57 protein-coding genes, 1 pseudogene and 1 riboswitch (1 of these 59 only partly in view) are annotated in these 55914 nt (G+C 66.7%); of the genes and pseudogenes, 4 read left to right on the top strand and 54 right to left on the bottom strand.

The annotated features are described in order from the left end of the window. From U4Y91_RS27870 to U4Y91_RS27840, 7 genes are all read right to left on the bottom strand, one after another. A protein-coding gene (locus U4Y91_RS27870; RefSeq protein WP_321807784.1) for a hypothetical protein crosses the window boundary here: on the bottom strand, positions 1 to 78 show its 5' portion. It extends 219 nt beyond the left edge of the window; 78 of the gene's 297 nt are visible here — the first part of the coding sequence; it begins with the start codon at positions 76 to 78; its stop codon lies off the left edge, out of view. Between the two features lie 174 nt (positions 79 to 252). Then, a complete protein-coding gene (locus tag U4Y91_RS27865; RefSeq protein ID WP_321807871.1) occupies positions 253 to 774 on the bottom strand; it encodes a ClpXP protease specificity-enhancing factor in 522 nt (173 codons plus the stop codon). Between the two features lie 71 nt (positions 775 to 845). Then, complete coding sequence (locus U4Y91_RS27860) at positions 846 to 1457, bottom strand: glutathione S-transferase N-terminal domain-containing protein (RefSeq protein ID WP_006400565.1); 612 nt, start codon at positions 1455 to 1457, stop codon at positions 846 to 848. Positions 1458 to 1551: 94 nt separating this feature from the next. Beyond that, on the bottom strand, positions 1552 to 2310 hold the full coding sequence (locus tag U4Y91_RS27855) for a cytochrome c1 (RefSeq protein ID WP_321807783.1): 759 nt from the start codon (positions 2308 to 2310) through the stop codon (positions 1552 to 1554). A 21-nt stretch (positions 2311 to 2331) separates the two neighbouring features. Continuing rightward, positions 2332 to 3714 carry a cytochrome bc complex cytochrome b subunit gene (locus U4Y91_RS27850; protein ID WP_321807782.1) on the bottom strand — a complete coding sequence of 461 codons (1383 nt, stop codon included), beginning with the start codon at positions 3712 to 3714 and terminating at the stop codon, positions 2332 to 2334. After that, positions 3711 to 4331 (bottom strand): ubiquinol-cytochrome c reductase iron-sulfur subunit, encoded by a 621-nt coding sequence (gene petA, locus U4Y91_RS27845; protein WP_321807870.1) that lies wholly within the window; start codon positions 4329 to 4331, stop codon positions 3711 to 3713. The genes U4Y91_RS27850 and petA overlap by 4 nt, the downstream gene beginning before the upstream one ends. 218 nt (positions 4332 to 4549) lie before the next feature. After that, the gene (locus U4Y91_RS27840; RefSeq protein ID WP_321807781.1) at positions 4550 to 5296 is read right to left on the bottom strand and encodes a Nif3-like dinuclear metal center hexameric protein; all 747 of its coding nucleotides are present in this window, start codon (positions 5294 to 5296) and stop codon (positions 4550 to 4552) included. Between the two features lie 21 nt (positions 5297 to 5317). Between U4Y91_RS27840 and U4Y91_RS27835 the strand changes: the two genes are divergently transcribed. After that, positions 5318 to 6523, top strand: coding sequence for a Do family serine endopeptidase (locus tag U4Y91_RS27835; protein ID WP_044845947.1), 1206 nt, complete (start codon positions 5318 to 5320; stop codon positions 6521 to 6523). A gap of 242 nt (positions 6524 to 6765) precedes the next feature. Here U4Y91_RS27835 and tatC read toward each other — a convergent pair whose 3' ends face one another. The 29 genes from tatC to U4Y91_RS27690 form a co-directional block, all read right to left on the bottom strand. Continuing rightward, positions 6766 to 7548, bottom strand: coding sequence for a twin-arginine translocase subunit TatC (tatC, locus tag U4Y91_RS27830; RefSeq protein WP_321807780.1), 783 nt, complete (start codon positions 7546 to 7548; stop codon positions 6766 to 6768). Positions 7549 to 7589: 41 nt separating this feature from the next. Next, positions 7590 to 8120 (bottom strand): Sec-independent protein translocase protein TatB, encoded by a 531-nt coding sequence (gene tatB / locus U4Y91_RS27825; RefSeq protein WP_321807779.1) that lies wholly within the window; start codon positions 8118 to 8120, stop codon positions 7590 to 7592. Positions 8121 to 8146: 26 nt separating this feature from the next. Beyond that, on the bottom strand, positions 8147 to 8377 hold the full coding sequence (gene tatA, locus U4Y91_RS27820) for a Sec-independent protein translocase subunit TatA (protein WP_044845950.1): 231 nt from the start codon (positions 8375 to 8377) through the stop codon (positions 8147 to 8149). A gap of 93 nt (positions 8378 to 8470) precedes the next feature. After that, positions 8471 to 8836: a histidine triad nucleotide-binding protein gene (locus U4Y91_RS27815; protein WP_321807778.1), complete on the bottom strand. Its 366-nt coding sequence runs from the start codon at positions 8834 to 8836 to the stop codon at positions 8471 to 8473. Positions 8837 to 8865: 29 nt separating this feature from the next. Next, positions 8866 to 9258: a hypothetical protein gene (locus U4Y91_RS27810; protein ID WP_321807777.1), complete on the bottom strand. Its 393-nt coding sequence runs from the start codon at positions 9256 to 9258 to the stop codon at positions 8866 to 8868. A gap of 71 nt (positions 9259 to 9329) precedes the next feature. Continuing rightward, a complete protein-coding gene (locus U4Y91_RS27805) occupies positions 9330 to 9695 on the bottom strand; it encodes a phosphoribosyl-ATP diphosphatase (RefSeq protein WP_044845953.1) in 366 nt (121 codons plus the stop codon). Then, entirely contained in the window at positions 9692 to 10108 is a 417-nt protein-coding gene (gene hisI, locus U4Y91_RS27800; protein WP_044845954.1) for a phosphoribosyl-AMP cyclohydrolase, read from the bottom strand. Before hisI ends, U4Y91_RS27805 begins: the two co-directional genes overlap by 4 nt. Continuing rightward, entirely contained in the window at positions 10108 to 10881 is a 774-nt protein-coding gene (gene hisF, locus U4Y91_RS27795) for an imidazole glycerol phosphate synthase subunit HisF (protein WP_321807776.1), read from the bottom strand. Before hisF ends, hisI begins: the two co-directional genes overlap by 1 nt. Positions 10882 to 10985: 104 nt before the next feature. Then, a complete protein-coding gene (hisA, locus tag U4Y91_RS27790; RefSeq protein WP_043191766.1) occupies positions 10986 to 11741 on the bottom strand; it encodes a 1-(5-phosphoribosyl)-5-[(5-phosphoribosylamino)methylideneamino]imidazole-4-carboxamide isomerase in 756 nt (251 codons plus the stop codon). Positions 11742 to 11904: 163 nt separating this feature from the next. Beyond that, on the bottom strand, positions 11905 to 12546 hold the full coding sequence (gene hisH / locus U4Y91_RS27785; protein WP_321807775.1) for an imidazole glycerol phosphate synthase subunit HisH: 642 nt from the start codon (positions 12544 to 12546) through the stop codon (positions 11905 to 11907). Then, a complete protein-coding gene (locus tag U4Y91_RS27780) occupies positions 12543 to 13163 on the bottom strand; it encodes a YchE family NAAT transporter (protein ID WP_321807774.1) in 621 nt (206 codons plus the stop codon). Before U4Y91_RS27780 ends, hisH begins: the two co-directional genes overlap by 4 nt. Before the next feature lie 60 nt (positions 13164 to 13223). Next, positions 13224 to 13811: an imidazoleglycerol-phosphate dehydratase HisB gene (gene hisB, locus U4Y91_RS27775; RefSeq protein ID WP_060107572.1), complete on the bottom strand. Its 588-nt coding sequence runs from the start codon at positions 13809 to 13811 to the stop codon at positions 13224 to 13226. 65 nt (positions 13812 to 13876) lie between these two features. Further along, positions 13877 to 14950 (bottom strand): histidinol-phosphate transaminase, encoded by a 1074-nt coding sequence (gene hisC / locus U4Y91_RS27770; RefSeq protein ID WP_044845957.1) that lies wholly within the window; start codon positions 14948 to 14950, stop codon positions 13877 to 13879. A gap of 121 nt (positions 14951 to 15071) precedes the next feature. Continuing rightward, a complete protein-coding gene (gene hisD, locus U4Y91_RS27765) occupies positions 15072 to 16388 on the bottom strand; it encodes a histidinol dehydrogenase (protein ID WP_321807773.1) in 1317 nt (438 codons plus the stop codon). A gap of 24 nt (positions 16389 to 16412) precedes the next feature. Beyond that, positions 16413 to 17066, bottom strand: a complete 654-nt coding sequence (hisG, locus tag U4Y91_RS27760) for an ATP phosphoribosyltransferase (RefSeq protein WP_006751807.1) — start codon at positions 17064 to 17066, stop codon at positions 16413 to 16415. After that, the gene (gene murA / locus U4Y91_RS27755; RefSeq protein WP_044845959.1) at positions 17063 to 18412 is read right to left on the bottom strand and encodes a UDP-N-acetylglucosamine 1-carboxyvinyltransferase; all 1350 of its coding nucleotides are present in this window, start codon (positions 18410 to 18412) and stop codon (positions 17063 to 17065) included. Before murA ends, hisG begins: the two co-directional genes overlap by 4 nt. Before the next feature lie 14 nt (positions 18413 to 18426). Then, positions 18427 to 18666: a BolA family protein gene (locus tag U4Y91_RS27750; RefSeq protein ID WP_006477131.1), complete on the bottom strand. Its 240-nt coding sequence runs from the start codon at positions 18664 to 18666 to the stop codon at positions 18427 to 18429. A 50-nt stretch (positions 18667 to 18716) separates the two neighbouring features. Then, positions 18717 to 19472 carry an ABC transporter permease gene (locus tag U4Y91_RS27745; protein WP_321807772.1) on the bottom strand — a complete coding sequence of 252 codons (756 nt, stop codon included), beginning with the start codon at positions 19470 to 19472 and terminating at the stop codon, positions 18717 to 18719. Continuing rightward, entirely contained in the window at positions 19469 to 20395 is a 927-nt protein-coding gene (locus U4Y91_RS27740; protein WP_321807771.1) for an ABC transporter ATP-binding protein, read from the bottom strand. The genes U4Y91_RS27745 and U4Y91_RS27740 overlap by 4 nt, the downstream gene beginning before the upstream one ends. A 192-nt stretch (positions 20396 to 20587) precedes the next feature. Continuing rightward, a complete protein-coding gene (locus U4Y91_RS27735; protein ID WP_044845962.1) occupies positions 20588 to 20863 on the bottom strand; it encodes a lipid asymmetry maintenance protein MlaB in 276 nt (91 codons plus the stop codon). Next, positions 20860 to 21489, bottom strand: a complete 630-nt coding sequence (locus tag U4Y91_RS27730) for an ABC transporter substrate-binding protein (protein ID WP_321807869.1) — start codon at positions 21487 to 21489, stop codon at positions 20860 to 20862. The genes U4Y91_RS27735 and U4Y91_RS27730 overlap by 4 nt, the downstream gene beginning before the upstream one ends. A 110-nt stretch (positions 21490 to 21599) precedes the next feature. Continuing rightward, positions 21600 to 22538, bottom strand: coding sequence for a VacJ family lipoprotein (locus tag U4Y91_RS27725; RefSeq protein ID WP_321807868.1), 939 nt, complete (start codon positions 22536 to 22538; stop codon positions 21600 to 21602). A gap of 33 nt (positions 22539 to 22571) precedes the next feature. Next, complete coding sequence (gene mlaD, locus U4Y91_RS27720; RefSeq protein WP_321807770.1) at positions 22572 to 23132, bottom strand: outer membrane lipid asymmetry maintenance protein MlaD; 561 nt, start codon at positions 23130 to 23132, stop codon at positions 22572 to 22574. Between the two features lie 24 nt (positions 23133 to 23156). Then, positions 23157 to 23924, bottom strand: coding sequence for a lipid asymmetry maintenance ABC transporter permease subunit MlaE (gene mlaE, locus U4Y91_RS27715; RefSeq protein ID WP_006762098.1), 768 nt, complete (start codon positions 23922 to 23924; stop codon positions 23157 to 23159). After that, entirely contained in the window at positions 23921 to 24742 is an 822-nt protein-coding gene (locus U4Y91_RS27710; RefSeq protein WP_044845966.1) for an ABC transporter ATP-binding protein, read from the bottom strand. The genes mlaE and U4Y91_RS27710 overlap by 4 nt, the downstream gene beginning before the upstream one ends. A gap of 84 nt (positions 24743 to 24826) precedes the next feature. Further along, entirely contained in the window at positions 24827 to 25951 is a 1125-nt protein-coding gene (gene thiE / locus U4Y91_RS27705; RefSeq protein WP_321807769.1) for a thiamine phosphate synthase, read from the bottom strand. Further along, positions 25948 to 26763: a thiazole synthase gene (locus U4Y91_RS27700; protein ID WP_321807768.1), complete on the bottom strand. Its 816-nt coding sequence runs from the start codon at positions 26761 to 26763 to the stop codon at positions 25948 to 25950. The genes thiE and U4Y91_RS27700 overlap by 4 nt, the downstream gene beginning before the upstream one ends. A gap of 38 nt (positions 26764 to 26801) precedes the next feature. Beyond that, entirely contained in the window at positions 26802 to 26999 is a 198-nt protein-coding gene (gene thiS / locus U4Y91_RS27695; protein ID WP_014898319.1) for a sulfur carrier protein ThiS, read from the bottom strand. Positions 27000 to 27031: 32 nt separating this feature from the next. Further along, a complete protein-coding gene (locus U4Y91_RS27690) occupies positions 27032 to 28168 on the bottom strand; it encodes an FAD-dependent oxidoreductase (protein WP_044845969.1) in 1137 nt (378 codons plus the stop codon). 234 nt (positions 28169 to 28402) lie between these two features. Continuing rightward, positions 28403 to 28526: riboswitch (TPP riboswitch) on the bottom strand. A gap of 268 nt (positions 28527 to 28794) precedes the next feature. On the opposite strand from U4Y91_RS27690, the gene U4Y91_RS27685 reads away from it, so the two are divergent. Further along, on the top strand, positions 28795 to 30564 hold the full coding sequence (locus tag U4Y91_RS27685; protein WP_321807767.1) for an ABC transporter ATP-binding protein/permease: 1770 nt from the start codon (positions 28795 to 28797) through the stop codon (positions 30562 to 30564). A 65-nt stretch (positions 30565 to 30629) separates the two neighbouring features. Here the strand turns inward: U4Y91_RS27685 and thpR are convergent, their stop codons facing one another. From thpR to U4Y91_RS27655, 6 genes and pseudogenes are all read right to left on the bottom strand, one after another. Further along, positions 30630 to 31178: an RNA 2',3'-cyclic phosphodiesterase gene (gene thpR / locus U4Y91_RS27680; RefSeq protein WP_321807766.1), complete on the bottom strand. Its 549-nt coding sequence runs from the start codon at positions 31176 to 31178 to the stop codon at positions 30630 to 30632. A gap of 8 nt (positions 31179 to 31186) precedes the next feature. Beyond that, positions 31187 to 31444: pseudogene (locus U4Y91_RS27675) on the bottom strand (sodium:alanine symporter family protein); the annotation flags it as partial. Positions 31445 to 32021: 577 nt separating this feature from the next. Next, entirely contained in the window at positions 32022 to 32516 is a 495-nt protein-coding gene (locus tag U4Y91_RS27670; protein WP_321807765.1) for a hypothetical protein, read from the bottom strand. A 248-nt stretch (positions 32517 to 32764) separates the two neighbouring features. Beyond that, the gene (locus tag U4Y91_RS27665) at positions 32765 to 34231 is read right to left on the bottom strand and encodes a glutamate synthase subunit beta (RefSeq protein ID WP_321807764.1); all 1467 of its coding nucleotides are present in this window, start codon (positions 34229 to 34231) and stop codon (positions 32765 to 32767) included. Between the two features lie 85 nt (positions 34232 to 34316). Beyond that, positions 34317 to 39020 carry a glutamate synthase-related protein gene (locus U4Y91_RS27660; RefSeq protein ID WP_321807763.1) on the bottom strand — a complete coding sequence of 1568 codons (4704 nt, stop codon included), beginning with the start codon at positions 39018 to 39020 and terminating at the stop codon, positions 34317 to 34319. 289 nt (positions 39021 to 39309) lie between these two features. Beyond that, positions 39310 to 40023 (bottom strand): transposase, encoded by a 714-nt coding sequence (locus U4Y91_RS27655; protein WP_321807762.1) that lies wholly within the window; start codon positions 40021 to 40023, stop codon positions 39310 to 39312. A 193-nt stretch (positions 40024 to 40216) separates the two neighbouring features. Here U4Y91_RS27655 and U4Y91_RS27650 point away from each other — a divergent pair, with 193 nt between their 5' ends. Continuing rightward, on the top strand, positions 40217 to 40942 hold the full coding sequence (locus U4Y91_RS27650; RefSeq protein ID WP_044845975.1) for an OmpW/AlkL family protein: 726 nt from the start codon (positions 40217 to 40219) through the stop codon (positions 40940 to 40942). A gap of 163 nt (positions 40943 to 41105) precedes the next feature. Here the strand turns inward: U4Y91_RS27650 and ugpQ are convergent, their stop codons facing one another. The 12 genes from ugpQ to U4Y91_RS27590 all read right to left on the bottom strand — a co-directional run bounded on the left by ugpQ (position 41106) and on the right by U4Y91_RS27590 (position 53261). Next, a complete protein-coding gene (gene ugpQ / locus U4Y91_RS27645) occupies positions 41106 to 41870 on the bottom strand; it encodes a glycerophosphodiester phosphodiesterase (RefSeq protein WP_321807867.1) in 765 nt (254 codons plus the stop codon). 28 nt (positions 41871 to 41898) lie between these two features. Beyond that, the gene (locus U4Y91_RS27640; RefSeq protein WP_321807761.1) at positions 41899 to 42984 is read right to left on the bottom strand and encodes a sn-glycerol-3-phosphate import ATP-binding protein UgpC; all 1086 of its coding nucleotides are present in this window, start codon (positions 42982 to 42984) and stop codon (positions 41899 to 41901) included. 31 nt (positions 42985 to 43015) lie between these two features. Beyond that, entirely contained in the window at positions 43016 to 43861 is an 846-nt protein-coding gene (gene ugpE, locus U4Y91_RS27635; RefSeq protein WP_321807760.1) for a sn-glycerol-3-phosphate ABC transporter permease UgpE, read from the bottom strand. Then, a complete protein-coding gene (ugpA, locus tag U4Y91_RS27630) occupies positions 43858 to 44742 on the bottom strand; it encodes a sn-glycerol-3-phosphate ABC transporter permease UgpA (protein WP_321807759.1) in 885 nt (294 codons plus the stop codon). The genes ugpE and ugpA overlap by 4 nt, the downstream gene beginning before the upstream one ends. Before the next feature lie 98 nt (positions 44743 to 44840). After that, positions 44841 to 46175: a sn-glycerol-3-phosphate ABC transporter substrate-binding protein UgpB gene (gene ugpB / locus U4Y91_RS27625; RefSeq protein WP_321807758.1), complete on the bottom strand. Its 1335-nt coding sequence runs from the start codon at positions 46173 to 46175 to the stop codon at positions 44841 to 44843. Positions 46176 to 46265: 90 nt separating this feature from the next. Then, positions 46266 to 47474 (bottom strand): deoxyguanosinetriphosphate triphosphohydrolase, encoded by a 1209-nt coding sequence (locus tag U4Y91_RS27620; protein WP_321807757.1) that lies wholly within the window; start codon positions 47472 to 47474, stop codon positions 46266 to 46268. A gap of 39 nt (positions 47475 to 47513) precedes the next feature. Further along, positions 47514 to 48593, bottom strand: coding sequence for a 3-dehydroquinate synthase (gene aroB, locus U4Y91_RS27615; protein WP_321807756.1), 1080 nt, complete (start codon positions 48591 to 48593; stop codon positions 47514 to 47516). Next, positions 48590 to 49144, bottom strand: coding sequence for a shikimate kinase (locus U4Y91_RS27610; RefSeq protein ID WP_321807866.1), 555 nt, complete (start codon positions 49142 to 49144; stop codon positions 48590 to 48592). The genes aroB and U4Y91_RS27610 overlap by 4 nt, the downstream gene beginning before the upstream one ends. Before the next feature lie 40 nt (positions 49145 to 49184). After that, on the bottom strand, positions 49185 to 50846 hold the full coding sequence (locus tag U4Y91_RS27605; RefSeq protein ID WP_321807755.1) for a type IV pilus secretin PilQ: 1662 nt from the start codon (positions 50844 to 50846) through the stop codon (positions 49185 to 49187). Beyond that, entirely contained in the window at positions 50843 to 51709 is an 867-nt protein-coding gene (locus U4Y91_RS27600) for a pilus assembly protein (RefSeq protein ID WP_321807754.1), read from the bottom strand. The genes U4Y91_RS27605 and U4Y91_RS27600 overlap by 4 nt, the downstream gene beginning before the upstream one ends. Next, positions 51706 to 52341 (bottom strand): fimbrial protein, encoded by a 636-nt coding sequence (locus U4Y91_RS27595; RefSeq protein WP_321807753.1) that lies wholly within the window; start codon positions 52339 to 52341, stop codon positions 51706 to 51708. The genes U4Y91_RS27600 and U4Y91_RS27595 overlap by 4 nt, the downstream gene beginning before the upstream one ends. Then, the gene (locus tag U4Y91_RS27590; RefSeq protein ID WP_321807752.1) at positions 52338 to 53261 is read right to left on the bottom strand and encodes a competence protein ComA; all 924 of its coding nucleotides are present in this window, start codon (positions 53259 to 53261) and stop codon (positions 52338 to 52340) included. The genes U4Y91_RS27595 and U4Y91_RS27590 overlap by 4 nt, the downstream gene beginning before the upstream one ends. Before the next feature lie 226 nt (positions 53262 to 53487). Here U4Y91_RS27590 and U4Y91_RS27585 point away from each other — a divergent pair, with 226 nt between their 5' ends. Continuing rightward, positions 53488 to 55875: a penicillin-binding protein 1A gene (locus U4Y91_RS27585; RefSeq protein WP_321807751.1), complete on the top strand. Its 2388-nt coding sequence runs from the start codon at positions 53488 to 53490 to the stop codon at positions 55873 to 55875. Positions 55876 to 55914: the final 39 nt, after the last annotated feature.

Raw genomic sequence — 55914 nt, 5'->3', positions numbered from 1 at the left:
GTGGTCAGCGAGTGCCGTGAGCACGTCGACCGCGGGAAGTTCCCGCCAGTGTGAGAGCAGAGACTTATCCACAGGCATTTTCCTCCCCCGGCCCCCTCCTTGCTACTCGCCTATCAAAGATAGGCCGAAAAAGCAAAACCACAGAGGAATGCTAACGTCTAGGGGTAGGAAACGCAACAGCAGCTCTTGGTACACATTTAAATCAACTGCTCTACCAGATGAGCTAAGCCGGCGTAAGCGCGAGATTCTACCTCATTTCACGATCTTGAGGCGAGGTCGGCTGCCGCCTTTCGAGCCATCCCCGTCGGTTTTCGGCGGTTCGTCGGCGCCTTCGGACGGTTCTTCGTTCGCACCTTGGTCGGCAACCGGCGCCAGCACGACTGGCGACTCGTCGCGCCGCACCTCATCGGCCTGCTCGGCATCGTCTTCGAACGCACCCGAATCCGTGCCCTCGCCCGCGACCGCATCGACCTGGAACGCCATCCCCTGGCCGTTTTCTCGTGCATAAATCGCGAGCACGTTGGCCACCGGAATCTCGATCTTGTGCGCCTTCCCGGAGAACCGGGCGGTGAACTCGATCCACTCGTTGCCCATCTGCAGCTGGCTCGTCGCCTCGAAGCTGATGTTGAGCACGATCTCGCCGTCACGCACGAACTGACGCGGCACGCGCGTCGAGTTGTCGACCCTCACCGCGATATGCGGCGTGTAACCGTTATCGGTGCACCACTCGTACAGCGCGCGCAGCAGATAAGGCTTCGTTGAAATCTCTTGCATCACAATCCTCGAACCCGGAGCGGGCACGCGGCACGCCGCGCCGCCCGCTCCGTCTTGCCCTCATTGCATCATCAACGACGCATGACCTTTTCGGACGGCGTCAGTGCTTCGATATAGGCCGGACGGCTGAAGATCCGCTCGGCATACTTCATCAGCGGCGCAGCGTTCTTCGACAGTTCGATGCCGTAGTGATCCAGACGCCACAGCAGCGGCGCGATCGCGACGTCGAGCATCGAGAACTCCTCGCCGAGCATGTACTTGTTCTTCACGAAGATCGGCGCGAGCTGCGTCAGGCGATCGCGGATCGCGAGGCGTGCCTTCTCGTGGTTCTTCTCCGCTGCCTTGCCCTTCTCGTTCTCGAGCGTGCTGACGTGAACGAACAGCTCCTTCTCGAAGTTGAGCAGGAACAGGCGTGCACGGGCGCGCTGCACCGGGTCGGCCGGCATCAACTGCGGGTGCGGGAAGCGCTCGTCGATGTATTCGTTGATGATGTTCGATTCGTACAGGATCAGGTCGCGCTCGACCAGAATCGGCACCTGACCGTACGGGTTCATCACCGAGATGTCTTCCGGCTTGTTGAACAGGTCGACGTCACGGATCTCGAAATCCATCCCCTTCTCGAACAGCACCAGCCGGCAACGCTGGGAGAACGGGCAAGTTGTGCCGGAATACAGAACCATCATATTTGCGTTTCCTCAAAAAAGCCGAGGGCCGGCACGCGGCGCAACCCCTTTCACGGGTTCCGCCTTGCGCCGGCCCCACGCCGGTCAGGCGTGTTTACTTGATATCTTTCCAGTACGCGGCATTGAGCCGCCAGGACAGGAAAGTCAGGACACCGAGAAAGACCAGCACCCACACGCCGAGGCGTTTGCGGGTCTGCTGGGCCGGCTCGGACATCCATGTCATATAGGCCACCAGGTCGGCCACCGCAGCATCATAGTCCGGCGGCGACAACGTCCCCGGCGTGACCTGCTGGAAGCCGACGAGCGCGTGGACCTTCTCGCCCGTCTCCTCGTCCGTCTTGTCTTCGAATTTGGCAGTGCGCTGCCCCTGCAGTTGCCACAATACATGGGGCATGCCGACGTTCTCGAACACCGCGTTGTTCCAGCCGCTCGGCCGCGTATCGTCGCGGTAGAAACTCCGCAGATACGTGTACAGCCAGTCGCGACCGCGCGCGCGCTCCTCGACCGACAGGTCGGGCGGCGTCGTGCCGAGCCAGTTCTTCGCGTCTTCGGGCCGCATCGCGACGGACATCGTGCTCCCGACCTTGTCGGTCGTGAACAGGAGATTCGTTTCGATCTCCTTCTGGGATATGCCCAGATCCGTCAGACGGTTGTAGCGCATCAGGTTCGCGCTGTGGCAGTTCAGGCAATAGTTTACAAACAATTGCGCGCCGTGTTGAAGCGAAACGAGATTTTCCGTGTTATCGGGCGCCCGGTCGAGCGGAAAATTACCCTCCGCGCGCACGGCCGGCGCCGCCAGCAGCGCGATGGCCGTTGCCCCGATCAGCGCGAGCGTCGAAAGCAGTTTCTTCATGTCGTTCTCTCCTCGCTCACGTTAATGGGGCTTGAAGCGCACCCGTTCCGGCGGCTGCTTGAACGTGCCAAGCGGCGTCCAGACGGGCATGCCGAGGAAGAACGCGAAGTAGATCAGCGCACAGCCCTGCGCGATCAGCGTCGAGACCGGCGATGGCGGCCGCGTGCCGAGGAACGCGAGGATCAGGAACGCCGCGACGAAGATCCCGAGGAACACCTTGTGGAACAGCGGCCGGTAGCGGATCGACTTCACCGGGCTGCGGTCGAGCCACGGCAGGAAGAACAGCGTGATCACCGCCGAGCCCATCACGACGACGCCCCAGAACTTCGATTCCGTCAGGAACATGAATACGACGATCGCCGCGGCCAGCACCGGCAGCCCGACCTTCCACTTGCCGCGCGCACGGATCAGCGCGAGCACGCCGAGCAGCGCGATCACGATCATCAGCACGATCTTGAACGGGTCGGTGGTCGCGCGCAGCATCGCGTAGAACGCGGTGAAGTACCACACCGGCGCGATTTCCGGCGGCGTCTGCAGCGGATTCGCCGGGACGAAGTTGTTCGACTCGAGGAAGTAGCCGCCCATCTCCGGCGAGAAGAACACGATCAGCGCGAACACCATCAGGAACGCGCAGACGCCGAAGAAATCGTGCACCGAGTAGTACGGGTGGAACGGGATGCCGTCGAGCGGAATGCCGTTCGCGTCCTTCTTCGCCTTGATCTCGATGCCGTCCGGGTTATTCGACCCCACTTCGTGCAGCGCGACGAGGTGCGCGATCACGAGGCCGACCAGCACGAGCGGAATCGCAATCACGTGGAACGCGAAGAAGCGGTTCAGCGTGACGTCGGACACGACGTAGTCGCCGCGGATCCACAACGACAGGTCAGGGCCGACGAACGGGATCGCCGAGAACAGGTTCACGATCACCTGCGCGCCCCAGAACGACATCTGGCCCCACGGCAGCAGGTAGCCGAAGAACGCCTCGGCCATCAGGCACAGGAAGATCGCGCAGCCGAAGATCCACACGAGCTCGCGCGGCTTGCGGTACGACCCGTACATCAGCCCGCGGAACATGTGCAGGTACACGACGACGAAGAACATCGACGCACCGGTCGAGTGCAGGTAGCGGATCAGCCAGCCCCACGGCACCTCGCGCATGATGTACTCGACCGACGCGAACGCGAGCGTCGAATCGGGCTTGTAGTTCATCGTCAGGAAGATGCCCGTGACGATCTGGTTGACGAGCACCAGCAGCGCGAGTGAGCCGAAGAAGTACCAGAAGTTGAAGTTCTTCGGCGCGTAGTACTCGGAAACGTGCTTCTTCCAGGTGGACGTGAGCGGGAAGCGCTGGTCGACCCAGCCGGTGAGACCTGTCGTGGAGACTTCCTTGTTGTCGGCCATCACGCTTCTCCTTTCTCGTCCTTGCCGATCACGAGGGTCGTCGCCGACGTGAACATGTAGGGCGGGATGTCGAGATTCTGAGGCGCCGGCTTGTTCTTGAACACGCGGCCGGCGAGGTCGTAGGTCGAACCGTGGCACGGGCACAGGAAGCCGCCCGGCCAGTCGTCCGGCAGGTTCGGCTGCGGACCCGGCGTGAAGCGTTGGCTAGGCGTGCAGCCGAGGTGCGTACACACGGCCATCACGACGAGAATGTTCTTGCGATCGGCCCGCGAGCGATATTCGTTCGCGCAATACGTGGGCAACGGCATCGAGTACGGGGATTTGCTGGTCGGATCCGCGACTTCCTTGTCGGCCTTGACGATGTCGGCCAGCATGTCGTTGGTGCGATTCAGGATCCAGACCGGCTTGCCGCGCCACGGCACGGTGACCATCTCGCCGGGCTTCAGGCCGCTGATGTCGACCTCGACCGGAGCTCCGGCCGCTTTCGCTTTCGCGGACGGCGCAAGCGACGCCGCGAAAGGTATGACGGTGGCTACGCCTCCCACGCCACCTGCTACGGATGTCGCAATCAGCCAGGTACGGCGGCCGCTGTCGACGCGTTTCTCTTCCTTGTCTCGCATCACACGCCCCACTTCTGAGTTGGATTTTCCGTCACGACTATTCATTCCGCCGCTAGTTTGCGCGAATGGAGTCGCCATTTACAAGGCCCGGAGACGAAAATCCCTTCGAAGTAATTGATAGTTAAGGGTTTTCCCCCACTACCAGAGCGATTAAATCATTTCGCTTTTAAGCATACGCTACATTACAAAATTTCGATGCGCCGCCGCAAATCCGTGGTTCAGACCGGGTTATGAATATCGATAAAAAGGTGTTCGAGATCGAATTCTTCGGACAAGTGGGTGCCGAGCGCCTGGATTCCGTAGCGTTCGGTCGCGTGGTGCCCTGCCGCAACGAACGCGACGCCGCTCTCGGCCGACGCGTGCGTGACGGATTCCGACACCTCGCCGGTCAGGAACACGTCGGCGCCCGCGTCGATCGCCGCGTCGAAATAGCTTTGCGCGGCGCCCGTACACCACGCGATGCGGCGCAACTGCATCTCCGGATCGCCAAGCACGAGCGGCGTGCGGCCGAGCGTGCGCTCGACCTTCGCGACGAAGTGCTCGAGCGAGACGGGCATCGGCAGCGTGGCCATCCAGCCGAGGTCGCCGTCGCCGAAACGCTGCTCGCCGAGCAGCCCGAGCTTCTCGCCGAGCTGCGCGTTGTTGCCGAACTCGGGGTGCGCGTCGAGCGGCAGGTGGAATGCGAACAGGTTCAGGTCGTTCGCGAGCAGCAGCTTCAGCCGCTTGTACTTCCGGCCGGTGATCTGCGGCGCCTCGTTGCGCCAGAAATAGCCGTGATGGACGAGCACCGCATCCGCGCCCCATTCGAGCGCGGCTTCGAGGAACGCGACCGACGCCGTCACGCCGGTGGCGATCTTCTCGATCCTGCGGCGCCCCTCGACCTGGAGGCCGTTCGGGCAATAGTCCTTGAAGCGCGCGATTTCAAGGGTATTGTTCAAGTACAATTCAAGTTCGATCCGATCCATATAAACCTCTAATCCTTTCAGATGCTTAGACGCTTCTGGCTGTTCTTCGCGCAGGCGGTGACCGTACTGCTCGCGCTGATGTTCATCGTCGTGACGCTCAAGCCGCAATGGCTGCAACGGCAAGGACAGCTCGGCAAGCAGCTCGCCACGCCGATCGTCGCGCTGCGCGAAGTCGCACCGGGCATCGGCGGCGCCCCCGCGACCACGTCGTACGCCGAGGCCGCGCAAAAGGCAATGCCCGCCGTCGTCAACGTCTTCTCCAGCAAGGACGGCTCGCTGCCGCCCGATCCGCGCGCGAAGGATCCGCTGTTCCGCTACTTCTTCGGCGACCGCAATGCCCGCAAGCAGCACGACGAACCGGCCGCCAACCTGGGCTCGGGCGTTATCGTGAGCCCTGAAGGTTACATTCTAACGAACCAGCACGTCGTGGACGGCGCCGACCAGATCGAAGTCGCGCTCGCCGACGGCCGCACGGGCACCGCGAAGGTGATCGGCAGCGACCCGGAAACCGACCTCGCCGTGCTGAAGATCAACATGACGAACCTGCCGACGATCACGCTCGGCCGTTCGGACCAGTCGCGGGTCGGCGACGTCGTGCTCGCGATCGGCAACCCGTTCGGCGTCGGCCAGACGGTCACGATGGGGATCATCAGCGCGCTCGGACGCAATCACCTCGGCATCAACACGTTCGAGAACTTCATCCAGACCGACGCGCCGATCAACCCGGGCAACTCGGGCGGCGCGCTGGTCGACGTGAACGGCAACCTGCTCGGCATCAACACGGCGATCTACTCGCGCTCGGGCGGCTCGCTCGGCATCGGCTTCGCGATCCCCGTGTCGACCGCGCGCACCGTGCTCGAAAGCATCATCACGACGGGCTCGGTCACGCGCGGCTGGATCGGCGTCGAGCCGCAGGACGTCACGCCGGAAATCGCCGAATCGTTCGGGCTCCAGCAGAAGTCGGGCGCGATCGTCGCGGGCGTGCTGCAGGGCGGGCCGGCCGACAAGGCCGGCATCAAGCCGGGCGACATCCTCGTGAGCGTGAACGGCGATGACATCACCGACACGACGAAGCTGCTGAACACCGTCGCGCAGATCAAGCCGGGCACGCCCACCAAGGTACACGTCGTGCGCAAGGGCAAGGAGTTCGACGTGAAGGTCGTGATCGGCAAGCGCCCGCCGCCGCCGAAGCAGGCGCTCGACGAACAGGACAGCGACAGCGAATGACCTCCGGCGGGCGGCGTACCGGCGCCGCTTGCTGGCCAACGACGGAAACAAAAAAGGGCAGCCTGATCGGCTGCCCTGTTGCCTGGGTCCGGCGGCTTTGCTCCGGCGTGCGTTCTTCACGGTGAAGAAGCTGCGGGCGCCCTCGCCATCCGCACCATCCGGTCGGCCCGCCCGGCTTCAACGCTGTCGAGGGGCCGTATCGACGACCGCGACCATGCCGGCCGCCGCGCACTGGTCCCGCGTCAACTCGCGGCGCCGTTCTCCGCCTCGGGTTCTTCCGTCGGCTTCGGTACGAAGAATCGCGCGGCCAGCAGCCCGATCTCGAACAGCACGATGAGCGGCAACGCGAGCATCAGCTGCGAGAACACGTCCGGCGGCGTGACGACCGCCGCGACCACGAACGCGCCGACGATCACGTACGGCCGCATCTCCTTCAGCTTCTTCAGCGTCAGCACGCCCATCCGGACGAGCAGCACGACGACGATCGGCACCTCGAACGTGACGCCGAACGCGATGAACATCCCGAGCACGAAGCTCAGGTAGTTGTCGATGTCGGTCGACATCTCCGCGCCGAGCGGCGCGTTGTAGTGCGCCATCACGCGGAAGATCGTCGGAAACACGAGGAAGTACGCGAACGCCATCCCGCACAGGAACAGGAAATAGCTGCTGCCGACGAGCGGCGCGACGAGCTTCTTCTCGTGCTGGTACAGCCCCGGCGCGACGAACGCCCAGATCTGGTACAGCACGATCGGCAGCGCGATCACGAGCGCGACGAGCATCGTGACCTTCATCGGCACGAAGAACGAGCCGGTGACGTCGGTCACGATCATCCTGCCGCCCTTCGGCAGGTTTTCCATCAGCGGCCGCGCGAGCAGCCGGAAGATGTCGGGCGCCCAGTACACGAGCCCGAGGAACACGACGATCACGGCCAGCCCCGCGCGAATGATGCGGTCGCGAAGCTCGACGAGATGGGAAATGAAGGTTTCTTCCGGGGCATCGCCCGGATTCTGCTGGGGGTCGCTCACACCGGCCCTCGGTAGGATTGACGAGCGAGCATGCGCTCGGCTCAGAAGAAGCGCGTCGGCCGGCGCAGGCTGGCCGGCTGGTGGCGCGCGACACGCGCGGCGCCCGACTGCACGTGCGTGCGGCGGGTCGTCGCGCGCTTGTACCAGACAGGCGTCGCCGCCTGTTTCACACGCCAGTTGCGACGCTTCGGCGCGAGCGCGGCCGTGCTGCCGCGCCACGACGGCGCCGCGGGCGTGTCGGAGCCGTACGTGCCGGCATCGACCGAGCCTTCGTTAAGGCCGCCGACCGCGGAGTTCCACGTGTCGTTCAGCTCCTTCTCGTGCTCGCGCAGGTTGTCGTGAATCGTCGTCTCGACATTGCGCGCGGCCGTCTCGAAATCGGTCTTCATCGTCCGCAACGAGTCGAGTTCGATTTCGCGCGAGACCTCGGCCTTCACGTCGTTGATGTACCGCTGCGCGCGGCCGAACAGTGCGCCGGCCGTACGCGCGACGCGCGGCAGGCGCTCGGGGCCGAGCACCACGAGCGCGACGACGCCGATCAGCGCCATCTTCGAAAGACCGAGATCCAGCATCGCGAATGCCTGTCAGCGTGCCGGCGTTACGCCTTGTTCGAATCGGAACGCGTCGTTTCCTTCGCGTTGACGTCGACCGAGCCGTTGCGCGGCAGTTGCTGCGCGTCCGCCGGCGTCTCGCCGTCCTTCATGCCGTCCTTGAAACCCTTCACGGCGCTGCCGAGGTCGTTGCCGATGTTGCGCAACTTCTTCGTACCGAAAACCAGCGCGACGATCAGCAGCACGATCAGCCAGTGCCAAATGCTCAATCCACCCATGATGAAACCTCTCCTCAACCACGCCGCGTCGCGGCGCAAATCGCCGGCGGCACGCCGGCTTCGACTATCGATGCGGGGAAACGCCCCGCGACGTCAACCCATCCGCAGCCACGGGCGCGGGCCGGCCAGAATGTGCGCATGCAGGTGGTAAACCTCCTGCCCGCCGCCTGGGCCCGTGTTGATCACCGTGCGAAAACCGGTTTCGCCGCCCGTGTACGCGACGCCGAGCTGGTCGGCCAGACGCGCGACCAGCAGCATCAGCCGGCCGAGCATCGGCGCGTCGGCCTCGCTCGCCGCCGTCAGCGTCGGCAAGTGCCGGCGCGGAATCACGAGCACGTGTGTCTCGGCCGCGGGGCGGATGTCGCGGAACGCGACGAATTCGTCGTCCTCGTGCACCTTCGTGCTCGGGATCTCGCCCGCCGCGATCTTGCAGAACAGGCAATTCGGATCGTGACTCATGTTGCTCCTGCGAAACGCCCGCGCGCCGGTCAGAACCAGGCCTGCGGATCGAGCGTCTTGTTGTCGTTCAGGTACAGCCAACCTTTGATGATACGGTACAGCGTCCAAATCCACGTGACAAACATGACGACAAATCCCACCACCACGAACATCAGCGCGAAGCCGATCACGTAAGCGATCAGCGCGCGCCAGAACGTGCGGATCTGCCACTCGAAATGGTCGGCGTACGGCGTGCCGGCCACGTCGCCGCGCTTCACGTAGTTGATGATGATCGCGATGATGCCGGTGACGCCACCCGTCAGCCAATGAATCGCGTAGAGGCCGTACAGCACGTGCGTCAACGTGCGCAAACCGTTCAGCCGCTCGGCGTCCGCTGCGCCCGGCACCGACGGCGTCGGAAACTGGCTCGGCGTATCGGTCATGATGCTACCCCCGTTGGATGACAATTCTTACAGCTTACCGCACTGTCGCCGGCGCGGCAGGCCGCGAGCCGTCAACCGCCGTTTTCCTCGCGCTCGCGGCGCTTGCGCAGCGCCTTTTCCTCGATGCCCGACAGTCCTTCGCGGCGCTCGAGTTCGGCGATCACGTCGGCCGGGCTCAGGTCGAAATGCGACAGCATCACGAGGCAGTGGAACCACAAATCGGCCACCTCGCCGACCAGCGCCGTCGGCGCGCCGCCCTGGCGCACGTCCTTCGCGGCCAGCACGACTTCGGTCGCCTCTTCGCCGATCTTCTTCAGCACCGCGTCGTCGCCCTTGTGGAACAGGCGCGATACGTACGATTGTTCGGGGTCGCCGCCCTTGCGGCTGTCGATCACGGCCGCGAGGCGCAGCAGCGTGTCTTCGGTCGATTGCGTCATTTGTAGATGTGTTCGGGGTCTTTCAGCACCGGATCGACCGCGACCCAGTCGCCGCTGTCCACCGTACCTTCGAATTTCTGGAAGAAGCACGAATGCCGGCCGGTGTGGCAGGCGATGCCCGACACCTGCTCGACCTTCAGCAGCACGACGTCCTCGTCGCAATCGAGCCGCACCTCGTGCACGTGCTGCACGTGGCCCGACTCCTCGCCCTTGAACCACAGGCGCTTGCGCGAACGCGAATAGTAGACCGCGCGCTGCGTCTCGATCGTCTTCGCCAGTGCCTCGCGGTTCATCCACGCGAACATCAGCACGTCGTTCGTCGACGCCTCCTGCGCGATCACCGGCACGAGGCCGTTGTCGTCCCAGCGGACCTTGTCGAGCCACGCGGGCAGGGATTTCGTTTCCGTATTCATCACAGCCTCACCGCGATGCCCTGATCGGACATGAAGCGCTTCGCCTCGCCGACCGTGTGCTCGCCGTAGTGGAAGATGCTGGCGGCCAGCACCGCGTCGGCGCGGCCGTCCTTGATGCCATCCGCGAGATCCTGCAGGCAGCCGACACCGCCCGATGCGATCACCGGCACCGGCACCGCGTCCGACACGCCGCGCGTGAGCGCGAGGTCGAAGCCCGACTTCGTGCCGTCGCGGTCCATGCTCGTGAGCAGGATCTCGCCCGCGCCGAGCTCGGCCATCTTGCGCGCCCATTCGATCGCATCCAGGCCCGTGCCCTTGCGGCCGCCGTGCGTGAAGACTTCCCAGCGCGGCGCCTCGCCATCGGCCGACACGCGCTTCGCGTCGATCGCGACGACGATGCACTGCGAGCCGTACTTGTCGGCCGCGTCGCGCACGAGCTGCGGGTTCGCGACCGCCGACGAATTCATGCTGACCTTGTCCGCGCCCGCGTTCAGCAGGCGCCGCACGTCCTCGACGGCGCGCACGCCGCCGCCGACGGTCAGCGGAATGAAGACCTGCGACGCGACCGCCTCGATGATCGGCAGGATCAGGTCGCGCTGGTCGGACGTCGCGGTGATGTCGAGGAACGTCAGTTCGTCGGCACCCTGGTCGTCGTAACGGCGGGCGATTTCGACGGGGTCGCCGGCATCGCGCAGCTCGACGAAGTTGACGCCCTTGACGACACGCCCGGCAGTCACGTCCAGGCAGGGGATGATGCGTTTAGCTAGAGCCATGATGTACGCCATAGGCCGCAGTGGAACGGCCGGTTGCGGAAGCCTCGCGCGAGGCTTCCGGTCGGGGCCGCCTGCGGGCAGCCCCGGCGAACGGGACACCGCGGTTACGCGTTGTCGAGTTCGCCGTTCAGTTCGTCCGCGCGCTTTTGCGCGGCCGCGAAATCGAGATCGCCGGAGTAGATCGCACGACCGCAGATCACGCCTTCGACGCCGTGCTCTTCCACTTCGCACAGGTTCTCGATGTCCGTGAGGTTCGACAGGCCGCCGCTGGCGATCACCGGAATGCCGACCGCCTGCGCGAGCTTCACGGTCGCCTCGATGTTGATGCCCTGCAGCATCCCGTCGCGGCCGATGTCCGTGTAGACGATCGATTCGACGCCGTAGTCCTCGAACTTCTGCGCGAGGTCGATCACTTCGTGGCCGGTCAGCTTGCTCCAGCCGTCGGTCGCGACCTTGCCGTCCTTCGCATCGAGGCCGACGATGATGCTGCCGGCGAACGCGGTGCACGCGTCCTGCAGGAAGCCCGGGTCCTTCACGGCCGCCGTGCCGATGATCACGTAGGACAGGCCGGCGTCGAGGTACTTCTCGATCGTCTCGAGGCTGCGGATGCCGCCGCCGAGCTGTACGGGGATTTCATCGCCGACTTCGTCGAGGATCGCTTCGATCGCCTCGAGATTCTTCGGCTTGCCGGCGAATGCGCCGTTCAGGTCGACCAGATGGAGCCGCCGGGCGCCGAGATCGACCCACTTGCGGGCCATCGCCGCCGGGTCCTCGGAAAAAATTGTGGCCTGGTCCATATCGCCCTGTTTGAGGCGCACACACTGACCGTCTTTGAGATCGATGGCCGGAATCAGCAACATAGCAATCGGGTGTCGTCGTGGAAAATGAAAAGAATCCGGCGCGTACCGGCCAATCCGGTACCGCGCCGTCTCGCTAGTTTAGTACAACTCTTTCGGCGCATAGACGCGTGAGCCCCGCGCGACAGGCGTTTCCGCCCCGTCGACTGTGGCTCGCGCACCACGTTCACGGTTTCCAGTGTACGAAGTTGCGATACAGACGCAACCCGACTTCCGCGCTTTTCTCGGGGTGGAATTGGGTCGCGAAGAGGTTGTCCCGCGCGACCGCGGACGTAAACGGCGCGCCGTATGCCGTTTCGCCGACCGTATGAGCCGGGTTGTCCGGCGTCACGTAATAGCTGTGCACGAAGTAGAAATACGCATCGTCGGGCACGCCGTCCCACAGCGGGTGCGGCTGCGACTGGCGCACGCGGTTCCAGCCCATCTGCGGCACCTTGAAGCGCGAGCCGTCGTCCTGCAGCCGGCCGTCGAGCTCGAAGCGCACGACCTTGCCGGGCAGCAGGCCCAGGCCCTTCGTGTCGCCTTCCGCGCTCCAGTCGAACAGCATCTGCTCACCGACGCACACGCCGAGCAGCGGCTTCGTGCGCGACGCCTCGATCACCGCTTCCTGCAGCCCCGATTCGCCGAGGCAGCGCATGCAGTCGGGCATCGCGCCCTGGCCGGGCAGCACGACGCGGTCGGCCGCGCGAATCGCGGCCGGCGTGTCGACGATCGCCACGTCGGCGGCCGGCTCGGCCTTCTTGAGCGCCTGCGCGACCGAGTGCAGGTTGCCCATCCCATAATCCACAATCGCAATCGAAGTTTTCATCTCAGTGCAGGCAGTAGCGCCCTCAGTCCATTGACGATGAATTCCACCGCCAGCGCCGACAGCATCAAACCCATCAGCCGCGTGGCGATGTTGATGCCGGTGCGGCCGATCCAGTTCGCGATCGGCTCGGCAAGCCGCATCGCGAGAAAACACAACAGAGCCAGCGCCGCGCCGATCGCGACGAGCCCGGCTCGCTCATACCAGTGATGCGAGTTCGCCGCATAGATGATCACCGTGCTGATCGAGCCGGGGCCCGTGAGCAGCGGAATCGCCAGCGGCACGACCGCGATGTTGTCCTTCTGCTCGGCTTCGTGGCGCTCCTCCGGCGTCGAGCGGGTGTTGCCGGCCTGAGCGTTCAGCATGCTGATCGCCATCAGCAGCATGATGATTCCGCCGCCCACCTCCAGCGAGCCGACCGAAATGCCGAAGAAGTCGATGATCTGCTGCCCGAGCAGCGTCGTCACCGTCATCACGCAGAACACCGACACCGACGCGATCCGGATCGTGCGGCGCCGCTCGTCGTCCGTCTGCTGCGCCGTCAGGCTCAGAAAGAACGGCACCGCGCCGACCGGGTTGATCAGCGCGAGCAGAGAAATGAACGATTTGAGCAGATCCATCGCAAGCCGGCGCGCCGCGCCGAAGCCGTGAGGTTGTCCTTGGCGTCGTCCGTTCGAAAGTTAGAGGCTGCCCTTCGTCGACGGAATCTGCCCCGCCGCGCGCTCGTCGAGCTCCACCGCCGCACGCAGCGCCCGGCCGAAGGCCTTGAACACCGTTTCGAGCTGGTGGTGCGCGTTGATCCCGCGAAGGTTGTCGACGTGCAGCGTGACGCCCGCGTGGTTCACGAACCCGCGGAAGAATTCGATCGACAGGTCGACGTCGAACGTGCCGATCCGCGCGCGCGTGAACGGCACGTGGAATTCGAGACCCGGCCGGCCCGAGAAGTCGATCACGACGCGCGACAGCGCCTCGTCGAGCGGCACGTACGAATGGCCGTAGCGGCGGATGCCCTTCTTGTCGCCGATCGCCTTCGCGACGGCCTGACCGAGCGTGATGCCGACGTCCTCGACCGTATGGTGGTCGTCGATATGCGTATCGCCATGCGCTTCGACCTCGAGATCGATCAGACCATGTCGCGCGATCTGATCGAGCATATGGTCGAGAAACGGCACGCCGGTGGCCAGCTTCTGCCGGCCCGTACCGTCGAGATCGAGCTTCACACGGATCTGCGTTTCGCTGGTATTGCGAACGACTTCCGCCACACGCATGGCAATTCCTTGATTGAGTCTGATGTAAATGGGGATTGATCGTCGCGCGCCGCCGCGCCCTGGGGTCAACCGGGCAGCGCGAGTTTCAAAGCAGCCAGCAGGCGCGCGTTTTCGTCGGGAGAACCGACGGTCAGCCGCACGCATTCGGCCAGCAACGGATGCATTTTACTCACGTTTTTGACCAGCACCCGCTCGGTGAGCAACGCATCGAACACGGCCGCCGCGTCAGGCACGCGCACCAGCAGGAAATTGCCGGCGCTCGGGAACACCGTCGCGCCCGGCAGCGCGGCCACGGCCTGCGCGAGGCGCGTGCGTTCCGCACGCAGTTCGGCCGCCTGCGCGTCGAGCACGTCGAGGTGGTCGAGCAGGAAATCGGCGGTCGCCTGGGTCAGCACGTTGATGTTGTACGGCGGGCGCACCTTGTCGAATTCGGTCAGCCAGGTCGGCAGCCCGGCGAGATAGCCGAGGCGGATGCCCGCGAGGCCGAGCTTCGACACCGTGCGCATCACGACGACGTTGTCGAACTCGGCGGCGCGCGGCAGCCACGAGCGCTCCGCGAACGGCTGGTACGCCTCGTCGATCACGATCAGGCTGTGCCGCGCGGCCGCGATGATCCGCTCGACGTCGGCTTCGTCGTACAGCGTGCCGGTCGGGTTGTTCGGGTACGCGAGATAGACGATCGCGGGCCGGTGCTCGGCGATCGCCGCGATCATCGCGTCGGCGTCGAGCGTCAGGTCGGCCTTGAGCGGCACGCCGACGAATTCGAGCTGCGCGAACTTCGCGGACAGTTCGTACATCACGAAGCCCGGCACCGGCGCGAGCACCTTCGCGCCCGGCTTCGCGCATGCCACCGACATCATGCTGATGATTTCGTCCGAGCCGTTGCCGAGCAGCACGTCGCACGCGGCCGGCACGCCCATCGCACGGCGCAGCTTGTCGAGCAGCGCGCCCGGGCGCGGCGCCGGGTAGCGGTTCAGCGCGACCTGCGCGAGGCGCTCGCCGAGCGCCGCCGCGAGCGGCGCCGGCAGCGAATACGGGTTCTCCATCGCGTCCAGCTTCACGAACCCGCTCGCGTCGGGCACCGGGTAGCTCGTCATCGCGAGCACGTCGCGGCGGATGATGTCTTGTGGCGTCGTCATGGTCTCAAGCCGGCGTGCGTCGCGCCGGCGTCAAATTGGTCGGCAGGGCGGCGGCTGCCGCCCTGCTCTGGTCTCCTCGTCGTCCGGAGTCGATGCGTCGGCATCGGCTCCGGCGCGCGGGTCACCCCTTCATCCGGAGTTCGGCGCTGCGCGCGTGCGCCTGCAGCCCTTCGCCGTATGCGAGTTCGGAAGCAATCTCGCCCAGCGTCTGCGCACCTTCGGCGCTGACTTCGATCAGGCTCGAGCGCTTGATGAAGTCGTACACGCCGAGCGGCGACGAGAAGCGCGCGGTGCGCGACGTCGGCAGCACGTGGTTCGGGCCGGCGCAGTAGTCGCCGAGGCTTTCGCTCGTGTAGCGGCCGAGGAAGATCGCGCCGGCGTGGCGGATCTGCTGGCCCCATTGCTGCGGCTCCAGCGCGGAAATCTCGAGGTGCTCCGGCGCGATGTCGTTCGCGATCCGGCACGCTTCGGCCATGTCGCGCACCTTGATCAGCGCGCCGCGGCCTTCGAGCGACGCGCGGATCACGTCCTGGCGCGGCATCGTCGGCAGCAGCTCGTCGATCGCCTTCTCGACGCGCTCGAGGAACGCGGCGTCCGGGCACAGCAGGATCGACTGCGCGAGTTCGTCGTGTTCTGCCTGCGAGAACAAGTCCATCGCGACCCAGCTCGGATCGGTCGTGCCGTCGCACAGCACGAGGATTTCCGACGGGCCGGCGATCATGTCGATGCCGACCGTGCCGAACACGCGGCGCTTGGCCGACGCGACGTACGCGTTGCCCGGCCCGCAGATCTTGTCGACCGCCGGCACCGTGGCCGTGCCGTACGCGAGCGCGCCGACCGCCTGCGCGCCGCCGATCGTGAACACGCGATCGACGCCGCCGAGCAGCGCCGCGGCGAGCACGAGCTCGTTCTTCACGCCGTCCGGGGTCGGCACGACCATCACGATTTCGCCGACGCCCGCGACCCGCGCGGGGATCGCGTTCATCAGCACCGACGACGGATAGGCGGCCTTGCCGCCCGGCACGTACAGGCCGACGCGGTCGAGCGGCGTGACCTTCTGGCCGAGCACCGTGCCGTCGCTTTCCGTGTACTGCCAGCTATGCGTGCCGCACTCGATCTTCTGCTTCTCGTGGTACGCGCGCACGCGTGCTGCGGCGGCTTCCAGCGCCGCGCGCGCCTTCGGCGCGAGGCCGTCGAGCGCCGTCTGCAACGCGTCCTGCGGCAGTTCGAGCGCGGCGACGCTGCTGGCGTCCAGCCGGTCGAAGCGGTTCGTGTACTCGAGCACCGCGGCGTCGCCGCGCGACTTCACGTCGGCGAGAATCTGCGCGACCGACTGCTCGATCGCTTCGTCCTCGCTCGCCTCGAACGCGAGCACCGCACGCAGCGCGGCGTCGAAGCCGTCGCTGGTCGAATCGAGTTTGCGGATGGTGATGGCCATGGAAGTTCCGTTACGGTGATGCGCTCAATTGCCATTCTGCGACGCGCGTTCGAACGCGTCGAGAATCGGCTTGAGCGCCGCGCGCTTCAACTTCAGCGCAGCCTGGTTCACGACGAGGCGCGACGAGATCGCCATGATCTCCTCGACCTCGACCAGATTGTTCGCCTTCAGCGTGCCGCCCGAGCTGACGAGGTCGACGATCGCGTCGGCCAGCCCGACCAGCGGCGCCAGCTCCATCGAGCCGTACAGCTTGATCAGGTCGACGTGCACGCCCTTCGCGGCGAAGTGTTCGCGTGCCGTTTCGACATATTTGGTCGCGACCCGCAGGCGCGCGCCCTGGCGCACCGCGTTCGCGTAGTCGAAACCGGCCGGCACGGCCACCGACATCCGGCAGCGTGCAATGTTCAGATCGATCGGCTGGTAGAGGCCCGAGCCGCCGTGCTCGACCAGCACGTCCTTGCCGGCCACGCCGAAGTCGGCCGCGCCGTATTCGACATAGGTCGGCACGTCGCTCGCGCGCACGATGATCACGCGCAGGTTCGGGTCGGTCGTCGGCAGGATCAGCTTGCGCGACGTTTCCGGATCCTCGGCCACCTGCACGCCGGCGGCCGCCAGCAGCGGCAGGGTTTCCTCGAAAATCCGGCCCTTCGACAGGGCGAGGGTCAGCGGCGCGGTCATGCTTGGCTCCCGGAGAGGCGGCGCACGTTCGCGCCGACGGCGGTCAGTTTGGTTTCCATGCGGTCGTAGCCGCGGTCCAGATGATAGATGCGGTCGACGAGCGTTTCGCCTTCGGCGCGCAGCCCGGCGATCACGAGGCTCGCCGACGCGCGCAGGTCGGTCGCCATCACGTTCGCGCCGGACAGCTTGTCGACGCCCGTCACGAGCGCCGTGTTGCCGTCGATCGTGATGTTCGCGCCGAGCCGGTTCAGCTCCTGCACATGCATGAAGCGGTTCTCGAAGATGGTCTCGACGACCTGCGCGGTGCCCGTCGCGACCGAATTGAGCGCCATGAACTGTGCCTGCATGTCGGTCGGGAACGCCGGGTATTCCGACGTGCGGATCGTCACCGCCTGCGGGCGGCGGTCCATCTTCACGCGCAGCCAGCTGTCGCCTTCCTCGATCGACACGCCGGCCTCGCGCAGCTTGTCGATCACCGCGTCGAGGATGTGCGGGCGCACGCCCGTCAGCATCACGTCGCCGCCCGCCGCCGCGACCGCGCACAGGAACGTGCCGGCCTCGATGCGGTCGGGAATCACCGAATGGCGTGCGCCATGCAGCCGCTCGACGCCCTGGATCACGAGGCGGTCGGTGCCGATGCCGTCGATTTTCGCGCCCATCGCGACCAGCAAGTGTGCGAGATCGCTCACTTCCGGCTCGCGCGCCGCGTTCTCGATCACCGTCTCGCCGTCGGCCAGCGTCGCGGCCATCAGCAGGTTTTCCGTCCCCGTCACCGTGATCATGTCGGTCACGATGCGCGCGCCCTTCAGGCGCTTCGCGCGTGCCTCGATGAAGCCGTGCTCGATGCTGATCTCAGCGCCCATCGCCTGCAGGCCCTTGATGTGCTGGTCGACCGGCCGCGCGCCGATCGCGCAGCCGCCCGGCAGCGACACCTTGGCCTCGCCGAAGCGCGCGAGCAGCGGGCCGAGCACGAGGATCGACGCGCGCATCGTCTTGACGAGCTCGTACGGCGCGACGAGGTTGTCGACGCGCGATGCGTCGAGCTGCACGCGGCAGCCGTCCGTTGCGCTCTTCACGCCCATCTGGTTCAGCACCTTCAGCGTGGTGCGCACGTCCTTCAGGTTCGGCACGTTGTCGAGTTCGACCGGCTCGGCGCTGAGCAGCCCCGCGCACAGGATCGGCAGCGCGGCGTTCTTCGCGCCCGACACGACGATCTCGCCCGACAACCGGCGACCGCCTTCGATCACCAGCTTGTCCATCCCATGTCCCTGCGATTCCCCGTTGGCGGCCGGGTGTGCCGTGGCGACGCTCTGGACGGCGTCGCGCTCGTTGACGGTGACTTGCACTCAGTGGTTCCGGTTTATGCGTTCTGCCATTCGGCGGGCGTCAGCGTCTTCATGCTGAGCGCGTGGATTTCCTGCTTCATGCGATCGCCGAGCGCCGCATAGACGAGCTGGTGCCGCTGGATCGGCCGCTTGCCTTCGAAGGCCGCCGACACGATCGTCGCGAAGAAATGCTGGCCGTCGCCTTCGACTTCCAGATGAGTGCAGGCGAGACCGCCGGCGATGTATTGCTTGACCTGTTCGGGAGTCGGCAACATGAGGGGCTCCTGTCGGCGCGCGCCGCCCATGGCGGCCGCCGCCGTCGATATCAATGACGCAGTTTGTAGCCGGTCGCGAGCAGCCGCATCGCGAACATCGCGAGCAGCACGAAGAAACCGGTGACGATCGCGAGGCTCGCGAACGGGTTGATGTCGGACGCGCCGAAGAACCCGAAACGGAAGCCGTCGATCATGTAGAAAAACGGGTTGAGACGCGAGATCTCGCGCCACACGGGCGGCAGCGAGTGCGTCGAATAGAACACGCCGGACAGGAACGTCAGCGGCATGATCAGGAAGTTCTGGAACGCGGCGAGCTGGTCGAACTTCTCGGCCCAGATCCCGGCGACCAGCCCGAGCGTGCCGAGGATCGCCGAGCCGAGCAGCGCGAACGCGATGATGAACAGCGGCGCCGCGAAATGCATCGGGATAAACCAGATCGTCACGACGAACACGCCCGCGCCGACCGCGAGCCCGCGCACGACGGACGCGAGCACGTACGCACCGAACATGTCACGGTAGGACAGCGGCGGCAGCAGCACGAACACGAGGTTGCCGGTGATCTTCGACTGGATCAGCGACGACGAGCTGTTCGCGAACGCATTCTGCAGCACGCTCATCATCACGAGGCCCGGCACGAGAAAGCTCACGTACTCGACGCCCGGATACACCTCGACGCGGCCCGACAGCGCATGGCCGAAGATCGTCAGGTACAGCAGCGCCGTCACGATCGGCGCGCACACCGTCTGGAACGACACCTTCCAGAAACGCAGGAGTTCCTTGTAGAACAGCGTTTGAAAACCGCTCATGCCAGCCCCTCGACGACTTCTGCCCCGTTCATCACCTGGACGAACACATCCTCGAGGTCGGCCTTGCGGACCTCGATCTCGTCGAACGTGCAGCCCGCCGCGCGACACTGCGCGAGAATCCGTTCGACATCGTCGTAGCTCGTCAGACGCAGCAGATGCTCGCCCGGCGCGCGTGCGGCCGGATCGGTCTCCAGCCCGCGCAGCTCGGCGGGCAGCGCGCCCGTTGCCAGCCGCAGGTACAGCTGCAACCCCGCGAAGCGGCGCAGCAGCGCGTCGGTGCGGTCGAGCGCGACGACTTCCCCGCGACGCAGCATCGCAATGCGGTCGCACAGCGACTCGGCTTCCTCGAGGTAATGCGTGGTCAGGACGATCGTGTGGCCTTCGCGGTTCAGCCGCGAGATGAATTTCCACAGCGTCTGGCGCAGCTCGACGTCGACGCCGGCCGTCGGCTCGTCGAGCACGATCACGGGCGGCCGGTGCACGAGCGCCTGCGCGACCAGCACGCGGCGCTTCATGCCGCCCGACAGCGCGCGCATGTTCGCGTCGGCCTTCTCGGTGAGGTCGAGATTGGCCATCACTTCGTCGATCCAGTCGTCGTTGCGGCGCAGCCCGAAATAGCCGGACTGGATCCGCAGCGTCTCGCGGACGGTGAAGAACGGGTCGAACACGAGCTCCTGCGGCACGACGCCGAGCGCGCGGCGCGCACCGCGGAAGTCCTTGACGACGTCGTGGCCGCGCACCGAGATACTGCCTTCATCGGCCCGGGCGAGCCCGGCGAGGATACTGATGAGCGTGGTCTTGCCTGCGCCGTTCGGGCCGAGCAGACCGAAAAACTCGCCCTCCTCGACCGACAGGCTGACGCCCTTGAGCGCCTGAAGCGATTTGTAGCGCTTCTTGACGTGACGGATTTCTATGGCTGACATGACTGTGCGCGGCGCAAGGGCCGCGACGCCTATTCTGTGCTTGCTGCGAAAGAAAATGGGGGCCGGACGCCGATTGGCTGCCCCGCAAAACGCTTGATTATAGGGCAAACCGGCTGGTGGAGCCGGCGCCGCAGGCGCGCGGCCTGAAGCGTGCGCGCGCCGGCTGGCGCGGCAGGCTTCGGTCGGACAGGGTCAATGTCGCCCGGTGCCGTCGATGAGCGCGTCGACGCCGTAGGCGCGCGCGAGGCTGGCGAGCTTCGAGGGGAGATTGAGGATGTCGAGGGTCGCGCCGCGCGCTTTGGCGGCACGTTGCCATGCGAGCAGCACGGCGAGCGCGGACGAGTCGAACTGCGTCAGCGCCGCGCAATCGACGGCGGTTTCGCCCGCGTCGATGCGCGCGAGACCGTCCGCGAGCGCGGACTTCGCGCTCGCGACCGTCAGCGAGGAGCCGGCCGCGAAGCCGCTCACGACGCCTGCTTGCCGGCGGCAAGTTCCTGGTTGCGCTGCGTCAGGAACTTGATCAGGCCGTCCACGCCGCTTTGCTGGATCTTCTCGTTGAACTGCTGCTGGTACGTCTGGATCAGCCATGCGCCCAGCACGTTCAGGTCATACACCTTCCAGCCGTTGGCCGTCTTGTACAGGCGGTAGTCGATCTGGACCGGCTGGCCGTTGTTCATCGCGACCGTCTTCACGACGACGTCGGTGTCGGCCGGATCGGCACGGAACGGCGGGTACTGGATCTGCTGGTCCGGCTTCAGCTGCGCAAGCGCGCCCGAATACGTGCGGATCAGCAGCAGCTTGAACTGCTCCTGAACCTGTTGCTGCTGCTCGGCCGACGCCGTGCGCCAGTTGCGACCCATCGCGAGCTGCGTGGTGCGGCGGAAATCGGTGTACGGCAGGATGTCTTTGTTGACGATCGTGATGATGCGATTGGTGTCGCCCTGCTTGATCGTCTGCTGCTTGACCTCGTCGAGCACCTGCTGCGTCGCCGTCTTGATCAGCACCTGCGGGTTCGACTGGTCGACTTGCGCGTGAGCTGCGCTGCCGAACGAGAACAGCGCCGCGAAAACGGGAATCAGGAACAGTTTTTTCATCATGGAGACCTGCATGAAGAGTCGATGCGAAGGTTGGAGCCGGTAGCTTACGCGAAGGTTCGCGCGCGCTACCGACTGAATCGTTTCCGGCTGTAACGAATGTAAGCGCGTCAGTGCAGCCGGATGCTCGGGAAGCGGAATCCGCCCGGCGACGGCGGCGCCACCTGCATCGGCGGCACGGTCGTCGCGCTGGCCGGGTTCGGCGCCTGGGCCGCGCCCGATGCGCCGGCCGGCGCCGTCGCACCGCCGACTGCCGCGGCACCCGCCGTCCCGGCCGCACCGGCTGCCGCCGGCGCCGCGCCGTCGTCCGGCAGGTCGTACTTCGGCAGCGCATCGTTGCTCGACGTCGTCGAGGCCTCGCCGCGCGCGTTGTCGATCAGCATCTGGCGGCGTTGCAGGTACGCGTTGCGCACGAACGAATACTTGTCGAGCGCCGCGGCATCCAGCACGTCGCCCGCGCCGAGCAGGTTCGCACGCGTGTTGACGAGGTTCACGCCGAACAGACCCCAGCTCAGGCCGTCCGGCTTCACGTAGGTGAGCGGGTTGCCGACGTAGTCGACGCCGAGGCCGGCCGTGTCGCGCAGCGTGCTCGGGCCGAGCAGCGGCAGCACGAGATACGGACCCGACGGCATGCCGTAGCGGCCCATCGTGATCCCGAAGTCGGCCGTGTGCTTCGGCAGTTTCGCGATCGTCGCGACGTCGAACAGGCCGCCGACGCCGAACACCGTGTTGATCACGACGCGCATGATGTCGCCGACGCCGTCCGCGATCCGCAGCTGCACGATGTTGTTCGCCGCGATGTAGACGTCGCCGATGTTCGAGAAGAAGTTCGTCACGCTGTCGCGCACCGGCTGCGGCACCACGTACTGGTAGCCCTTCGCGACCGGTTTCAGCGCGTACGTGTCGACCGTGTCGTTGAACTTGTACATCGACCGGTTGAAGCCTTCGAGCGGATCGCCCTTGGTCGGCGTCTGCACGGTCGCGCAACCGCTCAACGCGGCGATTGCCGCCACGGCGAGCGCGGCGTGCCTGATGCGGATCGTCTGCATGGTCATTACCCTCTTGTCTTTCTCTCGTGTGGTTTATTGGGCGGCCGAACCGGACACCGCGGAGGCCGGCACCGCGACCGGTGCGGGCGCCGCCGGTGCAGCCGAGGCCCCGGCTGCCGGCTTCGCGCCACCCGCGTCGGCTGCCTTGCTGTACAGGAACTGGCCGATCAGGTTCTCGAGCACGATCGCCGACTGCGTCATCGTGATCGTATCGCCCGCCTTCAGCATTTCGGTGTCGCCGCCCGGATCGAGGCCGATGTATTGCTCGCCGAGCAGGCCCGACGTCAGGATCTTCGCGGACGAATCCTTCGGAAACGGATACTGGCCGTCGATATCGATCGTCACCAGCGCCTGGTAGGTGTTGGGATCGAAGCCGATCGCCTTCACGCGGCCGACCACGACACCCGCGCTCTTCACGGCCGCGCGCGGCTTCAGCCCGCCGATGTTGTCGAATTTCATCCGCACCGAGTAGGTCGGCTGAAACGACAGCGAGCTCATGTTGCCGACCTTGAGCGCCAGGAACAGCACCGCAAGGAAGCCCACCACCACGAACAGGCCGACCCAGAAGTCGAGAGCAGTCTTTTTCATCGTCATCCCAAAATTTGGCTTGGCTGAGGCTTAGCTGAACATCAGCGCGGTCAGCAGGAAATCGAGGCCGAGTACGGCGAGCGACGCGAACACGACCGTCTTGGTCGTCGCGCGCGACACGCCCTCGGGCGTGGGCTTCGCTTCATACCCTTGAAACAGTGCAATGAAGGTCACGGCGAACCCGAACACGATGCTCTTGATCACGCCGTTGCCGACGTCGGCCCATACCTGGACCCCGCCCTGCATCTGCGACCAGAACGCGCCCGGATCGACGCCGATCAGCACAACCCCGACGAAATAACCGCCGAGCACGCCGACCGCGTTGAAGATCGCGGCGAGCAGCGGCATCGCGATGATCCCGGCCCACAGGCGCGGCGCGATCACCGTCTTGACCGGGTCGACGGCCATCATCTCGAGCGCGGTGAGCTGCTCGCCGGCCTTCATCAGGCCGATCTCGGCCGTCAGCGACGTGCCCGCGCGGCCCGCGAACAGCAGCGCGGTCACGACCGGGCCGAGTTCGCGCACCAGCGACAGCGCGACCAGCAGGCCGAGCGCCTGCTCGGACCCGTAGCGATTCAGCGTGTAATAACCCTGCAGGCCGAGCACGAAGCCGACGAACAGGCCCGACACGGCAATGATCACGAACGAATAGTTGCCGAGGAAGTGGATCTGCTTTGTGACCAGCCGCGGCCGGCGCAATAGCGGGAAGAATTCCAGCACGAGGCGCACGAACAGCCGCGTGCCGTAGCCCGCGCGCTCGAGGCCGCCGATGACGTAACGTCCGATCGCGCTGATCATGCGCGCCCTCCGCCGAGCCCGAAATCCGCTGCCAGCGGCGGGCTCGTGTAATGAAATTTGAACGGGCCGTCCGGTGCGCCGTCGATGAACTGGCGCACGCTCGGGTCGGTCGACGCGCGCAGCTCGTCGGGCGTACCCTGCGCGAGCACGCCGCCATTGGCCAGAAAATACACGTAGTCGGCGATCGCGAACGATTCCGGCACGTCGTGCGTGACGAGGATCGACGTCGCGCCGAGCGCCTCGTTCAGCGTGCGGATCAGGTTCGCGGTGATACCGAGCGAGATCGGATCGAGGCCCGCGAACGGTTCGTCGTACATGATGAGCTGCGGGTCGAGCGCGATCGCACGCGCGAGCGCGATGCGGCGCGCCATCCCGCCCGACACCTCGGACGGCATCAGGTCGCGCGCGCCGCGCAGGCCGACCGCGTTGAGCTTCATCAGCACCAGATCGCGGATCAGGTCGTCGGGCAGGTCGGTGTGTTCGCGCAGCGCGAACGCGACGTTCTCGAACACGGACATGTCGGTGAACAGCGCGCCGAACTGGAACAGCATGCCCATCTTGCGGCGCAGCGCGTACAGGCCGTCGCGCGTCTGCGCGCCGACGTCGGCGCCGTCGAACAGCACCTGGCCGCGGCGTGCGCGCACCAGCCCGCCGATCAGGCGCAGCACGGTCGTCTTGCCGCAACCCGACCCGCCCATGACGGCGACGACCTGGCCGCGCCCGAAGCGCATGTTCAGGTTCGACAGGACGAGGCGGTCGCCGTAGCCAAAGTCGACGTCGCGAAGTTCCAGCAGGGTCTCGGTAGGAGTGGGGCTCACGGAGCTGACAGTCCTTTTACGCAGAACGCCGAATTATAGGGCCTGCCTTGGAATGATGTCGTGACGCCGTTCCGGGCCCTGCGGTCAATGATTGTCAAATTGTCGGGCAAAGCATTGCTGCAATGCAACAATCGCTGCCCGATAATCGATCGCGCCCGTTACCGCACTGACGACCGCGACGCTGCCGACGCCCGTCGCCAGCACGTCCGGCAACGCGTCGAGCCCCACGCCGCCGATCGCGACGAGCGGCGCCCGCGCCCCCGCGAAGCGCGCATAGCGGGCAATCCGCGCCAGGCCCTGCGGCGGTGCCGCGACCGCCTTGGTCGCGGTCGCGTACACGGGACCGAGCGCCAGATAGCTAGGGCGCTCGTGCAAGGCCCGCAACATCTCGTAATAACCATGGCTCGACAGCCCGAGCCGCAGGCCGGCGCGCGCGATCGCGGCCAGATCGGCCGTTTCCAGGTCTTCCTGACCCAGATGTACGCCGTACGCACCCTCTTCTACTGCGATCTGCCAGTGATCGTTGATGAACACGCGCGCATCGGGATAGCGGCGCCCTGCCGCGACCGCGCGCGCGATTTCCCGCCGCAATGCGTCCGGCTCCGCGCCTTTCACGCGCAGCTGCACGGTCCGCGCGCCGCAATCCAGCACGCGCTCGACCCATTCGGCATCCGGGACGACCGGATACAGGCCCAATTGCGCGGGGCACGGCGGGAATGCCGGCTCCGACGCGGCGGCCAGGCCGACGACACGCGGAAACCGTGCGGCGTCGACCGGCCATGCATCGGCATCGCGCGTTTCGTCGCCGTCGCGCCACGTCAGCGCGAGCACCAGCGCGTCGATCGGTGCGAAACCGCAGTCGAGGAACGCGGCGAGCGCCGCGATCCAGTCGTCGGCGAGCGGATGCGCGGCTTCCAGCGCGTGGCGCACGCCTGCGGCATGCAGCACGGCGCCGCGTTCGTCGAACTCGATCGCGACCGCATCCGGCGATGCGGGGCGCGATGCGGCCGACGCGCGCGCCTGCGCGGCACGGTCGCCGGCCGACACGATCAGCACGTCGCCGTCGGCCGGCACGTCGGGCGCCACGACGCAGAGCCGCCACGGCTTCGTGCCGGCCGGCCAGTCGCCCAGGCGGGCGCGAATCCGCTCGGCCGCTTCGGCCAGCTCGTCGGCCGGCGGCCAGAAGGCATCGGCGAAGCGCGCGCTCATGCGCCGCCCCCGTCCTGGTGCCAGAACGGCATCCCGACGACCGGCGTGCTCGCATGCGCGGTCTCGCGCGCATCCATCGGCCCGGCGAGGTAGGCCGCACGGCCGGCCTCGACGCCCTGCGCGAACGCGCGCGCCATGATCTCCGGGTGCGTGGCCTGCGACACGGCCGTGTTCAGCAGCACGCCGTCGAAGCCCCACTCCATCACCTGGCACGCATGCGACGGCACGCCCAGCCCGGCGTCGACAATCAGCGGCACGTCCGGCAACCGCTCGCGCAGCACGCGCAGCCCGTACGGGTTCACGACGCCCTTGCCGGTGCCGATCGGCGCGCCCCACGGCATCAGCGCCTCGCAACCGACGTCGAGCAGGCGCCGGCCGATCACGAGATCCTCGGTGCAGTAAGGCAGCACCTTGAAGCCGTCCTTGACCAGTTGCGCGGCCGCCTCGATCAGCCCGACCGGGTCGGGCTGCAACGTGTAGTCGTCGCCGATCAGCTCGAGCTTGATCCAGTCGGTGTCGAACACCTCGCGCGCCATATGCGCGGTCGTTACCGCCTCGGCGACGGTCTGGCAGCCGGCCGTGTTCGGCAGCAGCGGCACCGCGTGACGCTTGAGCAGGTCGAAGAAACCGGCCTCGGCCGTGCCGCCGGTCATCTGACGGCGCAGCGCGACCGTCACCATCCCGGGGCGCGACGCGGCGATCGAGTCGGACAGCGACTGCAGCGACGGATAGCGCGACGTGCCGAGCAGCACGCGGCTTGCGAAGGTTTCGCCGTACAGCGTCAGCGCGGCGGCGGAAGTGAGGGACGTCATGTCGTTTTCCTGGAAGAGCGGGGGCGAACCGGCGGCGCTCAGCCGCCCGCGACGGGGTGCACCACGTCGAGCTTGTCGCCCGTCGCGAGCGCGCGCGCCGCATGCTGCGTGCGTGCGACGAAATTGCCGTTCAGCGCGACCGCGTACGGCGGACGCGCGCCGTACGCGGCGAGCGCGTCGGCCACCGTCGCGCCGTCGGGCAGCGTCAGCGTCTGTTGGTTGATCTGGATATCCATGAGGCTTGGTCGAATTCGGTCGGTGGCGCGCGTCAGGCCGGCTGGCGCGCGTCGTCGCGATGATGAAGGAGCGTCGGCCAGCGCGCGGCATCGCGCCACGCGGCGAACGCGTCGGCATCGGCGAACGTGCCGCCGAGCGCGGCTTGCGCGAACGCGACCGCCGCATGCGCGACTTCCGGCGCGATCATGAAGCCGTGCCGGTACAGGCCGTTGACGGCGAGCGTCGTCGCGCCGTCCCAGATCACCGCCGGGCGATGGTCGGGCAGCGTCGGGCGGCACTGCGCGTTGAGTTCGAGGATGCGCGCCTCGCCGAATGCCGGGTGCACGGAGAACGCCGCGCTCAGCAGTTCGAGCGCCGAGCGCACGCTGACGGGCGACATGTCCTCGCCCTCCACCTCGGTCGCGCCGATCACGTACAGGTCGTCCTGTTTCGGCGCGATGTACAGCGGATAGCGCGGATGCAGCAGCCGCACGGGCCGCGTGAGCCCGATGCCGGGCGCATGCACGCGCGCGACCTCGCCGCGGATGCCGCGCAGCGCGGGCAGCGCGGATTTCGCGCCGAGCCCGCGGCAATCGATCGTGAAATGCGCGTCGGGCCGGTTCGCGTCGTCGATCGTCGCGTGCCAGTGCAGCTCGACGCCGCGTTGCGCGAGGCCCGCCGCGAGCGCGCGCAGCGCCTGCCGGTTGTCGAGCTGCCCTTCGCGCGGCAGCATCAGGCCGCGCGCGAAGCGCCCCGCGAGCGCGGGCTCGGCCGCGTCGACCTGCGCACCGGCCAGCGCGACGAAGCCGCCGTCGAACAGCTCGGCCGGCGCGTTCGCGCGCACGCGCCGCTCGAACAACGGCGCCTCGGCACGATCCGCGTGATGCCAGACGACGAGCGTGCCGTGCTGCTGGAAGAACACCGGTTCGGGCAGTTCCGCGAGCCATTGCGGCCAGCGCGCGAGCGATGCGGCGCCGAGCTCGGTGATCAGCAGCTCGGCACTCGCCGCCTCGGCGAGCGGCGCGAGCATCGCGGCCGCGACCCACGCGGCCGACTGCTCGCCGTCCGGGCCGCCGCGTTCGTACAGCGCGACGCGATGCCCGTCGCCGGCGAGCCGCCACGCGATCAGGCGGCCGACGAGGCCGCCGCCGAGTACCGCGAAATCCGGCCGGGAAGCGTGGAGGTTCATCGCGCACCCTCCCCGCGAACCAGGCGGGCGCATGCGACGGACGTCGACGCGCGCACACCGCCCCGTGCAGACGCACGCGACAGCGGATCGGGAACAGCGCAAAAGACTGAAGATTGAGCGGTCATCATTCCTTCCGTAACGCGCGACGCGCGTACCCAAAAGGACGAAACCGGCAGCAAAGGCCGGCCGGGCGGGACTCGGGCGCTGACCATGTGGGATGGCGGCCAGCGCGGCCCGGCGGGATCAGAAACTTCCCTCGCCGGTATTACCCGGATCGGGTGCGAAGGGTCTTTCTCAGCCTCGCCGCGTTGCCCGGAACTGTCCGTCGGCCGCGCTCGAAGCACCCCTGTTTCGTCGTCGGCCATTAGACCATAAAAGCGGAAAGCGCCGCAAACTGTCCCCTTGCGGCAAATTCGCCGTCGCGCCGCGCCGCTCTGGCACAATGCCCGCAGGCCGGCCGCGCGAGCGGCCGGTTGCCGCGTCACCGCCGGCCTTAAGTGCCGTTTAAGACGCGCGGGCCACCATCCGGACGCCCGCCGTCAGTCGGCACCTCGTCCCGGCATGCCGTATCGCGGCGCGCGCCCGGCTCCGCCCGGCCCGCGCGCCGGCTACTCATCAGGAAGCACATGACCCAATCGATCGATCCCGTCCGCTCCGCCTCCGACGCGCCGCAGGACGAGCGCCCGGTATCCGCATGGAGCCTCATCAAGCCCTACTGGGTGTCGTCCGAATGGAAAGTCGCGTGGGGGCTGCTGGTCACGATCATCGCGATCAACCTCTGCGTGGTCTGGATCAACGTCAAGCTGAACAAGTGGAACGCGCAGTTCTACAACGCGCTGCAGTCAAAGGACGTCCACGACTTCCCGAACCTGCTGATGCAGTTCTCCGCGCTCGCGTTCGGCTTCATCATCCTCGCGGTGTACGGCCGCTACCTGCGCCAGATGCTCGGGTTCCGCTGGCGCCAGTGGCTCACCGACCGGTTTCTCGGCCAGTGGCTCGGCGATCGCGCGTTCTACCGGATCGAACGCGACCGTCTCGCCGACAACCCCGACCAGCGGATCACCGACGACCTCCAGTCGTTCGCGACGACGACGCTCGCGCTGTCGCTCGACCTGCTGTCGACGGTCGTCACGCTCGTGTCGTTCATCACGATCCTGTGGTCGCTCGCCGGCGCGCTGACGCTCTCGCTCGGCGCGACGCCGATCACGATCCCCGGCTACATGGTGTGGGCGGCCGCGCTGTACGCGGTGGTCGGCTCGCTGATCATCCAGAAGGTCGGTCACCCGCTCGTGTCGATCAACTACCAGCAGCAGCGCGTCGAGGCCGACTTCCGCTTCGGGCTGATCCGCGTGCGCGAGAACGCCGAGCAGATCGCGTTCTACGACGGCGAGAAAACCGAGACCGCCAACGCGCAGAGCCTGTTCACGCGCATTCGCGACAACTGGTGGCGCGTGATGAAGTACACGAAGCGCCTCACGTTCGTGCTGAGCTTCTACGGGCAGATCGCGATCATCTTCCCGCTCGTCGTCGCGGCGCCGCGCTATTTCGCCGGCGCGTTCTCGTTCGGCGTGCTGATGCAGATCTCGTCCGCGTTCGGCACCGTCAGCGATTCGTTCTCGTGGTTCATCAACAGTTACTCGACCCTCGTCGAATGGCGCGCCACCGTCAACCGTCTGCGTGAATTCAAGCGCGTGATGGGCACGTCGCACCTGAAGGAAAGCCTGTCGCCCGCGACCGAGCACGGCGGCATCAACCTGCACTACGTCGATGCCGCGAAACTGTCGACGTCGGCGCTGAAGCTCGCGCTGCCCAACGGCAACGCGCTCGCGAACATCGGCAACGTGACGATCGAACCCGGCTCGCGCTGGCTCGTGATCGGCAAGTCGGGTTCCGGCAAGAGCACGTTCATGCGCGCGCTCGCGGGCCTCTGGCCGTTCGGCGACGGCGCGATCGACGCGCCGGTCGGCGCGCGGATGATGTTCGTGCCGCAAACCAGCTACCTGCCGATCGGCACGCTGAAAGCAGCGCTCACGTATCCGGCCGCGCCCGACGCATTCACCGACGACGCGTGCCGCGACGCGCTGCGCGCGTGCCACCTCGAAGACTACGTCGAGCGCCTCGGCGAGACCGGCCACTGGACGCGCGTGCTGTCGCCGGGCGAACAGCAGCGTCTCGCCGGCGCACGCGTGCTGCTGCACAAGCCGGACTTCCTGTTCCTCGACGAAGCGACGAGCGCGCTCGACGCCGACAACGAAGCGCGGCTCTATCACCTGTTCGCCGAACGGCTGCCGAAGGCCGCGATCGTCAGCATCGCGCACCGCGAGTCGCTGGCCGCGTTCCACGTCGGCACGATCAACGTCGAACGCATGACCGACAGCGACAAGGTCGCCGCGTAACCGCAAAACAGAAGGCCGGCGCATGCCGCGCCGGCCTTCTCTTCCGCGTCCTTCCTGCCTTCCCGCTACGCCGGCACGACCGGCACCGACACGATCGGCACATGCGACACGCCGTCGTGCGACAGCCGGCTTTCAAATAGCGTCAGCGCGACGAAACGCAGCGCGCACGGCCGCCCGGTCGCACCGCCGTGCGCGGGCTGCCCGTCCGCGTCGCGCGGCAGCCGCGCGAGCGTGACGTGCGGCCGGAACGGCCGGCGGTCGGCCGGCACGCCCAGTTCGCGCAGCAGCGAGGACAACTCGGCATTCAGCGCCGCACAGGCGGGATCGGGCGCGAGTTCCGCGACGATCAGCCTCGCGCGCGGCAGGCTCGGCCACCACGCAATCCGCTCGACCGGCTGCAACGGCAATGCATGCGCGGCCGCGAGCGCCGGCAGGCGTGCGGCCAGCGCGTCGCAACGCGCGCGTTCGATCGCGCCGATGAACGCGAGCGTCACGTGCAATTGCGCGGGCAGCGTGCGCCGCGCGCCGCGGGTGACCGGCAGCGCATGCAGCGCGTCGCGCGACGCCGTATCGGGCATCAGCGCGACGAACGCACGAAGCCGGTCTCCGTTCATGACTCGCGCACCGCCACGCGCACTTCGGCCACCGCATCGGCGCGCACGCGGCTCGCGAGGCCGGTCGCGAACGCCCGGAACGACGAGATGCTGCGCGGCTCGCCCTTGCTGCCGAACCGTTTCATGCCGAGGAACAGCGCCTTCTGCCGGATCATCCGAAACCGCAACGTGAACCACGCGCCGGTGCCGAGCAGCAGCGCGATCGGTACGTCATTCCACAGCACGTCGGCGGCGGCGTCGATCGGCCGGTGCACGAATGCTTCCATCCAGAGTCCATGTAAATAGGGTCGGTCTTATGCCGCGGCCGTACGAACGCGGCCGGAGCGGCGACCTGAGATGACGGCGTCCAATGACTATTACAAAAGGTTTCGGGATCCCCGAACATCAACGCCCGATGTGATCAGGTTAGGCGACGCTTCGGGAAGATGCGGGACGCGCAACGCAGAGAGCGAGCGAAAAATGCATGCCGGGGATGCGTATGGCTCCGCGGAACTACACGCTTCGTCGCACGGAGTGGTTGGCGCGGCGCCAATTGGCGATCCAGCGCGAAAATATTGCGTGGGGCGATTCGCGGCCTTTGGCGCCGGGAAACATCTGCGATAGCAGACCGCCAAATAGACAATCGCGATGAAAAACGAAACCCGTCATTGAGGGTTTTTCTTTTTATTCGCTAACCATGACGAATTTCCCGAAAAAAAACGAGCATGAGAAAGCGGAAATAATTCCGGCGAACCGAAGTCGCCCCATGATTCCAGCACATTGTCGTTACGGCATTCGAGCGCTGGCGTCGGCCGGCGCTTGCCGCCACGGGCACCACCTTCCCGTGGCGACAACGAACCGTTCTTATGCTCGTAGCGATTGCGGCGCTCTTTCGGCGACTGCCTTGAAGGCAGGCGTCGGATTCCATTGTTGTGCGTGGGTCCCGTTGTAGGGGAATGCCCAGACGGGGTTGTTGGGTTGCAGGCTGTCGTAATGGTCGTCGATCACGAGGCCGGTGTCGGCGAGGGATGTGATATACCCCGGGCGAATCGAAATGCTCCACCGCTGCGACGGCGCCCCCGTGAACGGACGCAGGACCAGCGGGGTTTCGGCGGCGACCTTTCCATCCGCGAAGTCGACCGCCAGTTTGCCCCCGCCATTGAATTCGCTGAAATCCAGAATGATGAAACCGTGGGTGGGATCATAGTCCCACAGGGTCTGCACAGTCGGGTCGGTGAAGTAGCGCAGTTGCACCGGGGCATTGGGGCCGATCACGCTGCCGTTGGTGTTGTTCTGGGCAACACCGAGGGCGCGGGTGGGGTCTTGCGTAAACTGAAACGACATCGACATATACGCCATGATTTTCTCCAAAAATTATGAAAACCAGACCTTTTTCATGCACCTGAATTAATCAGGCGAAAATCACTATAGGCGGCGATAGACCCCGATTCAATCTCTACCTCAATATATCGTTTGATATTTTTGTTTTTATAAATTGTCGATTTAATTGCTGCTTTATTGATTGCCGGCAGCGCTCGGCCCAATAAAAAAACCGGGCGCCCTTTCGGACGCCCGGTTTTCCTCGAAACCCGCTCGCGCGCTTCAGCTCAGCGCGGCAGTTCCGAATGCCCCATCAGGTACGCGTCGACCGAGCGCGCGCACTGGCGGCCTTCGCGGATCGCCCAGACGACGAGCGACTGGCCGCGACGCATGTCGCCTGCCGCGAACACCTTGTCGACCGACGTGTAGTACGAGCGATCGCCTTCGGTCGCCGCACGCGCGTTGCCGCGTGCATCCTTCGCGACGCCGAACGCCTCGAGCACGGTGGCTGCCGGCTGCGTGAAGCCCATCGCGAGCAGCACCAGATCAGCCTTCATCTCGAACTCGGAACCCGGCACTTCCTGCATCTTGCCGTCCTTCCACTCGACGCGCACCGCGATCAGCTTCTCGACCTTGCCGTTCTTGCCTTCGAGACGCTTGGTCGCGACCGCCCAGTCGCGCTCGCAGCCTTCCTCGTGCGACGACGACGTGCGCAGCTTGATCGGCCAGTACGGCCACACGAGCGGCTTGTTTTCCTCTTCCGGCGGCTGCGGCAGCAGCTCGAACTGCGTGACCTGCTTCGCGCCGTGACGGTTCGACGTGCCGACGCAGTCCGAACCCGTATCGCCGCCGCCGATCACGATCACGTGCTTGCCCTTCGCGAGCAGCTGGTCGGCGAGCTTGTCGCCCGCGTTCACGCGGTTCTGCTGCGGCAGGAAGTCCATCGCGAAATGCACGCCGGCGAGTTCGCGGCCCGGCACCGGCAGGTCGCGCGGCGTTTCCGAACCGCCCGCGATCACGACCGCGTCGAATTCTTCCCTCAGCGTGTCCGGCGAAATGGTTTCCTTCGCGAGGCTGCCGATCGACTCGGGCAGCGGATCCTTGCCGATGAACACGCTGGTGCGGAACGTCACGCCTTCCGCTTCCATCTGGCGCATGCGGCGATCGATCAGCCACTTCTCGAGCTTGAAGTCGGGGATCCCGTAACGCAGCAGGCCGCCGACGCGATCGTTCTTCTCGAACACCGTCACGTCGTGACCGGCGCGCGCGAGCTGCTGCGCGGCGGCGAGGCCCGCGGGGCCCGACCCGACGACCGCAACCTTCTTGCCGGTCTTGTGTTCGGCCGGCAGCGGCTTCACCCAGCCTTCTGCCCAGGCCTTGTCGATGATCGCGTGCTCGATCGACTTGATGCCGACCGGATCTTCGTTGATCCCGAGCGTGCACGCCGCCTCGCACGGCGCCGGGCAGATGCGGCCCGTGAATTCGGGGAAGTTGTTGGTCGAATGCAGGACTTCGATCGCCTGCTGCCAGTCCTGGCGGTAAACGAGATCGTTGAAGTCCGGAATGATGTTGTTGACCGGGCAGCCGTTGTTGCAGAACGGGATGCCGCAGTCCATGCAGCGTGCGCCCTGGACCTTCGCGTCCGCGTCGGTCAGTGCCGCGACGAATTCCTTGTAATGCTTCACGCGCGTGAGCGGTGCTTCGTACGCCTCGTGGCGGCGTTCGAACTCCAGAAAACCGGTTGCCTTGCCCATAAGGTGCTCTTCTGTTCGGTGTATCGGGTGGGGGAGCCGCGCGCGGCCGTCAGGCGCGCGCGGCATTCGCTATGTCGTTCGTCGCTCAGGCGGCCAGCACTTCCTTCGCCGCCTTCTTCGCACCGATCTCGCCCAGCGCGCGCTTGTATTCGTGCGGGAACACCTTCACGAACTGGCGGCGCGCCGCGTCCCAGTTTTCCAGCAGCGACTTCGCGCGCGGCGAACCCGTGAACTGGAAATGACGCTCGACGAGCCCCTTGAGCAGCGCTTCGTCCGTCGTGCCCGCATGCCAGAGCGCGCGGTCGACCGTGCGCTCCTGCTCGGCCTGCTGCAGCACCGGCTCGAGCGCGACCATCGACTTGTTGCACTTCGCCGCGAACGTGCCTTCCGGATCGTAGATGTACGCGAGACCGCCCGACATGCCGGCCGCGAAGTTGCGCCCGGTCTCGCCGAGCACGACGACCGTGCCGCCCGTCATGTATTCGCAACCGTGGTCGCCCGTGCCTTCGACGACCGCCGTCGCGCCCGAGTTGCGCACGCAGAAGCGCTCGCCCGCGACGCCGCGGAAGAACGATTCGCCTTCGATCGCGCCGTACATCACCGTGTTGCCGCAGATGATGTTTTCCTCGGACTTGCCGCGGAAGTCGTTGGTCGGTCGGATGATGATCCGGCCGCCCGACAGGCCCTTGCCGACGTAGTCGTTGCCGTCGCCGACGAGGTCGAGCGTCACGCCCTTCGCGAGGAACGCGCCGAAGCTCTGGCCGGCCGTGCCCTTCAGCTGGATGTGCACCGCGTCGTCGGCCAGGCCGTCGTGGCCGTGCTTCTTCGCGATCACGCCCGACAGCATCGCGCCGACCGTGCGGTTCACGTTGCGTACCGGCTGGATGAACGACACATGCTCGCCGTTCTCGATCGCCGCCTTCGCCTTCTCGATCAGCACGTGGTCGAGCGCGCGCTCGAGGCCGTGATCCTGCACGTCGACGTGACGCGGCGCGACGTCCTCGCACTCTTCCGGCTGATAGAACACGCGCGAGAAGTCGAGGCCCTTCGCCTTCCAGTGCTCGATGCCCTTGCGCGTATCGAGCAGGTCGGCACGGCCGATCAGGTCGTCGAACTTCGCGACGCCGAGCTGCGCCATGATCTCGCGCACTTCTTCGGCGACGAAGAAGAAGTAGTTCACGACGTGCTCGGGCTGGCCCTTGAACTTCGCACGCAGCACCGGATCCTGCGTCGCGACGCCGACCGGGCACGTGTTCAGGTGACACTTGCGCATCATGATGCAGCCTTCGACGACGAGCGGTGCCGTCGCGAAGCCGAATTCGTCCGCGCCGAGCAGCGCGCCGATCACGACGTCGCGACCCGTCTTCATCTGGCCGTCGGCCTGCACGCGGATGCGGCCGCGCAGGCGGTTCAGCACCAGCGTCTGCTGCGTTTCGGCGAGGCCGAGTTCCCACGGCGTGCCCGCATGCTTGACCGACGACAGCGGCGACGCGCCCGTGCCGCCGTCATGACCGGCGATCACGACGTGGTCGGCCTTCGCCTTCGCGACACCGGCCGCAACCGTGCCGACACCGACTTCCGATACCAGCTTCACCGAGATGCTCGAGCTCGGGTTCACGTTCTTCAGGTCGTGGATCAGCTGCGCCAGATCCTCGATCGAGTAGATGTCGTGGTGCGGCGGCGGCGAAATCAGGCCGACGCCCGGCACCGAGTAACGCAGCTTGCCGATGTATTCGGACACCTTGTGGCCCGGCAGCTGGCCGCCTTCGCCCGGCTTCGCGCCCTGCGCCATCTTGATCTGGATCTGGTCGGCCGACGCCAGGTACTCGGCGGTGACGCCGAAGCGGCCCGACGCGACCTGCTTGATCTTCGAGCGCAGCGAATCGCCGTCCTTCAACGGAATGTCGCTGACGATCTCGTCGCCGATCACCGACTTCAGCGTCTCGCCCGACTTGATCGGAATGCCGCGCAGTTCGTTGCGATAACGCTTCTCGTCCTCGCCGCCTTCGCCGGTGTTCGACTTGCCGCCGATCCGGTTCATCGCGATCGCGAGCGTCGCGTGCGCTTCGGTACTGATCGAACCGAGCGACATCGCGCCCGTCGCAAAGCGCTTGACGATGTCCTTCGCCGATTCGACGTTCTCGATCGGGATCGCCTTGGTCGGCTCGACCTTGAACTCGAACAGGCCGCGGAACGTCATGTGACGCTTGGTCTGGTCGTTGATCAGGTGCGCGTATTCCTTGTACGTCTGGTACGAGTTGCTGCGCGTCGCATGCTGGAGCTTCGCGATCGAGTCCGGCGTCCACATGTGGTCTTCGCCGCGCACACGATATGCGTACTCGCCGCCCGCGTCGAGCATGTCGCGCAGGACCGGGCTGTCGCCGAACGCATCGCGGTGCAGGCGGATCGCTTCTTCCGCGACTTCGAACAGGCCGATGCCGCCGACCTTCGACGCCGTGCCCTTGAAGTACTTCTCGACGAGGTCGCTCGACAGGCCGAGCGCTTCGAAGATCTGCGCGCCCGTGTACGACATGTACGTCGAGATGCCCATCTTCGACATCACCTTCTGCAGGCCCTTGCCGACCGCCTTCGTGAAGTTGTAGACGGCCTTCTCCGGCGACAGGTCGCCCGACAGGCCTTCGGCCATCTTCGCGAGCGTTTCCATCGCGAGGTACGGGTGCACGGCTTCCGCGCCGTAGCCCGCGAGCAGCGCGAAGTGGTGCGTCTCACGTGCGGAGCCCGTCTCGACGACGAGGCCCGTGCTCGTGCGCAGCCCTTGCTGGACGAGGTGCGAGTGGATCGCCGACGTGGCGAGCAGCGCCGGAATCGCGACGTGCTCGGCGTCCGTCTTGCGGTCCGACACGATCAGCATGTTGTAGCCCGACTTGACCGCGTCGACGGCTTCCGCGCACAGCGACGCGAGGCGTGCCTCGATGCCTTCCTTGCCCCATGCGACCGGGTAGCAGATGTTCAGTTCGTACGCGCTGAACTTGCCGCCCGTGTACTGGTCGATCGCGCGGATCTTCGCGATGTCCTTGAAGTCGAGCACCGGCTGCGACACTTCGAGACGCATCGGCGGGTTGATGTTGTTCGTGTCGAGCAGGTTCGGCTTCGGGCCGATGAACGACACGAGCGACATCACCATGTTCTCGCGGATCGGGTCGATCGGCGGGTTCGTGACCTGCGCGAACAGCTGCTTGAAGTAGTGATAGAGCGTCTTGTTCTTGTTCGACATCACCGCGAGCGGCGAGTCGTTGCCCATCGAACCGACGGCCTCTTCGCCCTGCTGCGCCATCGGCGCCATCAGGAACTTCAGGTCTTCCTGCGTATAGCCGAACGCCTGCTGGCGGTCGAGCAGCGCGGCACCCTGCGTACGGCCGGCCGCGACGTCCTCGGCCTTCGGCTCGATTTCGTCGAGCTTGATGCGCACGGCGTCGATCCAGCTCTTGTACGGCTTCGCGTTCGCGAGGTTGTCCTTGAGTTCCTTGTCGTCGATGATGCGGCCGTGTTCCATGTCGATCAGGAACATCTTGCCCGGCTGCAGGCGCCACTTCTTGACGATCTTCGATTCGGGGATCTGCAGCGTGCCGGCTTCCGACGCCATGATGACGAGGTCGTCGTCGGTCACGATGTAGCGCGCCGGGCGCAGGCCGTTACGGTCGAGCGTCGCGCCGATCTGGCGGCCGTCGGTAAACGCGATCGCGGCGGGGCCGTCCCACGGCTCCATCATCGCGGCGTGGTATTCGTAGAACGCGCGGCGGTTCTCGTCCATCAGCGTGTGCTGTTCCCACGCTTCCGGGATCATCATCATCACCGCGTGCACGAGCGGGTAACCGGCCATCACCAGCAGTTCGAGACAGTTGTCGAACGATGCGGTGTCCGACTGGCCCGGGTAGATCAGCGGCCACAGCTTCGGCAGGTCGTCGCCGAGCACGTGCGACGCGATCGCGCCGGTACGCGCGTTCAGCCAGTTCACGTTGCCCTTCACGGTGTTGATCTCGCCGTTGTGCGCGATCATCCGGTACGGGTGCGCCAGTTCCCAGGCGGGGAACGTGTTGGTCGAGAAGCGCTGGTGCACGAGCGCGAGCGCCGACACGACGCGCGCGTCCTGCAGGTCGCGGTAGTACACGCCGACCTGGCCCGCCAGCAGCAGTCCCTTGTAGACGATCGTGCGCGCCGACATCGACGGCACGAAGTATTCCTTGCCGTGCTTGAGCTTCAGCGCCTGGATGCGGTGGCTCGCGGTCTTGCGGATCACGTACAGCTTCCGCTCGAGCGCGTCCGTCACCATGATGTCCTTGCCGCGGCCGATGAAGATCTGGCGGATCAGCGGCTCGCTCGCCTTGACCGTCGGCGAGATCGGCATCGCATGGTCGACCGGCACGTCGCGCCAGCCGAGCACGACCTGCCCTTCTGCCCGCACCGTCCGCTCGAGCTCCTGCTCGCACGCGAGACGCGATGCGTTTTCCTTCGGCAGGAAGATCATGCCGACCCCATATTCGCCAGCCGGCGGCAACGTCACGCCCTGCTTCGACATTTCCTCGCGATAGAACGCGTCCGGAATCTGGATCAGGATGCCGGCGCCGTCGCCCATCAGCGGATCGGCACCGACCGCGCCGCGGTGATCGAGGTTCTCGAGGATCTTCAGACCCTGCTGAATGATCTCGTGGCTCTTCTTGCCCTTGATGTGAGCGACGAAGCCGACGCCGCAGGCGTCGTGTTCGTTTTGCGGGTCGTACAGACCTTGTGCGGCGGGCACCGCGGCGAGCGGCTGCTGGTGGTCGTTCATGGGGACACCGTCGTAAAGGGGCCTCGAGGGCCGTTGAACCATTTTTTTGTTGCCGTCGATCCCGCTCCCGACGGGAGACGGCACGGCCGACAGTGGTTGGGCGAGCTTCACCCAGGCCACCGGAATTCGGAATATACGCGACGAATCAAAGGAATAGCAACAAAAACCGCTTGATCGAACCCCATTTAAACCAATGCTCTGATCTGGTGCCGTTTTATTGGGGACGTATCATTTTGGTGCAAAAAGAAGCGACGCCCGCGGCGCCGCCTCGTGATCCGCCTTTCCCGCGTTACTGCTGGATCGGCGGCGTGTTTTCACGCACCTTTCTGGGGCGTCCGCGCGGCAGCGGCGACACGCGGCGGTTCGCCGTGCGCGCCGCCCACTCGCGGTAGTTCTCGCCGCCGAGCACCCAGCCCTTCAGCGTCGCCTGCTGGAGCTGATCGGCCTGCCGCTCGTCGAGCGGCTGTTCGCACAGCTCCTTGTACGCGCGCTGCCGGTCGAACGGCGTGTTGCCGAGCGCCCAGTAGAGCGGATGGTCGGTGATCAGGCTGTCGACGGTGAGCCCGACGTGGTGCCGGAAGCTCGACCAGCGGTAGGCGTCGGCCGTCGCGACCAGCTGCGCGCGCACCGGGCTCATCTCGACCACGCGGCTCGCGAGCAGGAAATAGCGCTCGCCTTCGATCACGGTCGCGCGATAGCGGCCTTCCCACAGGGTGCCGCGCCGCGAATAACGCCGGTTGAAATGCGCGACGTAGCGGCGGCCGACCGCCTGCATCGCCTTCGGCAGGCTCGCCTCGTCGCTCGGCGTCACGAGGAGCTGCACCTGACGCGGCAGCAGCACATAGGCGTGCACCGAAAGATGGTGATCGCGTGCCGCGGCCTTCAGACAATCGATGAAGAGTTCGTAGTCCTGGTCGTCGACAAACGCGGGTTGCTGATCCAGGCCGCGCAGTATCACGTGCTGCGGCTGGTCGGGAACGTAGAGTCGTGCTAACCGTGCCATGCTGAATGTCCGTTTGAACGCGTTAGGAAATACCCGAAGGTCCGAAAATGCGCACCTGCGTAGAATGCCTGTCCTGGCGGGGCGCGGAAGCGTACGGTCGTGCGAATCCTAGGGAAAAAGCTCTAACTTGCGAGCTTGTTTGGTTTTAAACGCAGTCGTCATAATGAGCACGCCTTTGATCGGAGGAGACACAATGAAACGAAAACTGGCCATTACGGGGGCCGTAGCGCTCGCATTTGCGGGCGGTACGGCACACGCACAATCCGCAGGTGATTTCTACGTCAGCACCGGCTGGCTGCACTTTTCGCCGCAGGACAGCAGCGACCCGCTGTTCGTGTACGGCGTCGGCGGCACGCCCATCAACCAATCGATTCCCAACACCGGCGCCGGCATCAACGACGCCGATACGCTCGGGCTCGCAGCGGGCTACTTCGTCACCGACCATATCTCCACCGAGCTCGTGATGGGGATACCGCCGAAGTTCGACATTACCGGCAAGGGTCGGTTCGAAAACTTCGGCGTACTCGGCCGTGCGTACCAGTGGAGCCCCGCCGTATTGCTGCGCTACCACTTCAACGACGCCAACGCGAAGTTCCGTCCGTATGTCGGCGTCGGCGCGACATATACCTGGTTCACCGGCGCAAAGATCACGAACAGCAGCTTCGAGAACGGCGTGCTCGGCGGCCCGACCAGCGCGACGACCAGCAACCAGTGGGCGCCCGTGTTCAACGCCGGCTTCACGTACAACTTCACGAAACACTGGTTCGGCGGCCTGTCGATCTCGTACATCCCGATCAGCGTGACCGCGACCTTCACGACGGCCCGCCGGACGCCGGTCGGCACCCTGACCGAAACGTCGAAAGCGAAGATCTCGCTCAATCCGATCGTCACGTACCTGAACATCGGCTACCGCTTCTAAGCGTAGTCGAATATTTGGGGAATGGTTAATCCTGCTGCAATTTGTAGCCGATTTTTCGTGACGTAACGTCTCCGCGATGGAAAACGCCCCGGCGGAAACCCGCCGGGGCGTCGTTTTTTTGTCTCAGGGTTTTCCCGCGCCCAGCATCGCGCCGGACCGGTCGCTACGCGATGTCGTCCAGCGCATCGGGAGCGATCAGGTCGATCCGGTCCGTGCAGACCGCATCGACGCCCCAGCGTGCGAGTTCGCGCGCCCGGGCGAGGTCGTTGACCGTGTACACCAGGATCCGCAGCCCGGCCGCCTTGATCGCGCGCACAAGCGGTTCGTCGAGCTCCTTGTGGTTTGCATGCAACGATGCGCAGCCGAGCGCGCCGACGACCTGTGCGTGCCAGTCATCCGGTACCGCCTCGTACAGCATCCCGCGCGGCAGCGCTGGTGCGCTCGCACGCGCCTGTTGCAGCGCCTCGAACGAGAACGACGACAAGAGCGGCGGCACCACCGCGCCATGCCAGTACGCGGCCGCATCCGCTGCGACCCGCTGCCCCGTGTCGCGCTCGCGGCCCGGGCACGGTTTGATCTCGACGTTCGCCGCCAGCCCGTGCGCGACGCAGCGCGCCGCCGCCGCCTCGAGCGTCGGCATCCGCTCGCCCGCGAAACGCGCGTCGAACCAGGCACCGGCGTCGAGCGCGGCCAGCGCCGCATAACGCATGCCCGCCGCCGGGCCGCGGCCGTTCGACGTGCGGTCGACCGTGTCGTCGTGCAGGAGGAACGTCACGTCGTCGGCGGACAGCTTCGCGTCGAACTCGACCATCCGGTGACCGCGCCGCGCGCCCTCGTCGAACGCGGCGAGCGTGTTCTCCGGTGCGAGCGTGCCGCCGCCGCGATGGGCGACGACGCGCGGATAGGGCCAGTCGGTACGGGAAGTCATCATGAGCCTCGCAACGGGTTCGTCAGGTTCAGCCGGCCCGCTTGCCGGTCTCGGGATCGAAGAAATGCAGCCGGTGCGCGGGCAGCGCGGCACCCAGCGCCGTGCCGCGCGCGGGACGATCCGCGTGCGGCAGCCGCACCGCGACGTCGTGATTGCCCCAGCGGCCGTGCGCGAGGTTGTCCGCGCCGAGCAGCTCGCAAGAGTCGACCGGCAGCGTCGCCTGCGCGACGCCCGGCTGCGGCGTCATGTGCTCCGGCCGCACGCCGAGCACCCAGTCGCGCCCGGTGGCGATCGCGGTGCCGATGCCGGGCGCGCCGGCGACCGGCAGCGCCGGGCCGCCGCCCGCGACCGTAAACGTCGCGCCATCCTCCGACAGCCGGCCGTGCATCAGGTTCATCGCCGGCGAGCCGATGAAGCCCGCGACGAACACCGTCGCCGGCTTCTCGTACACGTCGACCGGCGCGCCGATCTGCTCCGCATAGCCGCGGTTCATCACGATCACGCGCTGCGCGAGCGTCATCGCCTCGATCTGGTCGTGCGTCACGTACACGCTCGTGGTCGCGAGTCGCGCATGCAGCCGCTGGATCTCCAGCCGCATCTGCACGCGCAGCTTCGCGTCGAGGTTCGACAGCGGCTCGTCGAACAGGAACACCGACGGCTCGCGCACGATCGCGCGCCCCATCGCGACGCGCTGCCGCTGGCCGCCCGACAGTTCGCGCGGCCGCCGCGCGAGCAGCGGCTCGAGCTCGAGGATCTTCGCGGCGGCAGCCACCCGCGCGTCGATCGTCGCGCGCTCGATGCCGCGGATCTTCAGCCCGTAGCCCATGTTCTGCGCGACCGTCATGTGCGGATACAGCGCGTAGTTCTGGAACACCATCGCGATGTCGCGATCCTTCGGCTCCAGCGCGTTGACGACGCGCTCGCCGATCGCGATCTCGCCGTCCGTCACGGACTCGAGCCCCGCGATCATCCGCAGCAGCGTCGACTTGCCGCAGCCCGACGGGCCGACCAGCACGATGAATTCGCCGTCGGCGATCTCCACGTCGATGCCATGCAGCACGTGCTGCTTGCCGTCGTAGGATTTCCTGACGCCCTTCAAGCTCAGCGCAGCCATACTTGGTCCTTCTCCCGGTTGCCGTCCGTGGTTATTTCTCGGAATCGACGAGGCCGCGCACGAACCAGCGCTGCATCGCCAGCACGACGACGAGCGGCGGAATCATCGCCAGCAGCGTCGCCGCCATTACGTATTGCCATTCGGTCGCGGCGTCGCCGCTCGCGATCATCGTCTTGATGCCCACCACCGCCGTCGACAGCGACGCCTCCGTCGTGATCAGGATCGGCCACAGATACTGGTTCCAGCCGTAGATGAACGTGATCACGAACAGCGCCGCGATGCTCGTCTTCGACAGCGGCAGCACGACGTCCCGGAAGAAGCGCAGCGGCCCAGCGCCGTCGATGCGCGCGGCATCCATCAGCTCGTCGGGCAGCGTCATGAAGAACTGGCGGAACAGGAACGTCGCGGTCGCCGATGCGATCAGCGGCAGCGAGAGCCCCGCGTAGGTGTTCGTCATGTGGAGCGTCGACACGACCTGCACGGTCGGGAAGATCCGCACCTCGACCGGCAGCATCAGCGTGATGAAAATCAGCCAGAACGCCGTGTTGCGGAACGGGAAGCGGAAGTAGACGATCGCGTACGCGGACAGGATCGACACCGCGATCTTGCCGACCGCGATTCCGAGCGCCATCACGAAGCTGTTGACGAGCAGCCGGCCGAACGGCGCCGTCGTGCCGCCGCTGCCGTGCCCCCAGATATAGGCGACGTTCTCCAGCAGGTGCGTGCTCGGCACCAGCGACAGCGGGATCGTGAACACTTCCTGCGCGTTCATGGTCGCCGCGCAGAACGCGACGTACACCGGGAACACGATCAGCACGACGCCCGCGATCAGCACCGCGTGGCAGAACAGGTCGAAGCCCTTGCGATTTTCGATCATGCGTATTGCACCCTGCGTTCGACGAAGCGGAACTGGATCACCGTCAGGCCGACGACGATGATCATCAGCACGACCGATTGCGCGCCCGAGCTGCCGATGTCGAGCCCCTGGAAGCCTTCGGTGAAGATCTTGTAGATCAGCGTCTTCGTGCTCTGCGCGGGGCCGCCCGCGGTGGCCGCGTCGATCACCGGGAAGGTGTCGAAGAACGCGTAGACGAGGTTCACGACCAGCAGGAAGAAGCTCGTCGGCGACAGCAGCGGCAGCACGATGTGGAAGAAACGCCGCACCGGCCCGGCACCGTCGATCGCCGCCGCCTCGATCAGCGAGCGCGGAATCGCCTGCAGCCCTGCGTAGAAGAACAGGAAGTTGTAGCTCACCTGCTTCCATACCGACGCTAGCACGACGAGGAACATCGCCTGGCCGCCGTTCAGCGCGTGATTCCACACGATGCCGCCCTTCGCGAGCGCATAGGTGACGAGGCCGATGCTCGGGTTGAACAGGAACGCCCACAGCACGGCCGCGATCGTCGGCGCGACCGCATACGGCCAGATCAGCAGCGTGCGGTATACGCGCGCGCCGCGGATCACGCGGTCGGCGCAGGCGGCGAGCAGCAGCGACACGACGAGCCCGCCGACCGTGACGAGCGAGCTGAACACCAGCGTCGTGCGGAACGAGTCGAGGTACAGCGGGTCGGCGAACAGGTGCGTGAAGTTCGCGAAACCGACGAATTCACTCGACGTGCCGAACGCGTCCTGCATCTGCGTCGACTGCCACAGCGCGACGCCGGCCGGCCACAGGAAGAACACGGCGGTGATCGCGAGCTGCGGCGCGATCAGCAGGTACGGCACCAGGCTCGCGCCGAAACGGGAACGGGATTGCATCGCGGGTGTCCGGAGGCGAAACGGAAAGGGAACCGTGCCGCCGGCCCGCACGCGCGCATGCGCGATGCGACGGCCGGCGGCACGAACGCGATGCGGGCTCAGCCGCCCGACTTCTCGAAGCGGCGCAGCAGCTCGTCGCCGCGCGACGCCGCCGCATCGAGCGCCTCCTTCGGCGACTTCTTCTCCGCCCAGACCTGCTCCAGCTCTTCGTCGACGACCGTGCGGATCTGCGGCATGTTGCCGAGGCGCAGCCCCTTCGTATACGGCAGCGGCGGCTTGTTCATCATCTGCTTGATCGCGGTTTCCGCGCTCGGGTTCTTCGCATAGAAGCCCTGCTGGCGCGTGAGGTCGTACGCAGCCGTCGTGACCGGCAGGTAGCCGGTTTCCTGGTGCCACTTCGCGGCGATCGGCGGCGAGGCCAGGAACGCGAGGAATTTCGCGACGCCCTTGTAGGTCGCCGGATCCTTGCCGGCCAGCACCCACAGGCTCGCGCCGCCGATGATCGCGTTCTGCGGCGCGCCCTTCACGTTCGCGTCGTACGGCATCATGCCGGTGCCATAGCTGAACTTCGCGAACTTCTGCACGTTCGCGAGCGCGCCCGACGACGTCGTCAGGATCCCGCAGTCGCCGCTGTAGAACTTCGCCGATGCCTCGTCCTTGCGGCCCGCGTACGTGAACGTGCCGTCCTTCTGCATCTGTTGCAGGAACGCGATGTGCGCGACCTGCTGCGGCTTGTTGAATTCGAGCGCCGCGTCGGCGCCGTCGAAGCCGTTGTTGCGGCTCGCGAACGGCAGCGCATGCCACGCGCTGTAGTTCTCGAGCTGGATCCAGCCCTGCCAGCCGGTCGTGAAGCCGCATGTCATCCCGGATTTGCGCAGCTTTTCGGCGGCGGCCTGCACGTCGGCCCACGTCTTCGGCGACTGGTTCGGGTCGAGCCCGGCCTTCTTGAACGCGTCCTTGTTGTAGTACAGCACCGGCGTCGAGCTGTTGAACGGCATCGACACGAGATGGCCCGTCTTCGCATCGCTGTAGTAGCTCGCGATGGTCGGTACGAACGCCTTTTCGTCGAGCGGCACGCCGGCCTGCTTGAACACGTCGTGGACCGGCACGACGGCCTTCTTCGCCTGCATCATCGTCGCGGTGCCGACTTCATAGACCTGGAGGATCGCCGGCGCGTTGCCGCTGCGATAGGCGGCGATGCCCGCCGCGAGTGCCTGGTCGTACGTGCCCTTGAAGACCGGCACGATCTTGTAGTCGCTCTGCGATGCGTTGAACTGCGTGGCGAGCTCGTTGACGCGCTCACCGAGCGCCGACTCCATCGCATGCCAGAACTGGATCTCCGTCACGGCGAACGCCGCATGCTGCACACCGAACATGAGCGCGCCGCCCAGCGCGATCGAGCGAATCACTGTCCCCGCGGGTTTCTTCTTCATCGATCTCTCTCCTGTGAAAACGTTACCAACAGCGTGTGCAACATTCCCGTCGCCACTGAACCGGCGAAGTCTAGTGATCGTTTGTGACAGTCAGTTGTCGTTGATGACGAACAGGCGCTGGTATTCCTTCAGCGCGAAGCGGTCGGTCATGCCGGCGATGTAGTGCGCGACGAGGCGCGGCTGCTGCGCTGCATCGTCCGACTGGTACGGCGGCGGCAGCAGGCGCGGATCGTCGATGAACGCGTCGAACAGCCCTGTGACGACGCGCTGCGCCTTGTTCGCCATGCGCATCACCTTGTAGTGGCGATACAGGTTCTTGAACAGGAAACGCTTGAGGGCGGCCGCCTGCGCGGCGATCGGCTCGCTGTGCGCGACGAGCGGCGGCGCGGCGCGCACGTCGTCGAGCGACGCGGGCGCGACGCGCATGAGATTGCGCGTGGTCTCGTCGATCAGGTCGACGATCAGCGTGTTGATGATGCGGCGCACCGTCTCGTGCACGAGGCGGCGGCCTTCGAGATGCGGGAATTCGGCGAGCGCCGCGTCGTAGTGGCGCTGCCACAGCTCGACCTCGGCGAGCTGCTCGATCGTGATCAGGCCAGAGCGCAGGCCGTCGTCGACGTCATGGTTGTTGTACGCAATTTCGTCCGCAATGTTCGCGAGCTGCGCTTCCAGCGACGGCTGGCGGCCTTGCAGGAAACGCTCACCGAGCGCGCCGAGCTTGCGCGCGTTCTCGCGCGAGCAGTGCTTGAGGATGCCTTCGCGCGTCTCGAAGCACAGGTTCAGGCCGTTGAACGCGCCGTAGTGCTCCTCGAGCTCGTCGACCACCGCCAGGCTCTGCAGGTTGTGCTCGAAGCCGCCGTGCTCGCGCATGCACGCATTCAGCGCGTCCTGCCCGGCATGGCCGAACGGCGTATGACCGAGATCGTGCGCGAGCGAGATCGCTTCGACGAGATCCTCGTTGAGCCGCAGGTTGCGCGCGACCGAACGCGCGATCTGCGCGACTTCGAGGCTGTGTGTGAGGCGGGTGCGAAACAGGTCGCCTTCGTGATTGACGAAGACCTGCGTCTTGTATTCGAGCCGGCGGAACGCGGTCGAATGAACGATGCGGTCGCGGTCGCGCTGGAATTCGGTGCGCGCCGCCGGCGGCGTTTCCTGATGGCGGCGGCCGCGCGACTGCGACGCGTGGGCGGCATACGGAGCGAGATGGGCTTCCAGCGCCGCCAGCGTCGGCGGCTCGGCCAGCGTCGCGACGGATGCGCGGCCGGCTCGGGTCGGTTTGCTGCTGGATGTCTCGCTCACGTCTCCTCCATGTCAGGGGCGCCGGGGCATCCGGGGCCGTTACCGGGTCGTCTGCGCCAGGGTAGCGAACACGGCTTCGTCGGGCGCCTGGGTGATCAGCGTATCGCCGAATCGCTTCAGCAGGATGAACTTGATCGCACCGGCTTCGGCCTTCTTGTCGACGCGCATCAGGTCCATGTAGCGCGCATCGCCGAGTGCCGGCCCGCGCACCGGCAAATGTGCGGCGGCAATCACCGCGTCCAGCCGCTGCCGCGACGCTTCGTCGAGCAGGCCGAGCCGCACCGACAGGTCGCCCGCCATCACCATCCCGCAGCCGACCGCTTCGCCGTGCAGCCACTCGCCATAGCCGAGCCCGGCCTCGATCGCATGGCCGAACGTATGGCCGAAATTCAGGATCGCGCGCAGCCCGCCTTCGCGCTCGTCGGCTGCGACCACGCTCGCCTTGATCTCGCACGAGCGCTTCACCGCATGCGCGAGCGCGGCCGGCTCGCGGCGGTTCAGCGCCTCGACGTTCGCCTCGATCCAGTCGAAGAACTCCGCATCGGCGATCGCGCCCGTCTTGATGACTTCGGCGACACCGGCCGCCAGTTCGCGATCGGGCAGCGTGGTCAGCGCGCCGATATCGGCGATCACGGCCTGCGGCTGGTAGAACGCGCCGATCATGTTCTTGCCGAGCGGGTGGTTGATGCCCGTCTTGCCGCCGACCGACGAATCGACCTGCGACAGCAGCGTCGTCGGCACCTGGATGAACGGCACGCCGCGCATGTAGCACGCGGCGGCGAAGCCGGTCATGTCGCCGATCACGCCGCCGCCCAGTGCGACGAGCGTCGTCTTGCGGTCGGCGCGCTCGGTCAGCAGGCCGTCGAAGATCAGGTTCAGCGTTTCCCAGTTCTTGTAGGCCTCGCCGTCCGGCAGCACGACCGTCGACACGCGCTTGCCGAGCGGCGCAAGCGCCGCGCGCAGCACGTCGCCGTAGAGCGGATCGACCGTCGTGTTCGTGACGATCGTGACCGACGAACCGGTGATGTGAGGAGCGAACAGCTCGGTGCGGCCGATCAGGCCGGCACCAATGTGAATCGGGTAGGCGCGGTCGCCCAGATCGACGTTGACAGTAATCATGCTTGTAGCGGCTTGGCGATGACGCCTGCCAGTTCGAGTTGCATCAGCACCATGTTGACGAGGCCGTTGACCGACGGGCGGCCGGTCTCGATGATGAAGTCCGCGCATTCGCGGTACAGCGGGTCGCGCACTTCGTAGAGCGCTTCGAGACGCGCCTTCGGATCGCCGGTCTGCAACAGCGGGCGGTTCTTGTCCTTGCGTGTGCGCAGCCACAGATCGTGCGGATTGGCGCGCAGATAGATGACGATGCCGCTGCCTTTCAGGCAATCGCGATTCTCGGGCCGCAGCACCGCGCCGCCGCCCGTCGCGAGCACGATGTTCTCGCGCTGCGTGAGATCGGCGATCACCTGCGATTCGCGGTCGCGAAACCCGGCCTCGCCCTCCATCTCGAAGATCACCGGAATGCGCGCACCCGTGCGGGCCTCGATTTCGTGGTCGGAGTCGAAGAACGTCCTGTCGAGCCGGCGCGCGACCGCACGGCCCACGGTGGTCTTACCCGCTCCCATAAGGCCGACGAAAAATACGTTTGCGTGTGGGTCCCGCGCTTGCAACGGCTTCCTCTGCTTGAATCTTGCTGGTGTGTGCCGCAGCTTACTGGCAAAGCGGCTGCCTTGTCGAGCCTGCGCCACCGGCTTCCGGCCCCGTTTTTCCCGCATCGGCGTCGCCCGCGCCGGCCGTCTCGCAACGCGCGACGACGACCGTCGGCGTGATGAAGACGACCAGTTCGCTGCGCTGGTCGCGCCGCGCGCGGTGCCGGAAAAGCGCGCCCAATACCGGTATTTTGCCCAAGAGCGGCACCCGCGTCACATCGTCCCGGTTCAACTGCTCGTAAATCCCGCCGATTGCGACCGTTCCGCCGTCCTCGACCTCGACGCGTGTCTGGACGTGCTTCGTATGAATCGCCGGGCCGGCCGCCGTCGGCTCGCCGATGCTGTCCTTCGTCACGTCCAGGTCCAGCACGACGCGCCCGTCGGGCGTGATCTGCGGCTCGACCTCGAGCTTCAGCGTCGCGCGGCGGAACTGCACGCCGCTCACGCCGTTGCCGACCTTGGCCTGGTACGGCAGCTCCGAGCCCTGTTCGACGATCGCCTTCACGCGGTCGGCCGTCACCACGCGCGGGCTGGAAACGATCTGGCCCCGCCCTTGCGCCTCGAGCGCGCTCAATTCGACGTCGAGCACCCGGCTGAGCGGCGCGGCGAACAACGTGAAGCCGGCCGTCGCCGCCTCGAAGCCGCCGAGCGGTCGTGCGGCCAGGTCGAGCGCGTTGCGCGTGTCCGTCGCGAATGCCGCGCCGTCGGCCGCGGGCGCCCGTCCCTGCGCGCGCAGCGCGACGCGTGCGCCGAGGTTGCGCGAGAAGCCCTGCTCGCCTTCGACGATGCGCGCCTCGATCCGGACCTGCCGCGATGGCCGGTCGATCGCGTCGATCAAGCCCGCGATCTGCGCGATGCGCGGCGCCAGATCGGTGACGAACAACAGGTTCGTGCGCGGATCGGCCGCCGCGGCGCCGCGTTTCGACAGCAGGCGCTGGCCGGTCGCTCCGGCCAGCAGCCGCTGCACGTCCTGCGCGCGCGGGTAATGCAGCGCGAAGGTCCGGCTCGCGAGCGGCTCCAGCTCGGCCGCGCGTGCGTGCGTTTCGAAGCGCTCGCGCTCGCGCGCCGCGAGTTCGGCCGCCGGCGTGACCCAGATCACGTTGCCGCGCCGGGACATCGCCAGCCCGTGCGTGTCGAGCAACGTGTCGAACGCATCGCGCCAGCGGACATTGCTCAGACGTAACGTCACGGTGCCGCGCACCTGCTCGCCGACGATGATGTTCAGCCCGGTGAATCGCGCGAGCGCGTCGAACGCGGCAGCGAGCCCGGCGCCTTGCAGATTCAGCGAGATCCGCCGCGCGTCATCCGCATCGCCGGGGTGCCGCGCCGCGGCGTCGCTCATGCGCGTCGGCGGCGGCAATGGAATCGGCGGCCCTTCCAGCTGGGGCACCGGTGCGGTTGTGTCCGCTTGAAGCGCCGCGCGCACGGCCTGATCGAACGGCGGCGGGCCGTCATGCGCGGGCGCTGCACCGTCCGCGCCGTCCGCACTGTTGAGCGCGCCCTGCGGCAGCGGTGTGTCCTGGGCATGCGCCTGCATCGATGCGATCGGCCAGCCGGCCGGCGGCAAAGGCGGCAACAAGGGCAACGGCGGCAGCGCCGCGTGTGCCGCGGCCACGCCCGATCCGACCCAGAATGCGATCGCCCGCCATCCGTACTTCGTCATGGGCGACCTCCGTCATCCATGACGAACCGGCGCGCGCCATCGGCTGTCGCAAGCGTCACCGCACCGGCATCGACGCTCACCACGCGTGACGTCCCGAACGCTTCGCCCGGCGCAACGGTCGCGAATGCGCCATCGCCCGCGTCGAACAGCGCGAGCCCGGCGCGTACGTCGCGAATCGTGCCGGCCAGGCGCGGCGTCGCATCGTCGGCCCGCGTGGGCAAGCCATCGCCGCCGAATGGATCGTCGCTCGGCACGCCGGCAAGCAGCCGCACCGTGCCATCGGGAACACGAGCCCCCGACAGCGCCGGAAACACGTCGATCGTCATGTCCACCCGCAACGCGGGCGGTTTCCGCTCGATATGCAGCCTCGACGGCACCACCAGCGCGGGAAAACTCGCCAGCCCGCCCATCAGCTGCAGCAGCGCCGGAAAGCCGCCGTCCGCGACGATCCGCACCGTGCGCCGGCCATCCGGCGCCGCTTCGTCAGTGCGCCGCGGCTCGATCGACACGATCCGCAGTCCGCTCGCGCCGGCCAGGTCCGCCAGCTCGAGCATCAGTGCGGGCCACCCCGATGCACGCCGCACGCTGGAGGCGTGCCCGGCAGCCGGGTCCGGGTCGCGCCGTGGCGCGGTCGCGAGCAGCCGCTGGGCGTCGGCGGCACGCACTTGTGCCGTTGCCAGCAACGCGCGACTGCGTGCGAGTCCGCTCGCGTCGACAGCATCCATCAGATGAATGCTGCCCATCGTCACGCACGCGAACGCCGCCACGCAGCCGACGGCATGCGCCGCGGCCGGCGACATCCGCGCCACGCGGCCGCGCCGCCCGGCACCGGCCGGCATGGACCGATGCGTGATCGCCGTCATGCGTCGCCTCCCGCTGCCTTCTGCCGCGGCGACGCGTCGTGCCAACGCACCTGCACGGAAAACCGGAACGGCACGGCCGAACCCGTGACCGGCGTGGCCGAAGCCGGCGTCAGCGCACCGACATCGAATCGCCAGTCATGCTGCTCGGCCGCAATCCGTGCGAGCCACCGCGCGGCCGCCCGGTAACTCGTCGTGCGCGCGTCGAGCACGGCGCCGGACGCAGTCGTGCGCAATGCGTCGAGCCGGACGGTGTCGCCGCGCACCTGCGCCAGCGTCGCGAGCAGCCCGGCGACACGCCGGTAAGGCGCGGCAAGCACGACCGCCCGTGCATCGCGTCGCGCGAGGTCGGCGGCCACGCCGGCGGCGCGCCGCGCGGCCTCGATCCGTGGCTGCAATTGCCGCAGCCGCGCCTCCACACGCGTACGCTCGGCATCCACGCGCCATCGCCACGCCGTCGCCGCGCCCGTCCAAACGCAGGCCCCGAGCACGCCGAGCACGATCGCCGCCCCGCACTGCGCGGCACGGCGCCGCCGCAACGCCTGCGCCAGCCGCTCACGGTACGGCAGCAGATTGAAGCCGCCGAGCACGGCATAGCCGGCGGCAGTTCGCCCGCCCCCTATATCGGCCATCATTCCCACACCCCGCGCAGCGCCAGCCCGATCGCGAGGGCAAACGCCGGACCGCCCTGCGTTCCGGCGGGCGCGCCCGGCAGCCCGTCCCATCCGGTGCAGTCGAACGGCACCGCGGCCACGCCCAGCGCATCGCCGATATCGGCGGCCGACGTACCGCAGCGGGCGATGCTGCGCGCGTCGCCGGCCACGAGCACGCAGCGCACCGGCGCGAACACGCACTGGCGCAATGCGTCGGGGAACGCCGCCTGCACGTCGCCGGACACCGCGAGCACCGGCGCGGCGATCGCACCGTCGACCCGCCAGCCGCGCACGCCCGTGTCGCAGAACCAGAATGCGGCGTACGGGCCGTGGGCGTCGGGTTCGAACTGCGCGGCATAGCGCAACGCGCGCAGCGCGGCGGCCGACTCGCCGTCGACGGCCGTCAGGTCGACGCCGGCCTGCGCGGCCACGTCGATCCGCCGTTCGAGCAATGCCTGCGGCGCCACGGCGACCTCAATCTCGCCCGGGCGCGCGCCGTCGTCCTGCCGCCAGTCGAACGCGAGGCTGTCGGGCGCCAGCCCCGAGATCCGTTCAGCGGCCTGCCGGGCGGCGTCCGCGATGTCGTCGCGCCCGGCCAGGTCGAGCGTCGCAGTCCGCATTTCGTCGTCGCGCAGCGCCATCACGCCGCGCGTGTCGCAGCGCACGCCCGCCGCCGACAATCGCGACACGGCCGCCGCCAACGCGCGTGCGACCGCGGCCCAGCGCGCCTCCTCCGGCCCGTCCTGCAATCCGACCGGCTCCCGCTCGAGCCCTTCGACCCGCACATCCACGGCCCGCCCGCGCCGGCTCAACACGGCCACCCTCACCTCGTCCGCCCCGACGTCGATGCCCGTCGAACGGTGCCTGCCCGGCGCGAACCGCGCCGCCCATCGTCCTGTCATCCCAGCCTCCCGCGATCATTGCGGCCCACGCCGCGTTTCCGAGGCCTGATTCTGCAAAGCGGCGCGTGTGCCCGACAGTCGGCCGGACGGCCAGTTGTGGCACGGGGTGACCTCGCGGACACTATGCTGGCGGCACCGCGATCCGCCGGTTTCCGGCCGCCGCCCCCCGCGTCAGGACCGGTCTTACCGGGCAGCTATAATCGCGGGACTGTTTTCCGGTACGCCTATGCAATCCACGTCTCCTACGTCCCCGCCTCCCGCGCCCGAGCCGAAGAAGCGGTCCTGGTGGCTGAAAGTCCTGATCGGCCTCGCCGCGATGTGCGTGGCCCTCGTCGTGGCCGGCGGCCTCGTGCTCGGCTACGCGCTCGTCGTCGCGTGGCCGAACATGCCGTCGCTCGACGCGCTGACCGACTATCGTCCGAAGGTACCGCTGCGCATCTATACGTCCGATCATGTGCTGATCGGCGAATTCGGCGAGGAACGCCGCGACATCGTCCATTTCAAGGACGTGCCCGACTCGCTCAAGAAGGCGATCCTCGCGATCGAGGACGCACGCTTCTACGATCACGGCGGCGTCGACCTCACCGGCATCGCCCGCGCCGGCTTCGTCGCACTGACGAATGGCCATGCATCGCAGGGCGCGAGCACGATCACGATGCAGGTCGCGCGCAACTTCTTCCTGTCGAGCGAAAAGACCTTCACGCGCAAGATCTACGAGATGCTGCTGGCCTACCGGATCGAGCGCGCGCTGACGAAGGATCAGATTCTCGAGGTCTACATGAATCAGATCTATCTCGGCCAACGAGCGTACGGCTTCGCGAGCGCCGCGCGGGTCTATTTCGGCAAGGACCTGAAAGACATCACGCTCGCCGAAGCGGCGATGCTCGCGGGGCTGCCGAAAGCGCCGTCCGCGTACAACCCGGTCGTCAATCCGAAGCGCGCGAAGGTGCGCCAGGAATACATCCTGCAGCGGATGCTCGAGCTGAACTTCATCACGCGCGAGCAGTACGACCAAGCCGTCGCGCAGCCGCTCGTCGTCAAGGGCGCGGGCCGCGAGTTCAGCGTGCACGCCGAGTACGTCGCGGAAATGGTCCGACAAATGATGTACGCGCAGTACCGCGAGGAAACCTACACGCGCGGCTTCAACGTCGTCACGACGATCGATTCCGCCGACCAGCAGGTTGCATACACCTCGCTGCGCAAGGGCATCATGGATTACGAGCGCCGCCACGGCTATCGCGGGCCGGAAGGCTTCATCGAATTGCCGGCCGGCGCCGACGATCGCGAGCAGGCGATCGACGATGCGCTGCTCGAACACCCCGACAACGGCGAGCTGATCGCAGCGGTCGTCACCGCGGCCACCCCGCGCCAGATCACCATCGCCTTCATCGACGGCAGCAGCGCGACGATCGAAGGCGACAACCTGCGCTTCGCGTCGGGCGCGCTGTCGGCCGGCGCGCAGCCGAACCGCCGCATCCGCCCGGGCGCGATCGTCCGGGTCGTGAAGAACGACGCCGGGAAGTGGTCGATCACGCAGTTGCCGCAGGTCGAAGGCGCGTTCATCTCGATCGTTCCGCAGGACGGCGCGATCCGCTCGCTGGTCGGCGGCTTCGACTACAACAAGAACAAGTTCAACCACGTCACGCAGGCGTGGCGGCAACCGGGTTCGTCGTTCAAGCCGTTCATCTACTCGGCGTCGCTCGACAAGGGCCTCGGGCCGGCCACGGTGATCAACGACGGCCCGCTGTATTTCAGCGCCGCGGAAACCGGCGGCCAGCCGTGGGAACCGAAGAACTACGGCGGCGGCTTCGAAGGCCCGATGTCGATGCGCACCGCGTTGCAGCGCTCGCGCAACCTCGTGTCGATCCGGATCCTGAACCACATCGGCACGAAGTACGCGCAGCAGTACATCACGCGCTTCGGCTTCGACGCCGACCGCCATCCGGCCTACCTGCCGATGGCGCTCGGCGCGGGCCAGGTCACGCCGCTGCAGATGGCCGGCGCGTACTCGGTGTTCGCGAACGGCGGCTTCCGCGTGAATCCGTACCTGATCGCCGAAGTGACCGATCCGAACGGCGCGATCGTCGCCCGCGCGCAGCCGCTCATCGCCGAGCAGAACGCGCCGCGCGCGATCGACGCGCGCAACGCGTACGTGATGAACAGCCTGCTGCAGAGCGTCGCGCAGCGCGGCACGGGCGCGCGCACCAACGTGCTGAAGCGCACCGACCTCGCAGGCAAGACCGGCACGACGAACGACTCGCACGACGCGTGGTTCGCCGGCTACCAGCACACGCTCGCGGCGATCGCGTGGATCGGTTATGACAACCCGCGCAGCCTCGGCGATCGCGAAACCGGCGGCGGCCTGTCGCTGCCGGTCTGGATCGACTACATGGGCGCGGCGCTGAAGGGCGTGCCGGAGTTCAAGCCGACGATGCCGGACGACGTCCAGGCGCTCGGCAGCGAGTTGTACTTCACCGACTTCACGCCGGGGCACGGCTTCGTGTCGACGGTCGGCGTGCCGCAGGCGCCGGCGGTGCAGAGCACCGACGAAGCGGTGCCGCACGTCGACGAACAGGAGAAGCAGGACATCATGAACCTGTTCCGCGGCCACTGAAACGAACGGCCCGAGCATGAAAAAAGCGCCCCCCGGGGC

Source organism: Burkholderia sp. BCC1993 (assembly GCF_905339865.1).
In the GTDB taxonomy this organism is placed as follows: Bacteria; Pseudomonadota; Gammaproteobacteria; order Burkholderiales; family Burkholderiaceae; genus Burkholderia.
Note: the sequence above shows the minus strand (reverse complement) of the source record. Positions and strands in the feature narration are given on the sequence as shown.

Coding starts and splice junctions, on each gene's coding strand:
- U4Y91_RS27605 (WP_321807755.1), bottom strand. CDS start 50,846: ATGACGAAGTACGGATGGCGGGCGATCGCATTCTGGGTCGGATCGGGC.
- ugpB (WP_321807758.1), bottom strand. CDS start 46,175: ATGAAGAAGAAACCCGCGGGGACAGTGATTCGCTCGATCGCGCTGGGC.
- U4Y91_RS27730 (WP_321807869.1), bottom strand. CDS start 21,489: ATGAAAAAACTGTTCCTGATTCCCGTTTTCGCGGCGCTGTTCTCGTTC.
- U4Y91_RS27690 (WP_044845969.1), bottom strand. CDS start 28,168: ATGAACCTCCACGCTTCCCGGCCGGATTTCGCGGTACTCGGCGGCGGC.
- U4Y91_RS27780 (WP_321807774.1), bottom strand. CDS start 13,163: ATGGATCTGCTCAAATCGTTCATTTCTCTGCTCGCGCTGATCAACCCG.
- U4Y91_RS27855 (WP_321807783.1), bottom strand. CDS start 2,310: ATGAAGAAACTGCTTTCGACGCTCGCGCTGATCGGGGCAACGGCCATC.
- U4Y91_RS27840 (WP_321807781.1), bottom strand. CDS start 5,296: ATGGATCGGATCGAACTTGAATTGTACTTGAACAATACCCTTGAAATC.
- thiS (WP_014898319.1), bottom strand. CDS start 26,999: ATGGATATCCAGATCAACCAACAGACGCTGACGCTGCCCGACGGCGCG.
- tatB (WP_321807779.1), bottom strand. CDS start 8,120: ATGCTGGATCTCGGTCTTTCGAAGATGGCGCTGATCGGCGTCGTCGCG.
- U4Y91_RS27655 (WP_321807762.1), bottom strand. CDS start 40,023: ATGGCACGGTTAGCACGACTCTACGTTCCCGACCAGCCGCAGCACGTG.
- petA (WP_321807870.1), bottom strand. CDS start 4,331: ATGCGAGACAAGGAAGAGAAACGCGTCGACAGCGGCCGCCGTACCTGG.
- U4Y91_RS27585 (WP_321807751.1), top strand. CDS start 53,488: ATGCAATCCACGTCTCCTACGTCCCCGCCTCCCGCGCCCGAGCCGAAG.
- hisH (WP_321807775.1), bottom strand. CDS start 12,546: ATGAAAACTTCGATTGCGATTGTGGATTATGGGATGGGCAACCTGCAC.
- ugpQ (WP_321807867.1), bottom strand. CDS start 41,870: ATGACTTCCCGTACCGACTGGCCCTATCCGCGCGTCGTCGCCCATCGC.
- U4Y91_RS27750 (WP_006477131.1), bottom strand. CDS start 18,666: ATGTTGCCGACTCCCGAACAGGTCAAGCAATACATCGCCGGCGGTCTC.
- U4Y91_RS27805 (WP_044845953.1), bottom strand. CDS start 9,695: ATGACGCAATCGACCGAAGACACGCTGCTGCGCCTCGCGGCCGTGATC.
- thiE (WP_321807769.1), bottom strand. CDS start 25,951: ATGAGCGCGCGCTTCGCCGATGCCTTCTGGCCGCCGGCCGACGAGCTG.
- U4Y91_RS27650 (WP_044845975.1), top strand. CDS start 40,217: ATGAAACGAAAACTGGCCATTACGGGGGCCGTAGCGCTCGCATTTGCG.
- U4Y91_RS27745 (WP_321807772.1), bottom strand. CDS start 19,472: ATGAGCGGTTTTCAAACGCTGTTCTACAAGGAACTCCTGCGTTTCTGG.
- U4Y91_RS27670 (WP_321807765.1), bottom strand. CDS start 32,516: ATGGCGTATATGTCGATGTCGTTTCAGTTTACGCAAGACCCCACCCGC.
- U4Y91_RS27725 (WP_321807868.1), bottom strand. CDS start 22,538: ATGCAGACGATCCGCATCAGGCACGCCGCGCTCGCCGTGGCGGCAATC.
- hisI (WP_044845954.1), bottom strand. CDS start 10,108: ATGAATACGGAAACGAAATCCCTGCCCGCGTGGCTCGACAAGGTCCGC.
- mlaE (WP_006762098.1), bottom strand. CDS start 23,924: ATGATCAGCGCGATCGGACGTTACGTCATCGGCGGCCTCGAGCGCGCG.
- ugpE (WP_321807760.1), bottom strand. CDS start 43,861: ATGATCGAAAATCGCAAGGGCTTCGACCTGTTCTGCCACGCGGTGCTG.
- mlaD (WP_321807770.1), bottom strand. CDS start 23,132: ATGACGATGAAAAAGACTGCTCTCGACTTCTGGGTCGGCCTGTTCGTG.
- U4Y91_RS27600 (WP_321807754.1), bottom strand. CDS start 51,709: ATGACGGCGATCACGCATCGGTCCATGCCGGCCGGTGCCGGGCGGCGC.
- hisB (WP_060107572.1), bottom strand. CDS start 13,811: ATGCGTGTGGCGGAAGTCGTTCGCAATACCAGCGAAACGCAGATCCGT.
- tatA (WP_044845950.1), bottom strand. CDS start 8,377: ATGGGTGGATTGAGCATTTGGCACTGGCTGATCGTGCTGCTGATCGTC.
- U4Y91_RS27860 (WP_006400565.1), bottom strand. CDS start 1,457: ATGATGGTTCTGTATTCCGGCACAACTTGCCCGTTCTCCCAGCGTTGC.
- aroB (WP_321807756.1), bottom strand. CDS start 48,593: ATGATTACTGTCAACGTCGATCTGGGCGACCGCGCCTACCCGATTCAC.
- U4Y91_RS27865 (WP_321807871.1), bottom strand. CDS start 774: ATGCAAGAGATTTCAACGAAGCCTTATCTGCTGCGCGCGCTGTACGAG.
- U4Y91_RS27665 (WP_321807764.1), bottom strand. CDS start 34,231: ATGGGCAAGGCAACCGGTTTTCTGGAGTTCGAACGCCGCCACGAGGCG.
- U4Y91_RS27810 (WP_321807777.1), bottom strand. CDS start 9,258: ATGACCGATACGCCGAGCCAGTTTCCGACGCCGTCGGTGCCGGGCGCA.
- U4Y91_RS27590 (WP_321807752.1), bottom strand. CDS start 53,261: ATGACAGGACGATGGGCGGCGCGGTTCGCGCCGGGCAGGCACCGTTCG.
- U4Y91_RS27700 (WP_321807768.1), bottom strand. CDS start 26,763: ATGACGTCCCTCACTTCCGCCGCCGCGCTGACGCTGTACGGCGAAACC.
- U4Y91_RS27740 (WP_321807771.1), bottom strand. CDS start 20,395: ATGTCAGCCATAGAAATCCGTCACGTCAAGAAGCGCTACAAATCGCTT.
- hisF (WP_321807776.1), bottom strand. CDS start 10,881: ATGGCTCTAGCTAAACGCATCATCCCCTGCCTGGACGTGACTGCCGGG.
- hisD (WP_321807773.1), bottom strand. CDS start 16,388: ATGGCCATCACCATCCGCAAACTCGATTCGACCAGCGACGGCTTCGAC.
- U4Y91_RS27835 (WP_044845947.1), top strand. CDS start 5,318: ATGCTTAGACGCTTCTGGCTGTTCTTCGCGCAGGCGGTGACCGTACTG.
- U4Y91_RS27685 (WP_321807767.1), top strand. CDS start 28,795: ATGACCCAATCGATCGATCCCGTCCGCTCCGCCTCCGACGCGCCGCAG.
- hisA (WP_043191766.1), bottom strand. CDS start 11,741: ATGTTGCTGATTCCGGCCATCGATCTCAAAGACGGTCAGTGTGTGCGC.
- ugpA (WP_321807759.1), bottom strand. CDS start 44,742: ATGCAATCCCGTTCCCGTTTCGGCGCGAGCCTGGTGCCGTACCTGCTG.
- hisC (WP_044845957.1), bottom strand. CDS start 14,950: ATGACGACGCCACAAGACATCATCCGCCGCGACGTGCTCGCGATGACG.
- U4Y91_RS27660 (WP_321807763.1), bottom strand. CDS start 39,020: ATGAACGACCACCAGCAGCCGCTCGCCGCGGTGCCCGCCGCACAAGGT.
- U4Y91_RS27640 (WP_321807761.1), bottom strand. CDS start 42,984: ATGGCTGCGCTGAGCTTGAAGGGCGTCAGGAAATCCTACGACGGCAAG.
- U4Y91_RS27595 (WP_321807753.1), bottom strand. CDS start 52,341: ATGATGGCCGATATAGGGGGCGGGCGAACTGCCGCCGGCTATGCCGTG.
- hisG (WP_006751807.1), bottom strand. CDS start 17,066: ATGACCGCGCCGCTGACCCTCGCCCTGTCGAAGGGCCGGATTTTCGAG.
- thpR (WP_321807766.1), bottom strand. CDS start 31,178: ATGAACGGAGACCGGCTTCGTGCGTTCGTCGCGCTGATGCCCGATACG.
- U4Y91_RS27815 (WP_321807778.1), bottom strand. CDS start 8,836: ATGAGTCACGATCCGAATTGCCTGTTCTGCAAGATCGCGGCGGGCGAG.